The sequence below is a fragment of the Nocardia sp. NPDC004278 genome, assembly GCF_053602975.1.
On the sequence record NZ_JBSGEQ010000006.1, the window covers coordinates 281,366 to 339,036 of the forward strand.

Annotated in this window: 48 protein-coding genes and 1 tRNA gene (1 of these 49 cut by a window edge); 26 read left to right on the top strand and 23 right to left on the bottom strand. The window is 64.9% G+C overall.

The window, feature by feature from the left end:
- On the top strand, nucleotides 1-2,114 hold a 2,114-nt coding region (locus ACWEO2_RS12255), incomplete at its 5' end, for an N-acetylmuramoyl-L-alanine amidase (RefSeq protein ID WP_452405342.1).
- Between the two features lie 159 nt (nucleotides 2,115-2,273).
- On the opposite strand, the gene ACWEO2_RS12260 is transcribed toward ACWEO2_RS12255, so the two are convergent.
- Both ACWEO2_RS12260 and ACWEO2_RS12265 read right to left on the bottom strand, forming a co-directional pair.
- Nucleotides 2,274-3,074, bottom strand: a complete 801-nt coding sequence (locus tag ACWEO2_RS12260) for an HAD family hydrolase (RefSeq protein WP_452405437.1) — start codon at nucleotides 3,072-3,074, stop codon at nucleotides 2,274-2,276.
- A gap of 127 nt (nucleotides 3,075-3,201) precedes the next feature.
- Entirely contained in the window at nucleotides 3,202-4,431 is a 1,230-nt protein-coding gene (locus tag ACWEO2_RS12265) for a hypothetical protein (protein WP_452405343.1), read from the bottom strand.
- Nucleotides 4,432-4,593: 162 nt separating this feature from the next.
- Between ACWEO2_RS12265 and ACWEO2_RS12270 the strand changes: the two genes are divergently transcribed.
- From ACWEO2_RS12270 to ACWEO2_RS12310, 9 genes are all read left to right on the top strand, one after another.
- The gene (locus ACWEO2_RS12270; RefSeq protein WP_452405344.1) at nucleotides 4,594-5,571 is read left to right on the top strand and encodes an ABC transporter permease; all 978 of its coding nucleotides are present in this window, start codon (nucleotides 4,594-4,596) and stop codon (nucleotides 5,569-5,571) included.
- The gene (locus tag ACWEO2_RS12275) at nucleotides 5,568-6,509 is read left to right on the top strand and encodes an ABC transporter permease (protein ID WP_355180185.1); all 942 of its coding nucleotides are present in this window, start codon (nucleotides 5,568-5,570) and stop codon (nucleotides 6,507-6,509) included. Before ACWEO2_RS12270 ends, ACWEO2_RS12275 begins: the two co-directional genes overlap by 4 nt.
- Nucleotides 6,506-8,374 carry an ABC transporter ATP-binding protein gene (locus ACWEO2_RS12280; RefSeq protein WP_452405345.1) on the top strand — a complete coding sequence of 623 codons (1,869 nt, stop codon included), beginning with the start codon at nucleotides 6,506-6,508 and terminating at the stop codon, nucleotides 8,372-8,374. Before ACWEO2_RS12275 ends, ACWEO2_RS12280 begins: the two co-directional genes overlap by 4 nt.
- Before the next feature lie 12 nt (nucleotides 8,375-8,386).
- On the top strand, nucleotides 8,387-10,069 hold the full coding sequence (locus ACWEO2_RS12285) for an ABC transporter family substrate-binding protein (protein ID WP_452405346.1): 1,683 nt from the start codon (nucleotides 8,387-8,389) through the stop codon (nucleotides 10,067-10,069).
- Nucleotides 10,066-11,748, top strand: coding sequence for an ABC transporter family substrate-binding protein (locus tag ACWEO2_RS12290; RefSeq protein WP_452405347.1), 1,683 nt, complete (start codon nucleotides 10,066-10,068; stop codon nucleotides 11,746-11,748). The genes ACWEO2_RS12285 and ACWEO2_RS12290 overlap by 4 nt, the downstream gene beginning before the upstream one ends.
- A gap of 11 nt (nucleotides 11,749-11,759) precedes the next feature.
- Complete coding sequence (locus ACWEO2_RS12295; RefSeq protein ID WP_452405348.1) at nucleotides 11,760-13,433, top strand: ABC transporter family substrate-binding protein; 1,674 nt, start codon at nucleotides 11,760-11,762, stop codon at nucleotides 13,431-13,433.
- On the top strand, nucleotides 13,430-14,128 hold the full coding sequence (locus tag ACWEO2_RS12300; RefSeq protein WP_452405349.1) for a hypothetical protein: 699 nt from the start codon (nucleotides 13,430-13,432) through the stop codon (nucleotides 14,126-14,128). Before ACWEO2_RS12295 ends, ACWEO2_RS12300 begins: the two co-directional genes overlap by 4 nt.
- Nucleotides 14,129-14,545: 417 nt before the next feature.
- The gene (locus ACWEO2_RS12305) at nucleotides 14,546-15,283 is read left to right on the top strand and encodes a FadR/GntR family transcriptional regulator (protein WP_452405350.1); all 738 of its coding nucleotides are present in this window, start codon (nucleotides 14,546-14,548) and stop codon (nucleotides 15,281-15,283) included.
- Nucleotides 15,284-15,387: 104 nt separating this feature from the next.
- Nucleotides 15,388-16,098, top strand: a complete 711-nt coding sequence (locus ACWEO2_RS12310; RefSeq protein ID WP_354959525.1) for a sterol desaturase family protein — start codon at nucleotides 15,388-15,390, stop codon at nucleotides 16,096-16,098.
- 137 nt (nucleotides 16,099-16,235) lie between these two features.
- Here the strand turns inward: ACWEO2_RS12310 and ACWEO2_RS12315 are convergent, their stop codons facing one another.
- Both ACWEO2_RS12315 and ACWEO2_RS12320 read right to left on the bottom strand, forming a co-directional pair.
- The gene (locus tag ACWEO2_RS12315; protein WP_452405351.1) at nucleotides 16,236-16,370 is read right to left on the bottom strand and encodes a hypothetical protein; all 135 of its coding nucleotides are present in this window, start codon (nucleotides 16,368-16,370) and stop codon (nucleotides 16,236-16,238) included.
- 56 nt (nucleotides 16,371-16,426) lie between these two features.
- The gene (locus tag ACWEO2_RS12320; protein ID WP_452405352.1) at nucleotides 16,427-16,984 is read right to left on the bottom strand and encodes a TetR/AcrR family transcriptional regulator; all 558 of its coding nucleotides are present in this window, start codon (nucleotides 16,982-16,984) and stop codon (nucleotides 16,427-16,429) included.
- A 137-nt stretch (nucleotides 16,985-17,121) separates the two neighbouring features.
- Between ACWEO2_RS12320 and ACWEO2_RS12325 the strand changes: the two genes are divergently transcribed.
- From ACWEO2_RS12325 to ACWEO2_RS12340, 4 genes are all read left to right on the top strand, one after another.
- Nucleotides 17,122-17,859, top strand: a complete 738-nt coding sequence (locus ACWEO2_RS12325) for a carboxymuconolactone decarboxylase family protein (RefSeq protein WP_452405353.1) — start codon at nucleotides 17,122-17,124, stop codon at nucleotides 17,857-17,859.
- A 192-nt stretch (nucleotides 17,860-18,051) separates the two neighbouring features.
- Nucleotides 18,052-18,270 carry a heavy-metal-associated domain-containing protein gene (locus tag ACWEO2_RS12330; RefSeq protein ID WP_452405354.1) on the top strand — a complete coding sequence of 73 codons (219 nt, stop codon included), beginning with the start codon at nucleotides 18,052-18,054 and terminating at the stop codon, nucleotides 18,268-18,270.
- Nucleotides 18,271-18,293: 23 nt separating this feature from the next.
- The gene (locus tag ACWEO2_RS12335; protein ID WP_452405355.1) at nucleotides 18,294-19,214 is read left to right on the top strand and encodes a hypothetical protein; all 921 of its coding nucleotides are present in this window, start codon (nucleotides 18,294-18,296) and stop codon (nucleotides 19,212-19,214) included.
- 34 nt (nucleotides 19,215-19,248) lie between these two features.
- Nucleotides 19,249-21,585 carry a heavy metal translocating P-type ATPase gene (locus ACWEO2_RS12340; protein WP_452405356.1) on the top strand — a complete coding sequence of 779 codons (2,337 nt, stop codon included), beginning with the start codon at nucleotides 19,249-19,251 and terminating at the stop codon, nucleotides 21,583-21,585.
- 868 nt (nucleotides 21,586-22,453) lie between these two features.
- Here ACWEO2_RS12340 and ACWEO2_RS12345 read toward each other — a convergent pair.
- Nucleotides 22,454-24,190 carry a protein kinase domain-containing protein gene (locus tag ACWEO2_RS12345; RefSeq protein WP_452405357.1) on the bottom strand — a complete coding sequence of 579 codons (1,737 nt, stop codon included), beginning with the start codon at nucleotides 24,188-24,190 and terminating at the stop codon, nucleotides 22,454-22,456.
- Nucleotides 24,191-24,659: 469 nt separating this feature from the next.
- Here ACWEO2_RS12345 and ACWEO2_RS12350 point away from each other — a divergent pair, with 469 nt between their 5' ends.
- The 6 genes from ACWEO2_RS12350 (at nucleotide 24,660) to ACWEO2_RS12375 (ending at nucleotide 29,744) form a co-directional block, all read left to right on the top strand.
- Nucleotides 24,660-25,748, top strand: coding sequence for an ADP-ribosylglycohydrolase family protein (locus tag ACWEO2_RS12350; protein ID WP_452405358.1), 1,089 nt, complete (start codon nucleotides 24,660-24,662; stop codon nucleotides 25,746-25,748).
- A 222-nt stretch (nucleotides 25,749-25,970) separates the two neighbouring features.
- On the top strand, nucleotides 25,971-26,906 hold the full coding sequence (locus ACWEO2_RS12355) for an ADP-ribosylglycohydrolase family protein (RefSeq protein WP_452405359.1): 936 nt from the start codon (nucleotides 25,971-25,973) through the stop codon (nucleotides 26,904-26,906).
- A 389-nt stretch (nucleotides 26,907-27,295) separates the two neighbouring features.
- Entirely contained in the window at nucleotides 27,296-27,628 is a 333-nt protein-coding gene (locus ACWEO2_RS12360; RefSeq protein WP_452405360.1) for a WXG100 family type VII secretion target, read from the top strand.
- Between the two features lie 33 nt (nucleotides 27,629-27,661).
- On the top strand, nucleotides 27,662-27,952 hold the full coding sequence (locus ACWEO2_RS12365; RefSeq protein ID WP_452405361.1) for a WXG100 family type VII secretion target: 291 nt from the start codon (nucleotides 27,662-27,664) through the stop codon (nucleotides 27,950-27,952).
- Nucleotides 27,949-29,418 (top strand): ADP-ribosyltransferase, encoded by a 1,470-nt coding sequence (locus tag ACWEO2_RS12370; RefSeq protein ID WP_452405362.1) that lies wholly within the window; start codon nucleotides 27,949-27,951, stop codon nucleotides 29,416-29,418. Before ACWEO2_RS12365 ends, ACWEO2_RS12370 begins: the two co-directional genes overlap by 4 nt.
- 11 nt (nucleotides 29,419-29,429) lie before the next feature.
- Complete coding sequence (locus ACWEO2_RS12375; RefSeq protein WP_452405363.1) at nucleotides 29,430-29,744, top strand: hypothetical protein; 315 nt, start codon at nucleotides 29,430-29,432, stop codon at nucleotides 29,742-29,744.
- A gap of 649 nt (nucleotides 29,745-30,393) precedes the next feature.
- On the opposite strand, the gene ACWEO2_RS12380 is transcribed toward ACWEO2_RS12375, so the two are convergent.
- The 5 genes from ACWEO2_RS12380 to ACWEO2_RS12400 form a co-directional block, all read right to left on the bottom strand.
- Nucleotides 30,394-31,092: a HEAT repeat domain-containing protein gene (locus tag ACWEO2_RS12380; RefSeq protein WP_452405364.1), complete on the bottom strand. Its 699-nt coding sequence runs from the start codon at nucleotides 31,090-31,092 to the stop codon at nucleotides 30,394-30,396.
- A gap of 36 nt (nucleotides 31,093-31,128) precedes the next feature.
- Entirely contained in the window at nucleotides 31,129-31,404 is a 276-nt protein-coding gene (locus ACWEO2_RS12385; RefSeq protein WP_452405365.1) for a hypothetical protein, read from the bottom strand.
- Nucleotides 31,405-31,503: 99 nt separating this feature from the next.
- Nucleotides 31,504-31,893 (bottom strand): EndoU domain-containing protein, encoded by a 390-nt coding sequence (locus ACWEO2_RS12390; RefSeq protein ID WP_452405366.1) that lies wholly within the window; start codon nucleotides 31,891-31,893, stop codon nucleotides 31,504-31,506.
- A 26-nt stretch (nucleotides 31,894-31,919) separates the two neighbouring features.
- Nucleotides 31,920-33,665 (bottom strand): EAL domain-containing protein, encoded by a 1,746-nt coding sequence (locus ACWEO2_RS12395; protein ID WP_452405367.1) that lies wholly within the window; start codon nucleotides 33,663-33,665, stop codon nucleotides 31,920-31,922.
- Between the two features lie 296 nt (nucleotides 33,666-33,961).
- Nucleotides 33,962-34,897, bottom strand: coding sequence for a hypothetical protein (locus ACWEO2_RS12400; protein ID WP_452405368.1), 936 nt, complete (start codon nucleotides 34,895-34,897; stop codon nucleotides 33,962-33,964).
- Between the two features lie 215 nt (nucleotides 34,898-35,112).
- Between ACWEO2_RS12400 and ACWEO2_RS12405 the strand changes: the two genes are divergently transcribed.
- Entirely contained in the window at nucleotides 35,113-35,307 is a 195-nt protein-coding gene (locus ACWEO2_RS12405; protein WP_452405369.1) for a hypothetical protein, read from the top strand.
- A gap of 139 nt (nucleotides 35,308-35,446) precedes the next feature.
- Here ACWEO2_RS12405 and ACWEO2_RS12410 read toward each other — a convergent pair whose 3' ends face one another.
- The gene (locus ACWEO2_RS12410) at nucleotides 35,447-35,734 is read right to left on the bottom strand and encodes a hypothetical protein (RefSeq protein ID WP_452405370.1); all 288 of its coding nucleotides are present in this window, start codon (nucleotides 35,732-35,734) and stop codon (nucleotides 35,447-35,449) included.
- A 48-nt stretch (nucleotides 35,735-35,782) separates the two neighbouring features.
- Between ACWEO2_RS12410 and ACWEO2_RS12415 the strand changes: the two genes are divergently transcribed.
- Nucleotides 35,783-37,450 carry a tetratricopeptide repeat protein gene (locus tag ACWEO2_RS12415; RefSeq protein ID WP_452405371.1) on the top strand — a complete coding sequence of 556 codons (1,668 nt, stop codon included), beginning with the start codon at nucleotides 35,783-35,785 and terminating at the stop codon, nucleotides 37,448-37,450.
- Between the two features lie 655 nt (nucleotides 37,451-38,105).
- On the opposite strand, the gene ACWEO2_RS12420 is transcribed toward ACWEO2_RS12415, so the two are convergent.
- The 5 genes from ACWEO2_RS12420 to ACWEO2_RS12440 form a co-directional block, all read right to left on the bottom strand.
- Nucleotides 38,106-38,423, bottom strand: coding sequence for a DUF222 domain-containing protein (locus ACWEO2_RS12420; protein WP_452405372.1), 318 nt, complete (start codon nucleotides 38,421-38,423; stop codon nucleotides 38,106-38,108).
- 451 nt (nucleotides 38,424-38,874) lie between these two features.
- On the bottom strand, nucleotides 38,875-40,062 hold the full coding sequence (locus ACWEO2_RS12425) for an epoxide hydrolase family protein (protein WP_452405373.1): 1,188 nt from the start codon (nucleotides 40,060-40,062) through the stop codon (nucleotides 38,875-38,877).
- 2,510 nt (nucleotides 40,063-42,572) lie between these two features.
- Nucleotides 42,573-42,776, bottom strand: coding sequence for a hypothetical protein (locus tag ACWEO2_RS12430; protein WP_452405374.1), 204 nt, complete (start codon nucleotides 42,774-42,776; stop codon nucleotides 42,573-42,575).
- Nucleotides 42,777-43,266: 490 nt separating this feature from the next.
- Nucleotides 43,267-43,342: transfer RNA gene (locus ACWEO2_RS12435), tRNA-Gly, on the bottom strand.
- A gap of 131 nt (nucleotides 43,343-43,473) precedes the next feature.
- Nucleotides 43,474-44,349, bottom strand: coding sequence for an NAD(P)H-binding protein (locus tag ACWEO2_RS12440; protein WP_452405375.1), 876 nt, complete (start codon nucleotides 44,347-44,349; stop codon nucleotides 43,474-43,476).
- Between the two features lie 102 nt (nucleotides 44,350-44,451).
- Between ACWEO2_RS12440 and ACWEO2_RS12445 the strand changes: the two genes are divergently transcribed.
- The gene (locus ACWEO2_RS12445) at nucleotides 44,452-45,222 is read left to right on the top strand and encodes a helix-turn-helix domain-containing protein (protein WP_452405438.1); all 771 of its coding nucleotides are present in this window, start codon (nucleotides 44,452-44,454) and stop codon (nucleotides 45,220-45,222) included.
- Between the two features lie 3 nt (nucleotides 45,223-45,225).
- On the opposite strand, the gene ACWEO2_RS12450 is transcribed toward ACWEO2_RS12445, so the two are convergent.
- Nucleotides 45,226-45,972 (bottom strand): lysophospholipid acyltransferase family protein, encoded by a 747-nt coding sequence (locus tag ACWEO2_RS12450; RefSeq protein ID WP_452405376.1) that lies wholly within the window; start codon nucleotides 45,970-45,972, stop codon nucleotides 45,226-45,228.
- Between the two features lie 8 nt (nucleotides 45,973-45,980).
- Nucleotides 45,981-46,733, bottom strand: coding sequence for a lysophospholipid acyltransferase family protein (locus ACWEO2_RS12455; RefSeq protein WP_452405439.1), 753 nt, complete (start codon nucleotides 46,731-46,733; stop codon nucleotides 45,981-45,983).
- Between the two features lie 110 nt (nucleotides 46,734-46,843).
- Here ACWEO2_RS12455 and ACWEO2_RS12460 point away from each other — a divergent pair, with 110 nt between their 5' ends.
- The 3 genes from ACWEO2_RS12460 to ACWEO2_RS12470 all read left to right on the top strand — a co-directional run bounded on the left by ACWEO2_RS12460 (nucleotide 46,844) and on the right by ACWEO2_RS12470 (nucleotide 50,382).
- Complete coding sequence (locus ACWEO2_RS12460; protein WP_452405377.1) at nucleotides 46,844-47,752, top strand: hypothetical protein; 909 nt, start codon at nucleotides 46,844-46,846, stop codon at nucleotides 47,750-47,752.
- 42 nt (nucleotides 47,753-47,794) lie between these two features.
- Nucleotides 47,795-49,333, top strand: coding sequence for a Rieske 2Fe-2S domain-containing protein (locus ACWEO2_RS12465; RefSeq protein WP_452405378.1), 1,539 nt, complete (start codon nucleotides 47,795-47,797; stop codon nucleotides 49,331-49,333).
- Between the two features lie 92 nt (nucleotides 49,334-49,425).
- Nucleotides 49,426-50,382, top strand: a complete 957-nt coding sequence (locus tag ACWEO2_RS12470) for a DMT family transporter (protein WP_452405379.1) — start codon at nucleotides 49,426-49,428, stop codon at nucleotides 50,380-50,382.
- A 92-nt stretch (nucleotides 50,383-50,474) separates the two neighbouring features.
- Here ACWEO2_RS12470 and ACWEO2_RS12475 read toward each other — a convergent pair whose 3' ends face one another.
- The 5 genes from ACWEO2_RS12475 to serS all read right to left on the bottom strand — a co-directional run.
- Nucleotides 50,475-50,678, bottom strand: a complete 204-nt coding sequence (locus ACWEO2_RS12475) for a GXWXG domain-containing protein (protein ID WP_452405380.1) — start codon at nucleotides 50,676-50,678, stop codon at nucleotides 50,475-50,477.
- A gap of 146 nt (nucleotides 50,679-50,824) precedes the next feature.
- The gene (locus ACWEO2_RS12480) at nucleotides 50,825-52,081 is read right to left on the bottom strand and encodes an oxygenase MpaB family protein (protein ID WP_452405381.1); all 1,257 of its coding nucleotides are present in this window, start codon (nucleotides 52,079-52,081) and stop codon (nucleotides 50,825-50,827) included.
- Between the two features lie 243 nt (nucleotides 52,082-52,324).
- The gene (locus ACWEO2_RS12485) at nucleotides 52,325-53,905 is read right to left on the bottom strand and encodes an MFS transporter (RefSeq protein ID WP_452405440.1); all 1,581 of its coding nucleotides are present in this window, start codon (nucleotides 53,903-53,905) and stop codon (nucleotides 52,325-52,327) included.
- A 563-nt stretch (nucleotides 53,906-54,468) separates the two neighbouring features.
- Nucleotides 54,469-56,256 carry a putative bifunctional diguanylate cyclase/phosphodiesterase gene (locus ACWEO2_RS12490; protein ID WP_452405382.1) on the bottom strand — a complete coding sequence of 596 codons (1,788 nt, stop codon included), beginning with the start codon at nucleotides 56,254-56,256 and terminating at the stop codon, nucleotides 54,469-54,471.
- A 189-nt stretch (nucleotides 56,257-56,445) separates the two neighbouring features.
- Nucleotides 56,446-57,671, bottom strand: the 3' portion of a protein-coding gene (gene serS / locus ACWEO2_RS12495; RefSeq protein WP_354961493.1) for a serine--tRNA ligase. The gene runs 37 nt beyond the window's last position; the window shows 1,226 of its 1,263 coding nt (coding positions 38-1,263); the start codon falls outside the window, past its right edge — the gene reads right to left on this strand; the stop codon is at nucleotides 56,446-56,448.

Sequence of the window (57,671 nt, forward strand, 5' to 3'; positions counted from 1 at the left end):
CCCAACCGGCTCCCGGCCAAACCTTCTCCGGCCAAGCGACTCCGGGTCATTCCGCCCCTGGCCAGGCCATTCCCGGCCAAACCACGCCCGGCCAGAGCCCCAACACCAGTCAAGGCACCCCCCTCGGTCAGGGCACCAAACCCAGCCAATCCCTTCCAGCCCAATCCGTTCCGAACCAACCTGTTCCGGCCCAATTGGCTCCCGGTCAAACCTTCCCCGGCCAAACGACTCCGGGCCAATCCGCCCCTGGCCAGGCCATTCCCGGCCAAACCACGCCCGGCCAGAGCCCCAACACCAGTCAAGGCACCCCCCTCGGTCAGGGCACCAAACCCAGCCAAACCACGCCGGGTCAAAGCCCCCGAACAAGTCAGAGCCCCGATACAGGTCATGGCCCCCTCGGACAGGGCATCACTCCAGGCCAAACCATTCCCGCGCAGTCCGGCCAACGTCATCCCTCGGCCGCCGCCTTCATCGCCGACGCGGACCAGCTGGAACCCGGAATCACCCCGGACACACCCGCATTGGCACCCGGCGCCGTCCCACCGGAACTGCTCAGCCAGGTCGGTGCGCAGGTCAAGGAAGTCAGTCGGGATACACCGTTCAGCCTCGTCGCATTGACCGCGCACGATCTGGTGGACACCAAGGTGATGATCCGGGCCCGTCAGTCCGATGACACCTGGGGTCCCTGGTACGACAGCCAAGCCGTCGATACGCGTCGCAACGATCGAGTGGCGGCGGGCGGCACCACCGGCACCGAACCGATCTACGTCGGCAATACCAAGTCGGTGCAGATTCTGGTGACCCGCAAGCCGACCCCGGCCACCTCACCGCATTCCCCGATCGCGGACGATGCCGAGGGCGCGGTGCCGATGCGGCCCACCCAGGCCGCCCCCCGCTCGGATGATCCGGCTCAGACCGCTGCCGCACTGACGGCTGTGCTGATCGATCCGGGCCGAGGGGCCATCGACGGCACGCTCACCGATGTCGCGGCGGCGCTGCCCGGCGGCGGACCCAATGTCATCACCCGATCCCAGTGGGGCGCCGACGAATCCATTCGCTGCGAAGACCCCACCTACGACGACCAGGTCGGCGGCATCACGGTGCACCACACCGCGGGTCGCAACGACTACAGCAAGGCCGAATCCGCGGGCATCGTCCGCGCGATCTACACCTATCACGCAAAGACGTTGGGCTGGTGCGATATCGGTTACAACGCACTGGTCGACAAGTACGGCCAGATCTTCGAGGGCCGCTTCGGCGGACTGGACCGTCCAGTGCAGGGCGCGCACGCGGGTGGGTTCAACGAGAACACCTCGGGTGTGGCATTGATGGGCAACTACGAGTCCGAGGAGCCCTCTGCGGAGGCGCTCGACGCGGTCGGCCGGTTCATCGGCTGGCGGTCCAAGATTGCGGGCCTCGACCCCAAGGGCTACACCACGATGTACTCGGAGGGCACCGAATTCACCCCCTATCCGGAGGGCGAGGCGGTCCAGCTGCCGGTGGTGTTCGCGCATCGCGACGTCGGCAATACCAGTTGCCCCGGTGACGCGGTCTATGCCGATATGGATCGCATCCGCGATATCGCCGCGGGCGTATCGGGCGCCTCCGGCACGTCGAGCAGACCGCAACAGCAGGCGCAGGCACAGACCGCCCCCCGCCCCCAGCCGGATATCGCAACGCTGGCCGCGCTGACCGCCAAACTGCTCGGCATGGTGAATCAGAACCCGATCGCCAAACATTGGGCCGATAAGGGCGGTCCGGACGGCCCGCTCGGCGCAGCCGTATCGGAGCCGCTGCCCGCCGCCCAGGGGCAGCAGTACGCCAAATTCGTCAACGGGTATGCCTACACCGGCGCGAACGGTCAGGTGTACGAGGTGATGGGCGCGATCCTGGACCGCTTCCTCACCCTCGGCGCCGACGCTGGCGTCCTCGGCCTCCCACTGAGCAATACCTATCCGGTGCCGAACGGACTGCGCACCGACTTCCAGTACGGCTCACTGATTCTCAACCAACTGACCGGCATCATCACCACCGTCTGGAAGGCCTACAACGAAACCAACCAACAGCAGATCAGCCGCAATCCGGTCGGCCAGGCCAGCGCACCCGCTGGCTGACCAGCGCACCACGCCGAGCCCAGCTGCGACGACCGCGTCGACCAGTTGGGCTCGGCGCATTTTCTGTACCGGAAACCGCCTGGGCCGCTTCGATATCTGTGCCCAGCCGGCCGAACTCTGCAACGGCTCACCGGGATTCGGTCAGTCCCGCTGACCAGCTCAGACCCACCAGCGCTCGAGTACTTGCGCCACACCGTCTTCGGAGTTCGCGGCGGTGACTTCGTTTGCGGCCGCGAGCGCCTCCGGGTGTGCGTTGGCCATCGCGACACCGTGGCCGACCATGGTCAGCATCGGTACGTCATTGGGCATATCACCGAACGCGATAATGGCCGAATGTTCGACGCCGAGGCGCTGGGCCACTATCGCCAGGCCGGATGCCTTGGTGACGCCGGGGGCGGAGATTTCGATCAGGCCGTGGTCGGTCGAGTAGGTGATATCGGCGCGGTCGCCGATCAGCGGTGCGAGGACCGCGCGCATATCGGCGCTGCGGGTGCCGCGTAGTCGAACCAGCATCTTGATCGCGGGCGCATCAATGACTTCCATGCGCGAGACCTCGGTGTCATCCGGATTGAGCCATGCGTGCTCGTATTCCGGCGAGCTCACGAATTGCGGCGTCACCGCATCGTGCGCGCTGGCACCGACACGTTCGGCGGCGAGGCCGCAGCCGGGCAGCGCGCGTTCGGCCAGATCGGCGATCCAGGACAGAGTGTCCACGTCGAGCGTGCGGCTGGCGAGCACCCGATCGGCGGCGCTGTCGTAGATCACCGCACCATTGCCGCAGACACACAGCGGCGCGTAGCCGAGCCCGTCGACCACCGGATCGATCCAGCGGGGCGGCCTGCCGGTGGCAAGGACGAATGGCACACCGTCGGTGATCAGGGCGGCCACCGCCGCCTTGGTTCGCGCGGTAACCCGCTCGTCGTGATCGATGAGGGTGCCGTCCACATCGGTGGCAACCATCTTCGGCTTGGGCAGGTGCAGGCGCGTCACCTATTCCATCCTGCCGGAAGACCATCTCGGCGAGGTCGCGGCTATCACCACGGCCTCGATCCGCGCCACCACGATCGGCTCGAGCAGTGTGCGGCTGTCACTTGGATGGCGGTCGCCGCCATACGGAGTCGTCGGCCTGCACTGTCGGGTCGGGCTGTTGTTCAGCCTGGTCAGGCTGTGGTTTCGCCAGATCGGGCCGCGGATGTGCAGGGGCTGCGCCGGGATTCGCCGACGTGCCCGGGGGTGTGCCCGCCGGGGGTGCGGCCTGTGGCCCGGCCTGACCCGGCGGCGGATATGCAGGCACACCCGAGGGATTCGCCGACCAGTCCGAGTACGTACCCGCCTGGGATGCGGCCTGCGTCCCGGCCTGACCCGGCGGCGGATATGGAGGGACTGCTGGAGGATTCATCGACCGGTCCGAGGGTGTGGCCGCCAGAGACGCGGCCCGCGCCGTCTGATCGGGCGGCGGATATGCGGGGGCCGCAGGAGGATTCGCCGACCAGTCCGAGGGCGTGCCCGCCGGAGACGCGGCCTTTGGCCCAGCCTGATCGGACGCCGGATATGCAGGCCCTATCGAGGGATTCGCCGACCAATCCGAGGGCGTGCCCGCCGGAGATGCGGCCTGGGTTCCTGCCTGGTCGGTTCCCGAATAGGCGGAACCCGCGTGAGGATACGGTGCACCGGGGCTGTACTGCGGATAACCGGTCGACGCGGGCGGGTAGGGCGTCGCGCCCGATCCGGATGAATACACCGCTGGTCCGGGAGGTGGCGCGGCAGGTCCGTACGGGTACCCGGCCACCGGTGGTGGGTAGGCGCTCGCCGGGTCATAGTTCAACCAGCGCGTCGTCGGGGCGATGAGGGCGAGGACCGCGGTGGCGATCGGGAAGACCAGCCCGATCAGACCGCCGACGCCACCGCTGATCGCTGCCGCGCCACCGCCCGAGGTGGTGTAGCGCAGTGTCACCGAGTACTCCGCGATTCCGGCGATCACGACCACCGCACACCCCGCGACGACCAGCACCCGGCCGAGCGGCTTCCTGGTGAACATCATGACTGCGCCGACACCGAGCAGGATCGCCGTGATCAGCGCGATAACACCGGTCACCAGCGCATATGTCCTGAACCACGGCTGCGCGAACAGGCCGGTCGAGTCGTAGTCGGCGAGGTCGGTCCCCAGGTCCGTGACCCCGAGCACGATATTCATACCGCCGCCGAGCAACTGGCCCGCGCTGCCGATACTCGCCAGCACTCCGGCGCTGATCGCGGTGCCGCCGCCGGGCACGGGCGCCGGAGCTGGCGGATACGGCTCATATTGCGGATAACTCATTACGGTCCCCCTTAGAGCGCCGAGAAAAGCCTGGACGCACCGGCAACGACAGGATAAGGGACATGCCGATCTCACACGAGTCACGCACGGTCGCACCCACGTCCTTATGATCAGGGACTAATACTCGATGCTGGCCCGACCAGCCGTAAGACCAGAGGACTGATGACCGGCTTCCTGCTACGACGCGCGTTCAATTATGTCGTGCTGTTGCTGCTGGCTTCGTTCCTGACGTTCAGTCTGGCGTCACTGACGTTCAAGCCGCTGGACAGTCTCGAACAGCGCAATCCACGTCCGCCACAGGCGGTGATCGATGCCAAGGCCGAACAGCTGCATCTCAACGAGCCGATCCCACAGCGCTATATCAGCTGGCTGAAGGGCATCCCGAAGGGTGACTTCGGCGAGACGCTGGCCGGACAGCCGGTCAGCGAGGAGCTGCCGCGGCGGGTGCTGGTGAGTCTGCGGCTGCTGATCATCGGTTCGATCGTGGGCACGGTGCTCGGGGTGTTGATCGGTGCGGCCGGGGCGATCCGACAATACAAATTCAGTGATTACTTCACCACGGTCGTCTCGCTACTGGTGCTGAGCACGCCGGTGTTCCTGCTCGCCACCCTGGTGAAATACGGTGCGCTGGAAGTGAATACGCTGACCGGATCGCAGATCTTCCTCTATACCGGTGAGACCTCGGCGAACAAGATCAACGGCTTTTTCCCGCAATTGCTCGACCGGCTCCAGCATCTGGTGCTGCCGACCGCCACTCTGGCCCTCGGCGCGATGGCCGGTTACAGCCGCTATCAGCGCAACGCCATGCTCGACGTATTGCAGAGCGATTTCATCCGCACCGCCCGCGCCAAGGGTCTGACCCGCAATAAGGCCCTCTACAAGCACGGTCTGCGCACCGCGCTGATCCCGATGGCGACGCTGTTCGCCTACAGCCTCGGCGGTCTGATCACCGGCGCGACGTTCACCGAAAAGATCTTCGGCTGGCACGGCGTCGGGGAATGGCTGGTCAACTCGATCAATGCCCAGGACCTCTACGTTGTCGTCACGGTGACGGCATTCGCCGGTCTGGTGGTGCTGGTATCGGGCCTGCTGTCCGATGTGGTGTACGCGATTCTCGACCCCAGGGTGCGTGTGGGATGACGGAAGCCGAGATCATTGTCCAGGGCGCGCCGGAGGTCGCGGCCGCCACCGGTCGGCGCAGACTCGTCCTGCGCCGCTTCCTGCGCAATAAGCCCGCCGTCGCCGGTGTGCTCGTGCTGCTGATCCTGGTGCTGGTCGCCTATGTGCTGCCCTACTTCTGGACCTGGGACTATCAGGAACTCGATGGCACGGCGCTGCGCAAACCGCCGAGTGCGAAACATCCCTTCGGCACCGATGCCATCGGCCACGACGTACTCGCGCAGACCCTGCGCGGGATGCAGAAGTCGCTGATCATCGGCTTCTGTGTCGCCATTATCAGCACCACCATCGCGGCGCTGACCGGTTCGATCGCCGGGCTCATCGGCGGTTTCACCGATCGGGCCATCATGTGGCTGGTGGACCTGCTGCTGGTGGTGCCGAGCTTCATCATCATCGCGCTGTTCGCGCCGAAGACCAAGGGCAGCGGCTCGATCCTGCTGCTGATCCTGCTGCTGAGCGTCTTCGGCTGGATGATCAGCGCGCGCATCGTGCGCGGTCTGACGATGAGTCTGCGCGAACGCGAATTCGTGAGGGCCGCACGGTATATGGGCGCGCCGACCAGGACGGTGATCCTGAGCCATATCCTGCCGAATATCGCCTCGATCCTGATCATCGACACCACGCTGTCGGTGGGTGCCTCGATCATGGCCGAAACCGGTTTGAGCTTTCTCGGATTCGGTGTGCAGTCGCCGGATGTTTCGCTCGGCACGCTCATCGCGTCGGGCACGGCGTCGGCGCTCACCTTCCCGTGGCTGTTCATGTTCGCCGGTGGACTGCTGATCGTCATCGTGCTTTCGGCGAATCTGGTCGGTGACGGATTGCGTGACGCGTTCGATCCCAGCGCGAAACGGGCTCGTTCGCGGAAGAAGGCGGCGTCGGAAAAGAAGGTCGGGGCATGACGGGCGATATGGCCGCCATCGAAAAGAACTCCACCGCACCGCTGTTGGAGGTCTCCGATCTGCGGGTTTCCTTCCCGAGCGAGGAGGGCCGGATCGACGCGGTGCGCGGGGTGAACTACACCGTCTCCGATGGTGAAGTGCTCGCCATTGTCGGCGAATCCGGTTCGGGCAAATCGGTGTCCTCGCTCGCGGTGATCGGGCTGCTGCCGGAGCAGGCGCGGATCAATGGCTCCATCCGGCTGCGCGGACGCGAACTGCTCGGACTCGGCGATCGTCAATTGTCCAAGCTGCGTGGACGCTCCATCAGCATGGTGTTCCAGGACCCGCTCTCGGCGCTGACCCCGGTCTACCGGGTCGGCGATCAGGTGGCCGAAGCCCTGCTCGCGCATACCGATATGACCAGCCGCGAGGCGTCGGCGCGGGCGGTGGAGCTGCTGGATATGGTGGGCATTCCCGATCCGGCGGTGCGCGCCAAGGCATTTCCGCACGAATTCTCCGGCGGCATGCGTCAGCGGGTGGTCATCGCCATGGCCATCGCCAATGATCCGGCGCTGATCATCTGTGATGAACCGACCACCGCACTCGATGTGACGGTGCAGCAGCAGATCCTGAATCTGCTGCGCAAGGCGCGTGATATCACCGGCGCTGGCGTCATCATGATCACCCACGATATGGGTATCGCGGCCACCCTGGCCGACCGCGTTGCGGTGATGTATGCGGGAAAGATCGTCGAAACCGCGCCAGCGGCAGAACTTTTCGCCGCACCGCGGATGCCCTACACGGTCGGGCTGCTCGGCTCCATTCCACGCATGGACGGACCGGCGCGCAGCCCGCTGATCCCGATCGTCGGTGCGCCACCGGCCATGCACGCGCTGCCGCCGGGTTGCTCCTTCGCACCGCGCTGTCCGATCGCGATCGATGACTGCCGCGCGGCCGAGCCGCCATTGGAGAAGACCGGCCCCGGCCATTCGGCCGCCTGCATCCGCACCGCGGAGGTCACCTCCGCCGATCTGTTCGCGGCCTACCGCCAGGAGATTGCGGAGCCGAGCGCCGAGGCCGAGACCGATGGGCGGGTGGTGCTGCGGGTTTCCGATCTGGTCAAGACCTATCCGATCACCTCCGGCGTGGTGTTCAAGCGCCGCAAGGGCGAGGTCCGCGCGGTCGACGGCATCAGCTTCGAGGTGCGCGCCGGGCGCACATTGGCGCTGGTCGGCGAATCGGGTTCCGGAAAATCCACCACACTCACCCAGATCCTCGACCTGGTGCAGCCGGAAGCGGGCACTATCGAGATCATGGGCAGCGATATCGCGAGCCTGACCAAGGCGCGCAAACGCGAGATCCGCCGCAAGATGCAGATCGTCTTCCAAGATCCGACGGCCGCGCTGGATCCGCGGTTGCCGATCTTCGATGTGCTCGCCGAACCGATGCGCATCGATGGCCGCCCGCGCGCCGAAATCGCCAAGCGGGTACCGGCACTGCTCCAACAGGTCGGTCTGCGGCCCGAGCACGCCGATCGCTATCCCGCCGATTTCTCCGGCGGCCAGAAGCAGCGCATCAGCATCGCCCGCGCGCTGGCCCTGGATCCGGAGATTCTCGTGCTCGACGAACCGGTGTCGTCGTTGGATGTGTCCATCCAGGCGGGTGTGCTGAATCTGCTGCGCAACCTGCAGACCGAACACGGTCTGTCCTATCTGTTCGTCTCGCACGATCTTTCGGTGGTCCGCAACCTGGCCCACGATATCGCGGTGATGTACCGCGGGAAGATCGTCGAGGCCGGGCCCGCCGAACAGATCTTCGACCATCCGAGCAACGAATACACCCGGGCGTTGATCGATGCGGTCCCGGTGCCGGTCGTCAGCCGATAGAGGGAGAGCGCGATGCCATCGAGAACCCGAATCAGCCGGATGCGGTGGGCGGTACCGGTGGTCGCGCTCGGCCTGATCGTGGCGGGCTGCGGTTCGGGCGGCGATTCGACAACGGGACTGTCGGCTACGCTCGGCACCACCAATGACATCAATCCCAAGAGCGTCGACGAGGTGCGCGACGGCGGCAATCTACGCCTCGCGGTTACGTCGTACCCGGCCAACTGGAACACCCTGTCCAATGACGGGAACGACGGCGAGATAGCCGATATCGAACGGCCGATAATGCCGCGATCGTTCGACACCAACGCCGCCGGCGAATTGTCGATCAATCGGGACTATTTCACCGATATCGCGCTGACCAGCACCGACCCACAGCAGGTCACCTATACGATCAACCCGAAGGCGGTCTGGTCCGACGGCAATCCGATCACCTGGGAAGACATCAAATCCGAGGCGAACGCACTCAGCGGCCGGGATAAACGCTTCCTGATCGCCATTACCAACGGCTTCGAATTCGTGGACAAGGTGGAGCGTGGCGTCGACGACCGCCAGGCCGTCCTGACCTTCGGCCGTCCCTATGCCGAATGGCGCGGACAGTTCGCGGGCAATGCCTCGCTGTTCCCGAAATCCGTGACCGCCGATCCGGATTCGTTCAACAACAGCCTCGCCAATGCGATGGGGCCCAGTGCCGGACCGTTCCAGGTCGTGTCCACCGATCGCGCGCAGGGCCGAATCATCTTGGGCCACAATCCGAAATGGTGGGGTGCCAAACCCAAACTCGACACCATCACCTACAGCGTGCTCGATCACTCCGCCTGGACGACGGCGTTGCAGAACAACGAACTCGACCTGGTACAGCTGACCACCGTCGACGACGTCCAGACCGTACGCAATACCGGTGGCCTGGTGGTTCGGCGCGCGCCGGGTAACCGCTGGCGCCACATCACCTTCAATGGCGCACCGGGGTCCATCCTTTCCGACTCCGGGGTCCGCGTGGCCATTTCGAAGGCCATCGATCGGCAGTCGATCGTCAACGCGATCCAGAACGGGCTGGTCGAGAATCCCAAGCCGCTGAACAATCACATCTTCCTACAGGGTCAGACGGGCTACCAGGACAACAGCCTCGGCTTCGATCCGACGGCGGCCGCTCGCGAACTCGACGCGGCGGGGTGGAAACTCAACGGGAACGTACGGGAGAAAGACGGGCGCAAGCTCGTCATCCGCGATGTCATGTACAACGATCCGACCTGGGTGCAGGTCGCTCAGATCATTCAGCGCAACCTCGCCGACATCGGCGTGGGGCTGACCATCGACACCAAGCCCGGTGCCGGATATTTCACCGATGTCATCCAGCCGGGTGATTTCGACGCCGCCCAGTTCATCTGGTCCGGTGATGCGTTCGCGTTCAGCAGTATTCGACAGGCGTACTACTACGACCCGAACGACCTGCAGGGCAATTACGCCCGCATCGGTTCGCCGGAGCTCAACGCCCTGATCGATCGCACCCTCTCGGAACTTGATCCGAAGAAGGCGATCGAACTGGCCAATGAGGTGGACCGCAAGGTCTTCGAGGAGGGACATTCGCTGCCGCTCATGCAGAGCGATGGCAGCTTCGGCGTGCGCGCCGATCTCGCCAATATCGGGTCCCCTGGCCTCGCGTCATATGACTACACCAAGATCGGATTCGTGAAATGACAACAGCACGTATCGCCCGACAGCGCCGGGTGGGAATTCGGATCGCGGCCCCCGCCGTCGCCATCGCGCTGATTTTGTCCGGGTGTGGGTCGAGCGACCCGGAGACCAGCAGCAGTTCGCTGACCAGCTCCAATGATATCAATCCAAAGGAAAGGGGCGAGCTGCGCGAGGGCGGGAATCTGCGTCTGGCACTGACGAATTTCCCGGCGACCTTCAATGGGTCACATATCGACGCCGACGGCGAGGTCACCGACCTCGTCGGCTGGACGCTGCCGAGTTCGATCAAATCCAATGCGGCGGGCGAGATTTCGACTGACACCAACTACTTCACCGAAATCAAGCTCACCAATACCAGCCCGCAGACGATCGTCTACACCATCAACCCGAAGGCCGTCTGGACCGACGGAACCCCCATCACCTGGGAAGACCTGCGGTCGCAGTGGTACGCACTCAGTGGGCGCGACAACGCATTCCAGGTGCGCGCGACCCAGGGTTATGCACAGGTGGACCGGGTCGAGCGCGGCGCGGACGATCGGCAGGCAATCGTCACCTTCGGCCAGCACTACGCGGAGTGGCAGGGACTGTTCGACATCATCTATCCGAAGGCGTCGACGGCGACCCCGCAGGCATTCGATGCCGTCGACCGCAATGGTCTTGCGGTGTCGGCCGGACCATTCGTGATCACCTCGATCGACAAGGCACAGCAGCGAATCGTGCTCGGCCGCAACCCGAAGTGGTGGGGTGAAGCCCCGAAGCTGGACACGGTCACCTACAGCGTGCTCGACTATGCGGCCCGGCTCAACGCCCTGCAGAACAACGAACTGGATGCCGCGACCGTATACGGTCTGGATGAGGTGAAGACGGCCTCGAACGCACCCGGGATCAAGGTGCGCCGGACCCCGACACAGCGCTTCTCGCACTTCACCTTCAACGGAGCGCCCGGCTCGATCCTCGAGGATCCGAAACTGCGCGTGGCCATTTCGAAGGGCATCGATCGGCAGGCCATCGCGACCGCCAGCCAGCAAGGGGTGGTGACCGATCCCAAGGCGCTGAACAACCACATATTCGTGGCGGGCCAGAAGGGCTTCCAGGACAACGCGGCATCGGTCGCCTACAACCCCGAGCAGGCCGCCAAGGAACTCGATGACCTCGGATGGAAGCTCAACGGTGACGTCCGCGAAAAGGATGGCCGCAAGCTCGAAATCCGCGATGTGATGTACCAGCAGGAACTCTGGATCCAGGTCGCCCAGATCGCGCAGCAGAATCTGGCGAAGATCGGCGTCAAGCTGATCATCCAGACCTACCCGGGCAATGGCCTTTTCAAGGATGTGGTCGATCCGGGCAACTTCGATATCGTCCAGTTCAGCTGGACCGGTAGCATTCTCCCGCTCGGCGCACTGCCGCAGATCTACGCCTACAATCCGGCCAACCCGCTGAGCAACAAGGGCAAGATCGGCTCGCCGGAACTGAACGCGCTGATCGAACAGACCATTGCCGAACTGGATCCCGAGAAGGCCATCCAACTGGCGAACCAGTGCGACAAGATGATCTTCGACGAGGGCTTCTCCCTGCCCATTGCACAATCTCCCGGCACCATCGCCGTGCGTGAGGGGCTGGCCAACTACGGTGCGTTCGGCCTGGCTTCGCCGGATTACACCACGATCGGATTCGTGAAGTGAGGTTTCCCGCAATGACTTCCGCACGCTTTGCCCGGTTCGCCGTCCCTGTTGTCGCGCTCGGCCTGATCGCGACCGGTTGCTCCGACAACAGCATTACCCCGGGCACGGTCGATATCGGCAGTACAAACGACATCAACCCGAAGGATCGCAGCGAGCTGCGCGACGGCGGGAACCTGCGCCTGGCCATCACCAACTTCCCGGAGAACTTCAACTATCTGCATATCGACGGCACCACCGACACCACGGCCACAGTGATCAGTCCGACGATGCCGTCCCCTTGGGTGAGCAATGCGGCGGGAGAACTCACCGTCGACCACAATTACTTCACCGACATCAAGCTGACGAATACCAGCCCCCAGCAGGTCACCTACACGATCAACCCGAAGGCCGTATGGTCCGATGGCAGCCCGATCACGTGGGAGGACCTGCGATCGGAGGCGGCCGCGCTGAGCACCAAGGACCCCGGCTTCCTCATCTCCTCACCCAGCGGCTTCGACCGGGTCGAGAAGGTCGAACGAGGCGAGGACGACCGGCAGGCGATCGTCACCTTCAATAAGCCGTATGCCGAGTGGCAGGGGCAATTCAGTCCGCTGTATCCGAAGTCTGTCACCGCCACCCCGGATGCGTTCAGCAACGCCGACCACGACACGCTCCCGGTCAGCTCGGGTCCGTTCATGGTCACCGGCATCGATCGCGCGCAGAACCGGATCACGCTGGGCCGCAATCCGAAATGGTGGGGCGATACCCCGAAGCTGGACACGATCACGCTCAGCGTGCTCGACAATTCCGCGGTGCTGCCCGGGATCCAGAACAACGAGATCGACTACGCCTATATGTCCGGCATCGAGAATGTGACCGGCGCGAGGAATTCGAAGAACGTGGTGGTGCGGCGCACGCCCGAGCCCAGTTGGTCGCATCTGACCTTCAATGGCGGCAAGGGCGCCCTGCTCGAGGATCCGCAACTGCGCATTGCCATTTCGAAGGCAATCGATCGGCAGGCCCTGGTGACCGCCGCCCAGAACGGTGTCGTCGAAAATCCGACGCCACTGAACAACCACATCTACATGAAGGGTCAGAAGGGCTACCAGGACAATTCGGCGCCGATCGCCTACGACCCCGCCGAGGCGGCGCGGATGCTCGACGCGCTCGGCTGGAAGCTCAATGGCGATGTCCGCGAAAAGGATGGCCGAAAGCTGGAACTGCGCGATGTGATGTACCAGCAGGAGGCCTGGGTGCAGACCGCGCAGATCGTGCAGCAGAACCTGGCGAAGGTCGGGGTGAAACTGACCATCCAAACCGTACCCGGCCAAGGGTTGTTCAAGGACGTGATCGATCCGGGGAACTTCGACATCGCCCAATTCAGCTGGGGCGGTAGCGTGCTACCGCTGGGGGCACTGCAGCAGGTCTACACGTACGATCCGAACAACCCGAACAGTCAGTTGAGCAATAAGGCCCGCATCGGATCACCGGAACTGAATGCGCTGATCGAGCAGACCATTGCCGAACTGGATCCGGCGAAGGCCATCGAACTGGCGAACAAATGCGATCAGATGATCTTCGCCGAGGGCTATTCGGTACCACTGCACCAGGCCTCGGGCACCTACGCCGTCCGCGATAACCTCGCCAACTATGGGGCCTTCGGCCTCGCCAGCCCCGACTACACCAAAGTCGGCTTCCTGAAGTGAAATTCGGACCGGGCCACCCCCTGGCCTATCCGGTCTCCGTGACGATCGGCGCCCTGGTTGTTTGCCTGGCCTGGGCGCCGTTCGCCGATGTGGACCAGCTCGCGGCCCTGGCGACGGTGGCGCTGGGCATCCTGGGTTACACGGGGTTTCAACTGGCACGGGCGCTGGGTCGCCTGCCGCATGGATTGGCGGACGGCAACCGTGCGGGTTCCGGTGGCGCCGATCGCGGCAATGTCTGCACCGTCGAGATCAAACGGGTGCGACAGCAGCACCGGCTCGTCAGTCGCAGTTGGCTCGAGATCACCGAGAACTACCGAACCCGGTGGCTGCCGGTGTTTTTCGAGCCGGGACTGCTCGGCATGACCGAGACCGCGGCCGAGGTGTCCGACCGATCCGTCGACACCGCCACCCTCCACTTCTATCCCTCCGGAAAAGCGCGTACCTCCGAACCGCCCGGTCGCCTGATCGATAACCCATCCCGCCCCGACCCCGATGCCCCGGACCTCGCAGCCGAATCCACTCGGGTCCGCCGCCGGCTGCTGCTCGACGCCCAATCCACGGTTGCCGCGCCCTTCGTGGGTCTGATGTGGGTCTACGTGGCCGAGGGCGGGTTCATCGCCTTCCTGGCCGCCACTTGCGTGGCCGCGGCCACCGCCATCTGGCTCGCCGCCATCCGGGGCTCCGACCCCAGCTGACCCGGCCAGCGTCGCGCGAATCGGACCACGCTGAGGGTTCGCGAGGACGAGTCATCGGCTTGGCCATGTACCGCCTCGACCAGGAGTGATTCGATCGTCAGCCGGTTGTGGACCTGGCTCCGCGCCGTCAGCCCATCGTCGACTTGGGTTCCGCGGGCGACTGGATCCCGCAATTGGCGATACATTCTGCCCTCGTTACGCGGTGGCGGTGTCGAGACGGACCTGGGTTCGGCGGAAGATTCCCCCAACAGTCGGGCGATGTCTGATGCCCATTTCGCGCGGTGGTCGTTCGGACGCAGGTTTTGCCTCGGCACGTTCTACGAACAATCGAGGTTCGCCACGTTCGAGCAATGACTCCGAGGTAGGCAACTGGTCTGACCACTTGACCTCCTGACCTTTGTGGCGCAGAGTAGGGACATGGCGTTGCAACCTGTGGTCAAACGGTCGGTGTCGGGGGACGTATTCGAGCAGATCGCGGCGGATGTGCTCAGTGGAGAGTTGGCCCCCGGGGCGACACTGCCGAGTGAGCGGCAGTTGGCGGAGGCACTCGGGGTCTCGCGCCCCGCGGTGCGCGAGGCACTGCAGCGGTTGGCGGCGGCCGGGCTGGTGGCGGTGCGACAGGGGGATGCGACCACGGTGCTGGACTATCGGCGCGGCGCCGGGCTCGAGGTGTTGCCGCGGTTGCTGGTTCAGGCCGGGGAGTTGGAGCCGAAGGTCGCGCGCAGCATTCTGGAGGCGCGGCTGCACAATGGGCCCAAGGTGGCCGAACTCGCGGCCATCCGGCTCGGCAAAACCGACTCTGCCACCGTGCGCGCCGCCTTGGATCGCAGCGTCGAAGCGCTTGCCGCCGAACAGGATCCGATCGCACAACAGCGGCACGCGATGGAGTTCTGGGATCACGTCGTCGACGCCGCCGACTCCATCGTGTTCCGGCTCATGTTCAACATGTTGCGCGGCGCCTATGAACCCGCGCTCGCGGCGCTGGCCCCGATCATGTCCGCCGAGGTGGGCAATGTCGAGGCCTATCGAAACCTGGCCGCCGCCATCGAGGCCGGCGAGCCCGAACAGGCCGCCAGCACCGCTCGGGCCTTGCTCGAACCGGCGACCACGGCCCTGATCGAAGTATTGGAGGGCACTGAAAGCACCCGTCGCTGACGGCATTGTCACGATCCGGCGATCCGGATCACCGCGGCGGTTCGGAATATCGCTCGGTGCGCCACCGAATGGACGGCACCGACTGGCTGCACCAAGGAAAGACCATGACGAAACCCCAATCATCCAGCAAGGATTCGGCCACGGCGCGCGAGCGCGTGCGTCAGGACGAGCGGACCCTGCGCCGCGGTCTCACGCTCGGCGGCGCATTCCGGGAATTCATTCGGCATCCCTCGCCCTGGCTGATCGGCAGCACCCTGGCGGCGGCGCTGGTCGCCCGAATCATCGTGGGCGACTGGCAATTGACCGATGCGTTGGTGCCCGCGGTCATGCTCGCACTCTTCCCGCTCTTCGAGTGGATCGTGCACGTGACGGTACTGCACTGGCGGCCGAGGCGGCTCGGCCCGATCCCGATCGACAGCGAACTGGCACGCAAACACCGTGAGCACCACGTCGATCCGCGCAATATCCCGCTGATCTTCATTCCGACCAAGACGCTGTCGGTGCTGGTCGTGATCCTGGTCGCGCTCGCCACCCTGGCCTTCCCGCGCCTCGGTCTCGGCCTGACCTTCCTGCTGATGATCACCCTGCTCGGCCTCGGCTACGAGTGGACCCACTACCTCGTGCACACCGACTACAAACCGAAAGGCTCGCTCTACCGAGCGGTTTGGCGCAACCATCGCCACCACCACTACAAGAACGAGCACTACTGGTTCACCGTCACCACCTCCGGCACCGCCGACCGCCTCCTCGGCACCTATCCCGACCCCGCGACCACCGAAACCTCCCCCACCGCCCGCCACCTGCACTCGGCCTGACGGTCGGGGCACCGTAGCAGTCATTCGGAGCCGAGCGTCGGCGCGATAGTGCGCCGCATCGGCATCCGATACCCGGCTTCGACGAACCCGGTGGGCTGGCCCGACGCGTCACCGACCATCGCGAAATTCACTTCGAATCAGTTGTCGGACGGCGCGAATTCGGCGCGCAGTTCCGGCACGCCCGCGCAGCGTAGATAGCCCAGTCCCACAGCGGGATTCGAATGCTGCGCGCACAGCAGTAGGTTGTGACGGTGCGCCGGATGCAAGGTCACACGTCGACAGCAGATCGCCTGACCTCACGACACCCTTCGACCGCAGCGGGACCGCGTCAGCCGGTCGCGAGCAGACGGCCTGCGATGGTGCGGGCGCGGTCGGCGGCGGCCGGGGAGCCTTCGCGAAGGGCGGTGACTATCGCGCCGTCGACGAGCAGGGCGAGTGCTGCGGCCAGCTCCTCGGCATCGGATCGGCCTGCGGCGGTGAGGAGTTCGCTGAGGTAGCCGATGACCCGGCGTTTGTGCTGGTCGGCCGCATGGTGGGCAGCAGAATCCGGGTCGGCCACCTCCACCATGGTGTTGATGAACGCGCAGCCGCGGAAGTCCTTGCGGGCGAAGCGTTCCGAGAGCGCGTCGAATACCGCGAGCGGCCGGTCCACGGGTTCGCCCGCCTTGGCTTCGACGGATTCCCGCAGCCAGGCCAGCCAGCGACGATCACGATCCTCGAGCACCGCGACGACCAGGTCGTCCTTGCTCGCGAAGTGGCGGTAGAAGGAGGCCCGGCCGACGCCGGACTCCTGGAGCAGGCGGTCTACACCGACCGCTCTGATGCCTTCGGCGTAGAAGAGTTCTTCGGCGGTGGTGAGTAATCGCTGCTTGGCCTGTGTTGCCATGTCCCCACGCTACCAGAACGGCACCGATCGGTACCATCCGACTTGACTTATTCGGTACCGATCAGTACCGTCTCAATTCGGCACCGATCGGTACCATTACGTTCGAGTTTGGAGTCACAATGTCTCGGCTACCGCTTGTGTCCATCGAAACCGCCGACGCCGAGCAGGCCGATCTGCTCACCGAGGTGCAGCGCCAGCTGGGCCGGGTTCCGAATCTCTATGCCGCCATGGCGAACAGCCCCGCGACACTGCGCGGCTACCTGACCATGCGCGACGCACTGACCCGCGGCAAGCTCTCCGCCCGCGTCCGCGAGCAGCTGGCCCTGCTGGTCGCCAGCGAAAACGGTTGCGATTACTGCATTGCCGCACACAGCATGCGCGCAGGCCGGATGGGTTTCACCGAGGAGGCGATCGCGGCCACCCGCGCGGCGCACGCCGAGGATCCGCATGCGGATGCGGTGCTGCGGATCGCCCGCGAAGTGCTGCGGTCCCGCGGCCGCGTCGACGATCAGATCATCGCGTCGGCCCGCGAACACGGCGTGAGTGATGCCGAACTGAGTGAGATCGTCGGCCATATCGCTCTGAATGTCCTGTCCAACTACTTCAACCACGTCGCAAAGCCGGAACTGGACTTCCCACCGGCCGCACCAGCGGAAGGCACCCAAATGACCACGAAATGGCGCAAGGCCACCAAAGTCGCTCTGGTAGAAGGCTATGCACTGCTCGACCGGGACGGGGCGCAGGTGCGCACGATCGAAGATGTCGCGGTGTCGATCGAAGGCGGATTCCTGCACATCAAGGTCTCGGACACAGCTGAAGTGCAGGTGGTTTCGGCACCGGCGGTGGCCCTGGTCAGCTACCGCCCCGAATCCTGAGCATCAATAACGACCATCCTGAGCCCGGCTCGGCGATCACTCGATCGCCGAGCCGGGCTTTTCGCATCTCAGGCGGCATGTTGCGTTGGTCATACCCTCACGGGGTAGGCCTATCTTCTTGACAATGTACCCTAGGGGGGTATGGTAAACCTGGTTGGACGGCAGGAGCCGTCATTCGGAGAAGGAGAGCAGATGAGCACCGCAGCCACCACCGCCACTGTCACCGTCACGGGCATGACCTGCGGCTGCTGCGCCAACTCGGTCAGCAAGGAGGTCGGCAAGATCGACGGCGTCACCAACGTCGATATCGACCTCGCCAGCGGCCGGGTAACCGTCGACAGCACCACGGCGGTCGAATTCGGCGCCATCGCCGCCGCCGTCGATAAGGCCGGATACCGGCTCGCCGAGTAACGACACCAGAACGGAGCATCCCGATGAACGCGTCCAGCAAGTTCGCCGGTTACGCCCTCGGTCTCGCGGCGGTCTTCGGGATCGCGCTGGCCGTCGGCGCGACACTCGGGCCCGAGCCCACCGAGTCCACGCACGATTCGAAGGCGCACGGCGCCATGGGCGAGTCGAAGTCCGATGCGGTACCCGCGGGACTCATGGCCAGCGAAAACGGATACACGCTGCGCCTGGATACCCCGCAGACCACCGCCGCAGCGAACGCACCCCTGCGCTTCCGAATCCTGAACCGCGCGGGCGCACCGGTCACCGACTATGTCCGCAGCCACGATAAGGATCTGCACCTCATCGTGGTCCGCCGCGATATGGCCGCCTTCCAGCATGTACACCCGACGCTCGAGCAGGCGGGCACCTGGAGCGTCCCGCTGGATCTGAGCCGAGCCGGGGACTACCGGGTGTTCGCCGACTTCACCCCCGAAGGCGGCGAGAATCTGACGCTCGGCGCCGACCTGCGGGTCGCGGGCAACTACGACGTGCAGGCGCTGCCAGCACCGTCGACCACCGCCCAGGTCGGCGACTACACCGTCACGCTGGACGGCGCGGTCACCCCGGGCCAGCCGTCGAAGGTCGTGCTCACGGTGCGCCGCAATGGCAAACCGGTCACCGATCTGCAGCCCTATCTGGCGGCCTACGGTCACCTCGTGGCCCTGCGCGCCGCCGACCTCGGCTATCTGCACGTCCACCCGGAGGGCAGCCCAGGCGATGGTGCGACCCCGGCCGGGCCAGGCATAACCTTCTACGTCGACGCCCCGAGCGCCGGTGACTACCGACTCTTCCTCGATTTCCAGCACGAAGGCGTGGTCCGCACCGCCGAATTCACCGTCTCGGTCACCGACACCGGAGCCCCGGCGGCGGGACCCGCCGCGGAGCCTGCCGGACACGGCCACTGATCACTACCCTGAGTCGCACAGAACGGAGCACACGATGACCACCGCGACACAACCATCCGCCGGACAGGTCGAATTGGTGATCGGTGGCATGACCTGCGCATCCTGCGCCAATCGCATCGAGAAGAAGCTGAACCGGCTCGACGGCGTCACCGCCACCGTCAACTACGCGACGGAGAAGGCGCGGGTCGATTTCCGCGGCGATATCTCACCCGAGCAGTTGATCGCCACCGTCGAGGAAGCCGGTTACACCGCCGCGCTGCCCGCGCCGAAGATCGAGCAACCCGCGCAGACCGCTGCCGAAGAACCGGATCCGACTGCCGCGCTGCGGACCCGACTGCTGGTCTCGCTGGTGCTGACGGTGCCGGTCATCGCGATGGCGATGGTGCCGGCATTGCAGTTCACCAACTGGCAGTGGCTATCGCTGACGCTGGCCGCACCGGTCGTGGTGTGGGGAGCACTGCCGTTCCACCGAGCCGCGTGGACCAATCTGCGTCACGGCACCGCCACCATGGACACCCTGGTGTCCATGGGCACCCTCGCCGCGCTGGGCTGGTCGGTGTACGCGCTGTTCTGGGGCACGGCCGGAATGCCGGGCATGAAGCATCCATTCGAATTCACCATCTCGCGGATGGACGGCACCGGCAGCATCTACCTGGAGGCCGCCGCGGGCGTCACCACCTTCATCCTGGCCGGACGTTTCTTCGAGGCTCGCTCGAAGCGGCGGGCGGGCGCGGCGCTGCGGGCACTGCTCGAACTCGGCGCGAAGGAGGTTTCGGTGCTGCGCCGCACAAGGGGACGGCAGCCGACGGAGTCGGCGGGGTGGGCGAGCGCAGGGGGACGGCAGCCGACGGAGTCGGCGGGGTGGGCGAGCGCAGCCGAGCAGCGCATCGCGATTGAGCAGTTGGTCGTTGGTGACACCTTCGTGGTTCGGCCCGGTGAGAAGATCGCCACCGACGGTGTGGTCGTCGAGGGTTCCTCGGCGGTCGACGCCTCGATGCTGACCGGTGAATCGGTGCCGGTCGAGGTCGGTCCCGGGGATGCGGTGGTCGGTGCGACGGTCAATGTCGGCGGGCGGATCGTGGTGCGCGCCGATCGAATCGGCTCCGATACCCAGCTAGCGCAGATGGCGAAGCTGGTCGAGGACGCGCAGACCGGTAAGGCGCAGGCCCAGCGGTTGGCGGACCGGATCTCCGGGATCTTCGTGCCCATCGTGATCGCGCTATCGGTCGCGACGCTCGGATTCTGGCTCGGCACCGGCGGTTCGGTTGCCGCGGCCTTTACCGCCGCGGTCGCGGTGCTGATCATCGCCTGCCCGTGCGCGCTCGGGCTGGCCACACCGACCGCACTACTGGTCGGCACCGGTCGCGGTGCGCAGCTCGGCATTCTGATCAAGGGTCCGGAGGTGCTGGAGTCGACCCGTCGGGTGGACACCGTGGTGCTCGATAAGACGGGCACCGTCACCACCGGCAGGATGACCCTGCTCGATGTCATTGCCGCCGCGGGCGAGGACACCGCCGAAGTGCTGGCGCTGGCCGGGGCACTGGAGGATTCGTCGGAGCATCCGATCGCCCAGGCGATCGCCAAGGGTGCACGCGAAAAGGTCGGCGCATTGCGGCCGGTCGAGGGCTTCGCCAATATCGAGGGCCTCGGTGTGCAGGGTGTGGTGGACGGACATGCGGTGCTCGTCGGGCGGCCACGGCTGCTCGCCGACTGGGCCCAGCACCTCGACACCGACCTGGAGCGGGCCATGTCCGGGGCCGAAGCCGATGGCAAGACCGCCGTGGCGGTGGGCTGGGACGGTAGGGCCCGCGGCGTGCTCGTCGTCGCCGATGCGGTGAAACCCACCTCCGCTCAGGCGATCTCGCAGCTGAAGGCGCTCGGGCTCACCCCGATCATGCTGACCGGAGATAACACGGCGGCGGCAAAAGCCATTGCGGCGCAGGTCGGTATCGACGAGGTGATCGCGGAGGTGCTGCCCGCCGATAAGGTCGACGCGGTCAAGCGGTTGCAGGCCGAGGGCAAGGTGGTCGCGATGGTCGGCGACGGCGTCAATGACGCCGCGGCCCTGGCCCAGGCCGATCTAGGCCTGGCAATGGGCACCGGCACCGATGTCGCCATCGAGGCCAGCGATCTGACCCTGGTCCGCGGCGACCTGCGGGCGGCCGCCGATGCGATCCGGCTGTCCCGCAGGACCTTGGGCACCATCAAGGGCAATCTGTTCTGGGCCTTCGCCTACAACGTGGCGGCGATCCCGCTCGCCATGGCCGGGCTGCTGAACCCGATGCTCGCCGGTGCTGCGATGGCCTTCTCCTCGGTCTTCGTGGTCAGCAACAGTCTGCGCCTGCGGAATTTCCGCTCCACCGCTCAGTAGAAACCGATCGGGCGGGACGATATCGTCCCGCCCGATTTCGGCCGGTGATCCGACCGGCCCGGACGATATCCCTTGGTCACGAATCCGTTCCCCGGCCCCAACTGGGGTGCTGCGCAACCTGCTTCGGATCGGTGAGACGTCGCGGGTTGCCGCCGTCGCTGTCCATCACCAAGACCTCTCAGCCATCAGAGAATGCGATCTTCGCCGCCCGCGGCCGCTGCCCCCGATCCGCCCCACAACCAACGATCAACCCCGATAACCCCGGCGGCCAGCACCTGCAGCACCCGCCCTCTTCCCCGAATCCTCGACATGTGAGGCATCGTCCCCGAACCCACCACACCTCACCTCCTCGGAATCCCGAGCGGCCGAGCGTGGCCCGGGAGTTCGGGTCGGCCCCGCAACGGGGCCGCGAAGACCGACGTGATCCCTTCAGGGCACCGAGTTCGGTGCCACCCCATCACCCCCTCATCGGGCCTGGTCAGCTCGGGCGCCAACTGGTCGTCGCAGCCGTTGACGGGTGCAGCGTGCCAGCATCCGCTGCGGGGTCCGCACCCAACCGGCTTTCCTACCTTGCGGATTCGACGCGACCCCGGGCTTCCGCGATTCGAGGTCCAGTGTGATGTCGCAACTGCCGCGCGGCACAACCTCGATCACCTCGTCGACGAGGGTGTCCGGGTGCCCCCTGCACACCATCTGGCTCAGCAGATACGCACTGCCGCCGAACTGACGCCCCATCTAGATACATTGCTGCGCTACCCACTTCGGCTGTAGTCGTATGGCGGTCGAATGCGGCGCGGCCTGGGCGACCACCATTCGACCGCACCCCTGGCCCAGGGGGCGATATGGCAAGAGCTAGCTTTACGGGGCGCTAGCCGAGCGGCACGGTCACGCCGGGGGACGACGGAGCACCGTGCAGGACCAACTGGCTCGGGACATCGACTTTCTTGTCGTTCTTCTTCCCGTTCTTGTCCTTGCCGGGTAGGTCGAAGGCCAGCCGGATGGTGTGGGTGCTGCCGGGATCGATCTGGTCGACGCCGGTGCGGGACGGATTGAGTGCGGTGGTTGCGGGCGCGTCGGGGACGACGGTGCGCCCGGCAGCGGTGATAAGGCGCTGATCGGCGATGCGGAAGGCTTGCCCGCCTCGAGAGACATTGGTGACCGTCAGCGTCACGATGGTGTAGGAGCCGCCTGGGGCACCGGTGGCGTTCACGTTGGACACCACCTCCGTCACGGTGAACGCGAGGTTCCCGTCGCGCACCGCACCAGCCGGGGATTGCCCGCCGGTGGCGGGCGGCGGGGAGCCGGTCGCGGCAATAGCGGAAGACGCTTGTGTCGTCGTGCCCGGAACGGAGTCGGACTCGAGGACACCGCTCAGCCATAGTGCCGCCGCAGCGACGAGTGCAAGCCCGGCGGCGACCGGTATCCATCGGCGCACCAGGAGCTTTCGCCGAGGGGCCGGATGCACGACCGGATGTGTCCGCGGCTCGGGTGTATGCGGCTGCAGCCGGGTCTGGGGTGTCTGCGACGCCGGCCGGGTCTGGGGTGTTTGCGACGCCGGCCAGGTCTCGGGTGTTTGCGGCACCGGCCAGGTCTCGGGTGTCTGCGGCTCGGGCGTATGCGGCTCCAGCTGGGTCTCGGGCGTTTGCGGCACCGGCCGGGACTCGGGCGTATGCGGCACCGGCCGAGGCTCGACCAGGGTCGGGGGCGAGCCGGGCGCGGTCATGACGCGGGTGGGCGGGTGCGGGCTCGATGTCGCAGGGGCCGCGACCGGCGCGGCCGAGTGCGCCGATCCGCCCAATGCCGCACGTGCCGCGGCGGCGAATTCGCCCGCGCTGGCGTAGCGGTCCCCCGGTTCCTTGGCCATACCGCGGGCGATAACAGCGTCCAGCGCTGGCGGGACACCTCGGGCAGCCCGCGAGGCATGCGGGGGTTCGGACATCAAATGCGCGTGCATCTGCTGCGCCGGGTCGCCGTCACCGTACGGCACGCGCCCGGTGAGGGTTTCATACAGCACGCAGGCCAGCGAATAGACATCCGAGCGAGCCTCGGCCGCCCCGGTGAACCGCTCCGGCGCCATATAGCCCAACGTGCCCACCACCAAGCCGGTGGCCGTGAGGGCGGTGCCGTCGGCGGCGCGGGCAATACCGAAATCGATCAGATACACGAAACCGTTGGCGTCCTCGAGAATATTGCCCGGCTTCACATCCCGATGCACAAGCCCCGCCGCATGAGCAGCATCCAGCGCCTCCGCGGCCTGGGCGATGACCTCGACCGCCCGAGCCGGAATCAGCGCACCCGACCGCAGCCGCGTGGCCAGATCCACACCCTCGATAAACGGCATCTCCAAAAACAGATGACCATCGACTTCACCGAAGGCTCGGATCGGCACGATGTGGGGGTTTCGCACGTGGGTGCCCAACCGGGCCTCCCGCTCGAAACGGCGCCGATACCCCGGATCGGCGGAATACGCCGCAGACAACACCTTCAACGCGACGGCACTGCCGGTGCGGTCGCGCGCCAACCACACCTCACCCATACCGCCACGACCCACCAAACGATCGAGGTGGTAGTTCCCGAACAAGCCGCGGGCGCTCAGCACCGACACACCCTGACCGTATCGCCCGGGATCAATGCCAGCGCGACCGGGAGACCACCACAGCCCCGGGTCACTCACTCGCCAACGCATCTGTGAGTCGACAGCCTGCCCGGGCAATGAGCCTAGAAGGTCAGCCTCGTTGCTGATGACCAGCGACCGTGGCGACTCCCCGCAAACACAGAGGTGATCAAGCTCGGCGCGCGCCGAGACAGCTCCTTGGCGATGACGTCCGCCGATGCCGGAGCGACGAAGGTGTCATTGCCGTCGACGGTGATCACGTAGCGGCCCGCCGCGGGATGGTCCGAGCGGATATCGATCCAGCTCAGGTACGACGGTGGGTGTGGTCGCGGTTTATGGAGAAACCGTTCGATGCGTAAGTGTCTCTCGGCGTTCGAGTAGCTTCAGGGTTTCGGCCGATTGCTTAGCAGATCTACTCTGCTTGGCCGATAGGTTCAGATCGGTGCAAGGATCGGTGGCCGTGCGGGAAGACGAAAAGTTGTTCGACCGGGTGCGTGGGGCGATGTTGGGTGGGGCGGTTGGTGATGCGCTCGGGTGGCCAATCGAGTTTTTGCAGTTGGCGCAGATCAGGGAGCAGCACGGGGCGGCCGGCGTCACCGATTTCCTGCCTGGCCTGATACCTGATGCGCCGCAACAGATCACCGATGACACGCAGATGACGATGTTCACCGCCGAAGGCTTGCTGCGTTGTCCGCCCGGCGCGGATCCAGCTCCAGTGCTGCGACGCGCGTATCTGCGCTGGCTGACCACCCAGGAGCAAGCCAAGCCCGTGCCAGAACCCGACGGCTGGTTGGCAGGGCGGCAGTTCCTTTATGCGATGCGGTCGCCGGGCCATGCGTGCACGAGCGGGTTGCGGCTCCAAGCGAAGGAGTATCGGGCGCCACATCTACCCGGTGAGCCGGGGCCGGTGAATCCGAATTCGAAGGGGTGCGGAACCGTGATGCGGTCAGCGCCATTCGGTCTCGCCGCGCTCGGTCCGCACAAGGCGTTCGACGCCGCGATGCGATGCGCCCAGCTAACCCACGGCCATCCGACCGGCTATCTTGCCGCGGGTGCGTTCGCGGCCTTGATCGACAGCGTGCTGAGTGGGGTCGAACTGCCGATCGCCGTGCGCGACATCATCATCCGACTCACCTCGATGCCGGCGGACAGCTCGGAGACGGTGTCCGCCCTGGCCGGTGCGCTGGCGTTCGCTCATCTCGGCCCACCGACGCCGGAGCGGGTCGAGCAAGTCGGGCAGGGCTGGGTCGCCGAGGAATGTCTCGCCATCGCCCTCTACTGCGCGCTGTACGCGTTCCGGACCGGCGACGTGCGTGGCGCGCTGCTGCTGTCGGTGAACCATTCCGGCGACTCCGATTCCACCGGTGCGGTGGCCGGCAACCTTATCGGTGCGGTCCACGGATTGTCCGCCCTGCCGCCCGAGTGGGTATCCGTGGTCGAGGGCCGCGACGAATTGGTCCAGATCTCCGACGATCTCGTCCTGAACTTCTTCTACCGAGACCGTTCCCGACTCGAAACCCGCTATCCGCTCGACACTTCGGTGAACTGAACTCAACTGAGCACCAACTGCTTCGAGGTTCGGCGCCGTCGTGTCGCGTGTACTTCTCGTACACGCGCGCGACGTCACGAGCGCCTTCGATACGAACTATCCGGAATTTCCGGACAGTTGCCTCGATCACACATTCGCCATCCGCGTAGATCGTCTTCCCCTTGGCTATCATCGGACGCAATGCATGTCGACTTGATGCTTGATTCTTTGGATGGACTGTCCGTGGGGGACGCTTTGGGCCAGCAGTTCCCGATCATGCGCCGATCCATCGCAGATCTTCGGGCAGGTAATCTTCCTGCCGGGCCGTGGGGGTGGACCGACGACACCGAGATGGCCTGCTCTGTAGTTACCGAGCTGTGCAGTCGCGGCGAGATCGACCAGGATCGGCTTGCTACCGCTTTTGCGCGACGCTTCGACCCGGCCCGTGACTACGGCTTCGCCGCGGTCGGCACTTTGCGTCGAGTCCGCGATGGCGTGCATTGGCGCAAGGCGGCCGCAGCGGCGTTCGGTGGCGAGGGTTCCTGCGGCAACGGCGCGGCCATGCGGGTTGCCCCGTTGGGTGCCTTTTATGCCGGCGATCCGGAAAAGGTTGTCGCCGAAGCGGTCCGGTCGGCGCAGGTGACGCATCTACATCCCGAAGGGGTCACCGGTGCCGTCGCGGTTGCACTCGCCGCAGCCCACGCCGCGCATGCCCGCCTCAACGGGACACGGCCCACACCGACCGAATTCATTACCGGCGTCCTGGACCGCCTCGACCACGGTGACACGACCCGGCTGATCGGCCGCGCCCGCACCCTGCTCGGAGCCTCCGCCGCCGAGGCCGCGAAAGAACTCGGCAACGGATCTCTGGTCATCGCGCAGAATACGGTGCCGTTCACGATGTGGGTCGCGGCCACATATCTGGACGACTACCCGGCCGCAGTCACCACATGCATTGCGGCAGACGGAGATATAGACACCACCAGCGCCATCGTCGGCGGAATCGTCGCCGCCTACACCGGCAACCGCACGGGTCCGATCGTTGGGATACCCCAGACATGGCTTGCCGCACGAGAGGCGTTGCCCAGGTGGTGCAACTCCATCGATCGAACACGCAGGCGCAAGAATTCTGTATTCGGCCGCGCTCGACGATGGCTGTCCGGCACATCGCCGAGATGACCACGATTGACCGGCCGGCATCCACTGCCTGCCGTCGCATTCGTGCCCAGGCGCCCCGCGCCCCGGGATCAGCCTCGGCATGCGCGGCCCGGAAACCCTTCGGCCAACGCTCTACTGTGGCTGGTCTCCATCATCCTCGGCAGACTTTCGCAAACGCTCGGCCAGTTCGCGCAAGGTGCTGGTTGCACGGCAATCACGACACCAGATGTCGAGCTGGTCGGTGAGGTGAGCCAGAGGCACCCCGGTCCGCTGCCATGCGAGCTCCGCCTCCACCGCGGCGAGCGGCCCCCGATGCATGGTTCGGATCGAGAGGTCTCTGATGGAACCGAACATGCGTGGTCCGCGTCTAACCTACTGAGACCACCGACCGACGACGGAGAGGGTTAGGTATGGCTGAAGATTCATCGGCCACCAGCTCACCATTTGCGATTGTGCCCGACCATATTTCGGATGCCGGACAGTATGTGCAGCGGACCGCGCAAACTCTCGTCAACGGTGTGCGCTCGGCCGACGCAGACGTGCAGGGGCTGATGACGAGTTGGAAAGGCACTGCGGCGACCGCCTATTCGACGGGGTGGGAGGAGACCCGCGACGGCGCCTTGCAGGTGCTCGAGGCCCTGAACACCATGGCGGAGCTGCTCGGTGTGGTAGGTGTCGAATACACCGGCACCGACACCACCAACGCCACCGGGCTGCGGCAATCCTCACTGGATCTCCCATAGCTGCTTCCGCGTAACCGAACAGGACTGTGGCACATGAGGTATCAGGTCGATCTCGACCACCTGGACGACGTAACCGCACGCATCGGCGGACTGAACGATTTCCTACGGGAATCGCTGCGCGAGATCGATGAACGCATGGCCGTGATGCAACAGAGCTGGAACGGCCACGCCGCCGACAAGCAAGCCGAAGCGCACCGGGAATGGGCTACTGCTGTGCAGGAGGTTCGGCAGGGAATCGAGGCCATGCAGGCCGCAGCCCGCACAGCGCACACCGCCTACAACGACGCGGTAACCGAGAACCTGCGCGCGCTGGGGCGCGCGTGACCGCAACCGTTCTCGATGTCGACACCAGCGTCTACTACGACGCCGGTAACAAGCTCATCGGTTTGGCCGCCGACTGGTTCGCCGCCGTTGATTCGTTCTGGCCGACCCTCAACGAGTGCCACGCCATGACCGGGTCCTACGACGAGGCCAAGAAATGGGCCAAGACCTACGACACACGCGCCGAAGAGCTATTGGACATGTCCAACGACCTCGCCGAAGCGGTGCACGCCTACGGCGTCCTACTGCTGGACATGGGCTACAACCACGCCGTTGCCGACTACAACGCGACGATCGGCACCGACACCCCGGCGCCGGATAAACCGGCCACCCCCGGCCCCGTGGCATACCTGTGCCGGGTACCGCTGCCGAGCGCCGGAGGACCCGGCCAAGGCCTGATCGACGGCGGTGTGCAGCTTGCCGAAGCCATCGGAATCACCATCCCCGATGGCAATGTCGATCTGCTCGCGCGCGCCGCCGACACCTGGACCAAGATCGCCGACGCCGGACCGGTGGCAAAGATGGCGGGTGAGTTGGAACGTGTCGCCTGGTCGTTCGAGGCGATTGTCAGCCCCGAATACGAACATATCGATGAGGATCTGCGCGCCCTGCGTGACGCCGCTCTGACCACCACCGCGGCATTCTATGAATTATCTGCCAGCGCGAAAGACCACCACGACGGTCTGGTCGAGCTGCGCGAGAACATGAAAAAGGTCCTCGAGGATCTGGGCGAAGAGCTGCTCAAAGAGCTGGTCATCACCGTGGCAATCGCCATCGCGGCAAGCGTGGTGACCTTCGGTATCGGTGCCGCCGTGGCCAGCGCGCGTGTCGTGGCCATCGCCGCCCGATTCGCGCGCCCGATTCGCGCGCTCATCGATGCGTTCAAGGCCAACAGGGCCATCGCAAAAGGGGTGAAATCCGAACAAACCCTCGCCAAACATGCGAAAGAACTGAAACGCATCAAGGATTTGAAGGCCAAGGCGACGCCGAAGGTGGAGCCGAAAACGGCACCGACACAGTTCACCGGTGAGATGTCCAACGAGGAACGATGGATGCTGACCCGCGGCCCCAGCCGGGACCTGATCCGCGGGCTGCGTGAAGGGAACCTCACCGCCGATCAGCAGGCGGAAGCTCTCCGGATCAATGCCGCGTTAGACAAGTTACCCCCGTACCAAGGCACGGTGACCCGACATGTTGATCTGACGCCCGAGGAACTCGCCCGCTTCCAGCCCGAACAAGCGGGACCGGTGAACGGGTTCATGAACAGTTCCAGCCGCGGCGGTAACGAACTCATGGCCAACACCACGAACACCGAATTCCAGATAGTGAGCAAGAGTGGGCGGCAAGTCCACGACTACGGCGGGACTCCCGACGAAGTGATGTTCAAAACGGGAACCGAATTCTACTGCAAGAGCAAAGTGCCCGATCCGGAAACGGGTCGCATCATTATCACGCTGATCGAACTATAGGAGAAACACCCATGCCGGAACCGGACTCGGAAAAAGTCGGCCGCTTCACCTTCTACAGTCGCGAGGAAACGAAAGCACGAGGCTTGATCCCTTCTGATGAAGAACTGGCGCGCGCCGACGAGATGCTCGCCGCATTCAACGAGAAACGCCGCAATGCCCCACCCGAACCTGCACGGTCCCCCTCACTCGGCCTGGGGGAACGCTGGGGGGTCGACAGCCTGATCGGCACCGAATTCGAAGGCTGGACCCGCGACGCGAACGGCCAGTGGTACGACAAGGACGGCCACCCCACCAGCCACGACCGCGACGCCAACCCCGGCAACTGAGCAGCAATCAGCGCCGAGCGCAGCACGGCGGGCCGTTCGGCCCGCCGTTTTTGCTTCCTGACCAGGGAGACCGTGGCGGCGCCCAGCCACCTCGTCCGGCACGAACCCCAGCCACGGCAGCGTGCACAACGTCACCGCCGGCCCGAGCCGGATACGAACCAGTCGGCCCGGTTCACCGACGACGCCTGGCGATCGGGCGATTTCGACCAAACGAACCGTCGCGGCTGCGGTACCTGCCCACGTGGTACCGACACACTCACCGAGTCGTACTGGATCCGCTGGGTGGCCACGTGGAACGGCCCCCGGCCAATGCAGTCGGATTCCGGCGCAACCTCACAACCGGAGCGCCGCCTTCGACCTGGCGGCGCTGGCACTGATCCTGATAACTGTCATCGTGCTCGTGGTCTTGAGCAACGACACCGCCCCCGCCCTGGCTACCGTCGCCGCAACCACCGCACGCTGCTACCGGACCTGGCGCGTGCACACGACCGGAAACCGGAAATGACCAAACCCACAGGCGCAGAATATGTTCCGACTAGCCTGCGTCTAAACCAATATCTGGGCAACGATATTCGGTATCGCACGGTAATCGCCGGACAGGCCCACTCTGCCAGTCGGTTCCTACGCGTTGACGCGCGGCGCTACCCGATCACGATGACAGCTTCTCCAGCGCGCGCTGGGCCTGTTTGCGCACAGCAGGAGTTCGGTCATGGACGAGCGGTTCAACCAGATGCCGCACATCGGTGGCTTTCATCTGAACCAACGCCTTGATCGCTCTTCCACGCGCAGGCCCGTCGAGGTATTCCACCGCGATATCGCGGGATTCCGGTGTCTTGACCTTCCCGAGGTACTCGACCAGCGGGATCATGGCGGTCCCCTCCGGCAATTCCTGAAGCAGTTCCGCAATCTGTGTGAAGTTCTTCGGCCCCGCGATCAGGCGCAAGGCGTCACAGGCCCAGGTCTGCATGCGCTCGGGAATCGGTGGCCTGCGACGGACCTGAGCGACCAGCAGATCGATGGCCTCCTGATTGCCGCGGGCGGCGGGATCGATCAGATTGCGGATGAGTCCGGACCGGATCGAGGACCGGTGCTCGGTTTCCGGCCCCGGGATCCGAGTCTCGAGATTGGCCAGCCAGTCGATGAAGATCGGGATGCCCTGCGGGATCGTCCTGGGACCGTTGGATAAATCATCCAGCGTGTAGCAGGGAACACCGACTGCGGCGAGATCCTGCATGATTCGTCGGTCGAATCCTCGCTCCCCGTCCTTGTAGCGGACAGGAAGGTCGTTCATCCACTCGGTGCCGCCGTTCTCGCTCCCATACGGCATGCGCGCGTACTTGATGATCATGAAGGTGGTCCTCATCCGAATCGGATCCCGAGGATTTTACGCAGTGACCACGTTGAGCTCAGAAAGCACGCCTTGGGGGTCGTTGAGGTAGCGGTATCCCTCCGCTGGGGGATTGAACTGGCCGAGCACGTTCGCCACCGCATCGCGTTCCGCTTCAGTGACCGGGATCTGGCGCTTGATGAGACTGGCACACAGCACATCGACGAGCATTGCCCACTCACCCACGTTGCTATAGGTCCGGTAGCTTTCGACCAAGTCAGAAGGCAGGCGGTCGGCGACGCTCTCGAGGAGGTCTCGCGAGTCCTTGCTCATCTTGTTGAGCCGACGGTTACGGGCTTCGATGGCCTGTGGGTCTCGCTGACGTTTTCGCGCTTCTCGTGCCGCCCTGTCCGGATTCATCGCTGTCCTAGCCTATTTGATCGGGTTGCCATTCGCGTCGTTCCTGACCACCCCATCACCGCCGATGGGGTAGCCGGTCACGACTGAGCCGTTGGGAGCGACGATGACTTCGATTTGGGCGCCGTTGCGGGTGCCGTTGACCTTCCAGTTGCCGTTGTCCTGGAGGACTGGCGGCTGGTCCGGGTTCTTCGCGACGTCGACTATTCGGTCGATGATTTTGTCGTCTTCCCAGTCATCGGTGTCGGGGAACTCGGTCTTGTTGGGCATTCCTGTCCCGGGCGCGTGCCCACCACCATTGATGTCGTCGCTCTCGTCGCCGTCGAGGATATGGATCCGCCGTTTTTGAGAGATGACCCACACAATGGCGGCCAACAATACGTGGCGAACGACAAAGGCCAACACCGTGCTCGGTCCTTATCGTCACCCCGTCATTCGGATCTACCGCTTCTGCGGTGTTCGAGGCTGAACGGGATTTGCATCGTGTTCAGATGTGTTTCGATCTCCTCGGCGGGCAGCGGTCTCGTGATCAGGAATCCTTGGGCCCGGTGACAGCCCAGATCGAGCAAGGTTCGTGCGGCTTCGGCGGTTTCGACTCCTTCTCCGATGATTTCGAGTCCGAATTCGTGGGCCAGTCCGATGATGGATTCGACGATGGCGCGGTCCTCGAGGCTGTTGTTGAGGCGCTTGACGAAGCTGCGGTCGATCTTGACAGTGTCGACGGGAAGTGCCTTGAGGTGCGACAGGGTGTTATATCCAGTCCCGAAGTCATCGATGGCGATCTGCACGTTCAGGCGCTTGAGGGCGTGCAGGGTCATGTGGGCTCGGCTCAAGTCCTCTACGGATACGTTTTCGGTGATCTCCAAACACACCGAGTTTCCGTTGAGCCCGTGCTCACGCAGGGCTTGCTCAACGCGCTCGACGAAGTTGGGGCTGGTTAGCTGTTTGGGGGATGCGTTGACCCGCAGTACTACGTCCGAGGCGAACCCGCGGCGGCGCCAGTCGGCGAATTGTGCGAATGCATTGCGGATAACCCAGTTGCCGAGCTCGTCGGCGAGCTTGGTGGTCTCGGCTACCCCGACGAAGGTGTCCGGCAGCAGTAGGCCTCTGGTGGGATGCTGCCACCTGACCAGTGCCTCCACTGCGAGTACACGACCGTTGCGCAGGTCGATCTCGGGTTGATAGTGCAGCACCAGAGAGTTGTCCGAGACCGCACTGCGTAGGTTGAGTGTGATGTGGTCTGCGAGCTCGAATTGTTCGTAGAGCGTGACGGTGAACACGGCAACACCGTTGCTATCTTGCGTTTTCGCCGCTCGCAGCGCCAGATCCGCCCGACGCAGTACGTCGGCTGGGGCATCGCCGGGGATGCCTACCGCAACGCCGATGTCGACACCGTAGCTGACAGTTTCTCCGTCGATGGTGACACCACTTCTCAGTCCGTGTTTGATCTGGGAAGCCAGGAGTTCGGCGGAGTAGTTGTCCATCGGCCTGTTCGGAACGACCACGAACTCATCGCCCCCGAACCGAACGATCATGTCGTTGAGTTCCAGTTGCTCCCGGAGCCGAGACGCGACGTCGCGGAGAATATCGTCGCCCGCGGTGCGCCCGAGGTAGCTGTTGACAAGCTTCAATCCGTTCAGCCCGACACACAGCGCCGCTACCGGTCCGGGGCGTCCGGGGCGAAGCCGTTGACCCAGGTAACCGAATAGCGAGTGGTGGTTGGGCAATTCGGTCAGTTCATCGTGAGTCGAGAGATGCCGCAGCCTGGTCTCCGTATCGACCCGTGCCAGCAACTGAGCCAAAAGTGCGGCGATCACCGTCAGGACAGCCAACTCCCGGCGACTCCACGCCCAATCACCATGCTTGACGAAACCAAGCAGCCCGATCGAGTCACCATGCAGCACAAGCGGCACCACCGCAGAGGTCACCTGCTGGTCGAAGTAGGACTCCGCGCTGGTGATCATCGGCTCGGTCACCTTCTCCACCGCGTGGAAGGGGGAATACGCCTGGTCGAAGTACACGACGTTGAGGGGATCCGGATCCGGTGCCGACCTGCGCGGCCACTCGGCCACCAAAATGGTCGCTTGGCGCTCGCGGTCGATACGCCGCAAGTAGCCGAAGTCGACATCGAAATGTGCGATCAAATCCGCGAGCACGCACTCGATCGTCGCCGGCATAGTGACCTCATCGACGGTTGCGAGTTCGGAAGCGATTTGTGTGACCAATGATTCCAGTAGCCCTGAGGCAGGGCGGTCGTTGCGGTCGGCGGATGATGTCAGCTTGTCGTGCCAGTCCGGTGAAGCCTGCGCAAAGGTGTCCTGGCCTAGATCAAGTTGCGCGCGGATTCGGTTGACTTGGTTACGAGATGCCCGGTTCCGCAGCCGACGAGGTCCTTCTTCCCCGAGTGATGAGCGCTCGATGAGGTCCTGCGTGTGAGCGGCCAGTCCCGCGGCAGTGGTGAGGTCGTGTTCTTTCATTCGTGGGTCCTCAGGTTGAGTCGAGCGTGCTCGCGAATCTTCCGTAGTCGGTGTTCGACAACCTTGGTGGTCAGATTCGTATTCGGGAACAGATCTGCGATTTCACGCTGGGTGTAGCCATGCGCGACTTTCCACACGATGATCCTGTCGGTCGGTGACAGCGTCGCCAGGAACTCCAAGATCGCCATCCGTTTGGTCACCACCGACATCGGATCGGTGCCGGACTGGGATCCCACGCAGCCGCGGGCATCCATCAACCCTTCGATGCCATCAACCCCATGGGATACAGGTTGATTGGTGCGCCTCCACCGGAGGTCTTCCTCGAAGACGCGCCGGAACTCATAAAGGCAGGCCCCGAGGAAGAACGTCCGCACCATCGCCCCCCGACATGGATCCCAGCCCTTTCCGGCACGCATATCACCTTGGAACTTCGTCAGCGCGTCGACCACGGTCCGATCGATGATCTCGATTCGGCGGTCCCGATCTACAACCAATGCTCTGCGCTCGTCAGCGCCGGCCTTGAGACCGATCCTCTTCTCGGCGAGCCTTCTGTAGATCTCGCCGGTACAGATCCACGGGTCCAGAACCTGGGTCGCGTACTCGATCAACGTGGTGGCCACGATGTCCCACACGAGGCCGTGGACTTCTTTGGCGCGCAACAGTTCGAATAGCCCACGTTCGGCAACTGCTTGGTCCAGCACTTCGAGAGCCTGCTGTTCAACAGGAGCCGGGGGCGGAGTAGCCGTGCACACTTGACAGATCGAGCACGGTGACGCGTTCTGCTCCGACGACGTTTTCCTATGGTTACCTGCATGTTTCACAACCTCGCGAGCCCACTCGGCGCGGTTGGCGTAGGAACCTTGCTTGCCTACGAGATAGCTGTCCGGATCATTTCTATCCGGGGGTACGGCCTCCACATCTGATGTCCCCATGCGTTTCCTCCTCCGCGCACGCGCCATCCCCTGCAACGGCCGCCGACTGGTGTTCGTCTCGGCACGCGGTCGCGCACCGACACCACAGTTGTAGGGGCCTGTGGGCCGATCCCCCCGAAACTCGAAAAATTCTGTGAAAACGCCATTCTCGGGGGATCTCACCACTCACAGCACTACTAGATCGGGGTGAGAGCACAAACCGGAAGGACTCATCGATGCCGATCCCCCCATCCGCGCCCCGCCCCAATCGGACCGCCGCCTTCGACCTGGCAGCGCTGGCACTCATCCTGATAGCAGTCATCGCGCTCGTGGTCTTGAGCAACGACACCGCCTCCGCCCTCGCTACCGCCGGCGCAACCACCGCACTCTGCTTCCGGACCTGGCGCGGGCACACGACCGGAAGCAAGTAACGACCAAACCGACAGGTGCAGAACACAATCCGGCTAGCATGCAGCTAAAACAACGTCCGGGCTATCGGGACCGGTGGCACCGGTGACACCCGGAAAACTTCGAGTACACACGGACCGGACCCGTTGTTGGTGAACACGATCAGGAAGTCGACAGTCCCAGCCGCGGCGGTTTCCGGTCCGAGAACGGCCGCCGGATGGGCTGCTCCTCGAACGCCTCGTGTACAACCAGGCGATGGACCTGGCCGACACCATCACCAAGTCCATGAGCTTCCAGAATTTCACCCTCCCCTTGGGCGTATGGGCACAGCTGATCCACAGTCCCATGCAGGATTCCATGAAGTCCCAGATCTCGCTTGCCGTCTATCCTGAGTTCGTACAGGGCGGGAATCACGACCTCCAGCGGCGGCTGCGGCTCCAGTTTCGCCATCGGCAAGGCCGTCGATACCGATGAAGAAGGCTAAGAGGTCCGCTCGAGATGTCGTTCTCCCCCCACGAACACAATCACCTCGCGCATCAACTCGCCGGATGGCACAACGGTGCGGTTCGACTTTACGAGGCCTCACTACGCACCGTCGAGCAAGAGCTCGGCTCGGGTCATCCCCAGACCTTGGCAGCGCTGCTACACGCACAGAAATACGCCGACGCGGTCCCGGTGTTCACCAGATTGCTCGCCGACTGCGAACGGCTCTACGACACAGACCATGAGAAGACGATCGACGTGCGCACCGCGCTCGCGGTCTGCCTGAATCAACTCGGCCGACACGACGAGGCGACCATGCTGCTCGAACGCAGCCTGGCCGACAACGAGCGAGTCCGAGGCGCGGACAGTCGCTTGACCCTGGAAGTACGGGAGCATCTGGCGCTGGCCTTGCTGAGCCTCCCAGACCGGCTCGAAGACGCGATCGCCGTGATGCAACAGGCGCTTCTCGATCGGGAGCGCATCGTCGGTCTCGACGATGCGGTCGCTGTCGCACTGCGTGACCGGCTGCTGTTGTATTACCTGGAATCGGGACGTGACGAACTGGCGATCCCGCTGCTAGAACGCGACCTCGACACCGCTGAACGCGTTCATGGAAAAGACCACACTGAGACAGTCCGGACCAGAAAAGGATTGGCTGCACTGTATCGGGCGACCAACCGATACGCCTCCGAGATTCCCTTGCTGGCCTACGATCTGGTCGTTTGCGAGCGAGAACTCGGTCCCGACCACGACGACACCACCGAAGCCAGGTTCCAACTCGCCTGGAGTTCATGGCAATCCGGCCACGCCCACGACGCGCTGCCGCTGTTCGAGCACGTCCTCGACGACCATGAACGACTGCGCGGCCCCGGGCACGACGACACCATTCCCGTGCGCCGGATCCTGTCTCACCTCTACGCCGAATTCGAACTGTTCGACAAGGCGGCCGACCAGTGCGAGCACCTGCTCGCACACCACGAGCGAAAGTTCGGCCCGAAGCGCAACGAGACCCTCGTTGTATGCAACAACCTCGCTCACGCTTACCACAGGACCGGTCGCATTGCAGAGGCGGTCACTCTTCACGAACGCGTCCTCGCCATACGCATGGACACCTTGGGATCCGATCACCCGGACACCTTGACCACACTGCACAATCTGGCCGCGATCTATCAGCAGTTGGGACGACACGATCGCAGCGTCGACTGCTACGAGCAGATTCTCGCCGCCAGCAAACGCGTACTCGGCCCGGATGATCCGAAGACACTGTTCACTCGCGACAATCTCGGCGCAGCGTACTGCGCGCTGGGCCGCCTCGACGAGGCAATCGAGCAGCATCGGCTCGCCCTCGCGGGGCGTGGACATGTTCTCGGTCCAGAGCACCCGAACACGCTGACCTCCTCGCACAACCTCGCTTTCGCCTTAACGGCGGCGGGCCGCCTCGACGAGGCGATCACGCTCGCCGAGCGCACCGTCGACGACCGAGAGCGGGTACTCGGCCCGGATCACCCCGGCGCCTTGTCGACCAGGCACTTGTTAGGTCGCGCCTATCACAAGGCCGGTCGCCGCGACGCCGCAGTCGCAACGCTGACCCGGGCCTTGGCCGACCGAGTCCGCGTTTTCGGCGAAGATCACCAGTACACCGCTACCACCAGAGAGGCCCTGGCCCGCGCGCAACAGGCCTGAAAACCCATGACGAAGTACGCCGCTCGCTTTTGACGACGACGGTGGGTGACCGCGGCCGGCACTACCCGCCGCCCACCACAACCGAGGTCGACGTAGACGATCTCGAACTCACCTCCCGCTGGCGGCAAAGGCACGTCCCCGCGGACCGGGGCGGGATCAAGCTCGGCACAAGAAGGCATTCTGGCCGCTGGGACCGGCCTACGTCACTCAGAAACCGCAACCTATGTCCGAACTCCGCAACAACCCCCGCAACCTAATGGGAATTGATCGGCGAACCTACGACCGGGTTTGAGTGGTCGGGGGAAAGCTGATCGACCGAGCCGTCGGCCGGTGAGCACTTCCTCAACCTGGAGTGTGTTCGACTCCTAGGGTTAGATCGTGCCCCGGCCCGGTCGGTGAGGCTTCCTGTAGCGCTGATGGGGACCGTCCGCCCAACGTCACATAATCGGCATGTCAATGCGTGCACGTGGCTGAGATGATCTCGCCGCGTTGACCTGTGGCAGTACAGCGACAGTTCGAGCCGCGCCTCGAGCTCGAACAGAAACCACTACCTCATCGGCTATGGCGACCGGCCGCCTCCAACCCAGCTGAACCGGGTTCAGCGAATCGGGCCGGAAACACCTTTAGATCCACCGTCCCGCATCCAGGCTCGGCCTCAACCTGCCGCCGCGACCGCCCTCCACGCCTTTCTGGCACGTGAGCGGGCCCGCGGAGCGGCGCATTCGATTCGCCGACGCGCCTCGGAGGCACTGATCCGCAGCAGATCACTCAATAGCTCCGCTGTGTCCCGGTAGCCGGTGTCGGCGGCGAGACCACGGCGCTCGGCCTCGGCGACGGCCGCGACCATGGCCGCACCCAATCGACGCTGGCGGCGTTCGGTTTCAACGAGAGTGCGCAGCAAGTCGACATCGGCCAGTTCCGACCATCTTCGTGCCGGAACATCCGGTGCCAATGCAGTCGAATGTGTGTTCACACGAACTAGGCTACTTCATTCTCGAACATTTGTTCGATAATCGGTTTGGCTGGGCATGCCATGCTCGGGCCGCACCCGGACGGAGTGTTGGTGATGGCCGGGCCGGATGCTCGGGCTGTTGTCGCGCGCCGTGCCGACGTTCAGCCGAATCCGACCCCGCCGCTTCGCCGATCGAGAGAATGCACATCGGGAAACGCTGCCAGCCAACCCATTTCGGGTAGCCAGTTGACATACAGTAATCGGCAGTTCCGCACGTTCCGCGCGGACGCCAACGGCCCGAGATTTTGCCGTCGCCATGATCGGTCGACATAACGAATCTGGAACATGTTCTCCCAGCGGATCGCCTGATGTCAGTGGTCCCACGACTGGCAGCGCGGTGGTCCGACAACGGTGGCAACCGACTTGACCAGCGGCGATGGCTCTAATTCCGGGTCCAGGCATCCAGTCGCGTTCACCGATTAGCGGCCAGCACTGCCGCGAGGCCTTCTTGCAGGTCCTTGACGAAATACTCGGGAACCTCCAGCGACGGGAAATGTCCCCCAGTTTCGGGCGACCTCCATCGGACGATCTGTCGGTACCGCTCCTGTGCCCAGGGGCGCGGACACTTATCGATGTCGCGGGGATACATAGTGATTGCTGACGGGACGTCGACCCGAAGTTCGGGGTCGAGCGAGTTGTGGCTTTCGTAGTAAATGCGGGCCGACGATGCGCCGGTCCGCGTCAGCCAATACAGGGTGACGTCGTCAAGAATGCGGTCTCTGGAAATCGTCTCGAACGGGCTGTCTTCGGTATCTGTCCACTCAGCGAACTTGTCAAGGATCCAGGCAAGAAGCCCGACCGGTGAGTCGACGAGCGAGTAGCCGATGGTCTGCGGTCGGGTCGCCTGCTGCTTCGCATACGCTGCGCGGTGGCGCGTCGGCGATCCGCCCCAGAAATCGCGGGTTTCCTCGGTCCACTTGCGCTCGACCGCCGTCAGCCCGTCCGTTGTCAACCCAGGCGGTGCCTCCGCGAACGTTGTATGGATGCCGAGAACGTGCGCCGGGAACCTGCCGCCGAGAACCGTCGTGATATTTCCTCCCCAGTCGCCGCCGTGGGCTGCGAACTTGCTGTAGCCGAGCCTTCCCATCAGTTCCACCCATGCGGCCGCGATCTTTTCGGTTCCCCACCCGGTGGTGGCCGGCTTGTCGCTGTAACCAAAGCCTGGTAGCGATGGAACCACGACGTGAAACGCCGGCGCGTCTACATCTTTCGGATCTGCCAGCTCATCTACTACATCGATGAACTCGGCAATGCTGCCTGGCCAACCGTGCGTCAAGATCAGGGGAGTGGCATCTGCGCGGGCGGATCGGCGGTGCAGGAAGTGGATTCCCAGATCGTCAATGGTCGTGTGGAACTGACCGATTCGGTTGAGGCGCTCTTCGAACGACCGCCAGTTGTACCCGGTGCGCCAGTAGTTCACGACATCGACGAGGTCGGCGAGAGGAACGCCCTGTTCCCATCGGCGAGGGTCGGGCGCGGCGCGATAGACCGTCTCGGCCTCCGGTAGCCGCGCCGCGGCTAATCGCGCGTGCAGATCGTCGAGGTCGGCGTCAGTTGCGTGGGCTTCAAATGCTTGCACGTCACTGGTTGGACGGGGCATGAGACCTCCTGGCCATCGTGGAACCGGCTACGACCTATCGCGAACCGGAGCAGATCATCTCACCAGGCACCGACACCGCCATCACCGCTGGTCAAGGCAACTTCGTTGGTTTTTGCGATTACTACCGGAACCCCTTCCTAGACCGGTTCGGCCGGAACCGAACGCATTCCGACGAACCAGCAGTCGAATCGCGTGGGGTTCCCACTGACATTCCGTCAGCCACAGTGAACCACTGCTTTCTGACCCGCAAGATATTCGAAAACGATGCACTTCCCCACGGCGCGTGGGTGCTGCTCCGGAACGAGGGCTCCCGCTCAACGCTCATCCTCGAGCAAGTCAACGATGCCAGCACAAGGACATTCGTTCACGCCGGGAGTGGCCGCACTCGGACTGGCGAACCCGCGTCCAACACGCTTTCATTGTCACAGGGGAAGGCGCGCGGATCGGCCTGTGACGAGGTCACAACTCAATGCAAACAAGCGTTTTCCGGACGCAAAGGTCACTGACCCGCGTCTGGCCGGATTCCTATCCCTCAGAATCGGTTGCAGCGCCGCCCCTTTCGCTCGCCGACACCGAGGGGCCGCCTTCGACCTCACACCTGCGACGGTCCCGCCCTGTACCCAATCAGGTTGTCGCAGATGGATAGTCGTTCAAGTGAACCGTCCACCGAAGTCGGTCACGAGATATCGCCCCCCACACGAGCCCACATACCCAGTCGAAGTAGGCGCCCGGACTCTCGGCAAATCACGACGCTGGTACCCCATACAGCTCAGAACAGGCAACCTACCGGACATAAGGCAGGCCGGACGTGGTTCCTCACCGCCTCCGACATCACCGCCGCAATCGACCAAACCAGCAAACCAACGAAACGGCTCCCCCCGCCCGGCCCACACGCCCTCACCGGAAACGACCAACGAAGCCGACTACCCCGAACAGCGACGACGTCGCCGACCTCGCCGACGAATTCCACCCCAGCACATCACCTGATGAGCACCCTGCCGCGCTGAAAGCCGGCAGCGCAGCAGGGAACTGCACGGTCTGGAGGAGACCGCCAGGTGTTGCCCTACACCTGCCTCCAGGCCGTGCCCACCAGCAACAAAGCATCTGTCCGTTGCCAGTTGATCTGGTGTGTGGTCTCGCAGATGAGCTGCGGTACTTCAGGTACGTGCCGATTGTCGCGGTCGGTTTCTGCCGGATTGGTGACGCAACCGCGCATAGATCCCCGCGCCGGTTGGGATGTCGTGGCCGCAGCCGCACTGGACAGGGCCGAGGTGCTGGACGGGGCCGGGACAGCGGCGCCCCCACTGTCTGTGTCGCCGACGACGACACCGAGACCCAGCACCACCGCCAGCCTGAGAACACCGGCAACTATCAGACCCGTTCTGCCGCAGCAACAGAAACTCGCGATCCTGCTCGACGAGCACGACGTGACCGATCGGGCAGTCGGCGACCAGTTCGGCCGCACCTTCACCACATCCAAGGAGCTGACACCAAAACCGAGGCGTCACAGCTCATCGACTTCTTGGAGAACCTACCCGCCGAATCCGCCGAACAACTGCCTACCGAGACCGGAGGCGGAGACCAGTGAACGCGCATATCAACCCACCGTCCACCGCACCGCCGCCGATGACGAGTTGGCACGGGTAGGGGTATGCCTAGAGATGTGGTGGGCCGCCGTAGGCACCTCATAGGGAGTCCCCATTCCGCCGTAGGGAACTCATAGGGGTCCGCCGTAGGGACCTCGTAGGGAGTCCCTATTCCGCCGACGCCGAAAATATGAAACCTTCAGCGTTGTCGATGAAAACCCGTTCTAGGTAGGCGGTTTCGTAGGTAGTTACGCATTCATCGAAGCCGAAAAATGAAATCCTTTGGCGTCGAAAGTCGTCGAGCGTGCCGCCGACGAGTGTTACGGCGCCCCTGATCCCCTTAACGAGGAGGTGCCCCAGTGGGTCTGCCCAGGGCGCGGATGGATACAACTTCCCAACGCACGACAAGGTGCTCGAAATGCTCGACGAGGCTAGAGCATTCGTGCGTACATGCGATCTGTCCAGCTACAACTGCCACATCCTGCACCCCTGGTCGCTACAACGATTCCTTACCAATTACGGGAAGGAATTCACGGGCGATGAACGAGATGTTCGCGGGCGCTGGGGCTCGCGGTAGTGGACGAGGAGCGCCCGCAGAACTCGGGGCGTGCCAGCCCCGGTGCCGCGTCAGAGATCTGCATCACGTTCTTGTGGTGTTCGGCGGTCTCCTGGCCCTGAACATGCGAGCGCCTCGGGCGCGACGATCCGAGAAGGGAGGTGGACGCCGATGCTGGGTGAGCTGTGGAGCAGCGTGAAGGGTTTCAGATTCTGTTCGGGCATATGGGCGTACTTCACTGCACGGGACCGGAACCGAACCGAACGTGATCTGAACAAGCAGCACGACGAAGGCACTCGGTCCATCGCCAAGGAGATCGAGAACGGCGGGGTGGTGTGGGAGACACAGCCGGGCCGTAGCCGGTTCATCTACCGGCCGGTCCCGGTGAGTGCGGATTCACCGCGGGCCAGCTCCGGCGCGTCGTGGCGCGGCAGCCGGATCCCCAGGCACGGGTTGTAGGGGATCAACGGCGTCGGTCGTTCGGCCACAGCCGCGTTCAAACCAGCGGAGTGGAATCCGTGTTTGTTGTGGATGGTTTTCGCGCCGTTGCCCTTGTCCTGTTCCAGGTGCACGATCCACGCCGCGTCCAGATCCTGGTTGAACGCGGTGATCGGCAGCGACGAGCCGAAGAACGGTTCGATGTCGACGTCGATGTAGCGGATGTAGTTCGCAGCGCGTGCGTTCCTCGATACCGGTCAGGCGCGCGGTGTACTTGCGCAACCACTCCACCAGCGTCATGCAGCCGACCACAGTGCCGAGCTGAATCTCCCGGATCCGGCGCGCCTCGGGGACACCGACTACCTCGGCCAGCTCACACCAGCGCGCGGCCGCCTCGTAGTCGTCGAAAGTCTCCGACGTCGACCGTCAACGCCCGGGTCTCGTCGTAGTAGTGGAACGGAACCTGCCGGCGATCGACCCGTTGCTACGGGGTCGCGGGCGGGGTGTGAGCATGAGGTCTCCAGAGCTGGTAGTTGCCCTGAGAAGCCGTTGTGACCGCAGTGGTGACGTGGTGACACACACGTCTGCACCAGGCTAGCTCACCCTACTGACCTGGCATTTTCATGGAGCGGATGACGGGATTCGAACCCGCGACCCTCACCTTGGCAAGGTGATGCGCTACCAGCTGCGCTACATCCGCATGCGCTCGATGTGGCCCAGAACTCGGCTGCATCGGCGTGCGTCCAAAACTGTAGTCCGACCTTGGCCCCAAATAAAAATCGGACATTGCTGGCAGGGGCTTTGGGTGCCGGGGATGCGGATGCGGTTCGGTCAGCGAATGCTCTGGTCGGCGGGGGTTGGGGTGAAGGCTGCGGCGTGGTCGGCAGCCCATTCGGCGTAGGTGCGGGGTGGGCGGCCGAGGATTTGGCGGACGTCGTCGGTGCGGATGGTATTGCCGCCCGCGCGCACATAGGCCTGGCCCGCCAGTGCGCCCTCGACGAATTCCGGGGACATGCCTGCCGCGATCATGTGTTCGCGCGCAATATCTTCCGGCACGTCGACCACCTCGAGCGGATGGCCGAGGACGGTCGCCAGTGCTGCGGCTTGGTCTGCGGTGGTGAGCAGTTCGGGGCCGGTGAGGGTGTAGACGCGGCCCGTGTGGCCGGTGGTCGTCAAGGCCTCGACGGCGACCGCGGCGATATCGCGTGGGTCGATGACGCCCTGCCTGCCGGTACCGGTCAGATTCGGCACGGGCTGACCGGACCGGATGGCATCGGCCCAGCTCAACGTGTTGGAGGCGAAGCTGGACGGCCGCAGGACGGTCCACTCCAAACCGCTCGCCCTGGCCGCTTCCTCGCCGGGAATATGCCACGTGCCGACCCGGCCGAGGCCGGGTTCGCCGGTGCCTATGGCGGAAAGTTTGACGATGCGGCGCACGCCGACCTCGCGGGCCACGGCGACCAGCGCGCGGTCGGTCTCGGCATATTCCGGGCCGAGCACACCCACGATGAAGGCCGCCGCCGCGCCGGACATCGCGGCGGCCATCGAGTCGAGGTCGTGGTAGTCGCCCCGGGCCAGCTGCACTCCGGCGGGCACCTGCGCCCGGTCCGGATCGCGGGTCACCGCACGGACCCGCTCGCCGCGGGCGACCAGCTGACGGATGATTTCACTGCCGATGGTGCCGGTGGCACCGGTGATCACGATCATGCGGCCAGCCTGCCGCCCGGGCCACCTGGGTCGATAGGAAATTTCGGCACGTTTTCGGTCGCTGTATCCGGCTGTGAGCTGCTTACAGTGGGTCCAGTGACCATGCCGACCGCCGACCTCACCGAGTCAACGGTGCCCGCACCCGAAGCACTGCGGCCGTGGATCACCGAATTCGGCAGCATCCCAACCGGCACGGATACCTCCGTGCCGTACACGCATGTACCGCATGCCGGGACAACGATCGTGCTGCGGGACCGCCGCGACACACTCGTCGTCGGGCCGCAGACCCGCGCCGCCTACTCGGCCGCGGATAAGCCCGCCGGATGCACCCGGCTGCGCCTGGCCCCCGGCGTCACCCGGCAACTGCTCGGCGTCCCCGCCGCCGACCTCGCCGATCGCGTCGTCCGCCTCGCCGACCTCCCCGGCGTCGCCGCCGATCTGGCACACGAACTCGTCACGCTGCCAACCGAAGATGTCCTGCCATTCCTGGAAGCGATTCTCCCGCAACGCATCCCCGAAGATCCGACCCAGCGCGCACATCGTGAACTCCTCCGCGACGCCGTCGCCGCCATCGCCACGGTCCCGACGGTCCGCGGACTCGCCGCCGACCTCGCGGTCAGCGAGCGCCAACTCCGCAACCTCTTCACCGCCGGAATCGGTATCTCCCCCAAGCATTTCGCCCGTATCGGCCGTGTTCGCCGCATCATTGCCAACGCGGGCAAAACCCCGTGGTCCCAATTGGCCGCCGCCACTGGCTATTACGACCAGTCCCATATGACCGCCGACTTCCGCATGCTCATGGGCGTCCCCCCGACCTCCTTCCTCCGCGGCGATCTCCCGGCCCCTAGCCGTTGCAGAATCCCCTGGTCCTGAGGCTCAGTGGGTTCGACGTTGGGCGGCGCGGCGAGCCATCTCCGCCCGCTCGAGCACGGCGGCTTCGGCGAGGGTGGGGGCGGTGCCGCCGATGCGAGCGGGTACCCACGGTTCGCCCGCTGGCATCGGGTAGTTCGCCTGAGCGTCCGCCAGCAGTTCGCTCATCCGAGCGCGGAGTTCGACCGTTAGATCGTCGGTCGGGTCGACGGGCGGGATCGGGTCACCGATGCGGATATTGATCGGAAAACGATGGCGGCCGAGTTGCTTCGGGAAGCCCTTGGTCCAGATGCGATGGGCACCCCAGATGACGATGGGAATGATCGGGACGTCCGCGTCGATCGCCATGCGCGCGGCACCGGACTTGAATTCCTTGAGTTCGAAGCTGCGGCTGATGGTCGCCTCCGGGTAGACCACGACCAGCTCGCCCGCACGCAGCGCCGCGACCGCGCGACGGTAGGAACCCGCACCCGCGCTGCGATCGACACCGATTGCCTTGCAGTGCTTCATGAGAAAGCCAACGATGCCGTGTTCGAGTTCGGCCTTCATCATGAAACGAACATTGCGCCGCGAATTACGCCCGACCAGACCGACCTCCATGAAGTCCAGGTAGGCGGTGTGATTCACGGCGATGACGGCGCCGCCGGTGCGCGGAATCCGTTCCTGTCCGGCGATATCCACCCGCAGCCCCTGCACCACGAAAAGCGTGCGGACCAAGCCCGTGAGAATGTCATAGACCGGTTCCCGCGACATGGCTTCCCCTACAGCGAACCCTTGGCTGCCCGGCGCGCCGCCTTCTCCTCGGCCTCGGCGGCGTCCAGGGCATTGGCTGCCTCGAGGGTGGGCGCACTGCCGCCCAAACGTGCTGGCACCCAATAGGCGCCGGGTTCGTGCACATAGTCCTGCTGCAGATCCAGCAGCATCGCCTGCATGGTGCTGCGCAGCTGAGCGGTCAGCTCGGCGGCGGGTTCATAGGGCTGGATCGGCTCGCCGACCGCGATGGAGATCGGCGTATTGGTGCGACCCAGACGCTTCGGGAAGCCCTTGGTCCACACCCGCTGAGCGCCCCAGATGACGATCGGGATGATCGGCACATCCGCCTCGAGCGCCATGCGCGCGGCACCGGACTTGAAGTCCTTGATCTCGAAACTGCGGCTGATGGTGGCCTCGGGGTAGACGCCGACCAACTCGCCTCTGCGGAGGTATTCGACCGCCGCCTTGTACGAGTCGGCACCGGCCGCACGGTCCACCGGAATGTGTTTGAGCGCCCGCATGATCGGGCCGGAGATGTTGTTGTCGAACACCTCCTGCTTGGCCATGAAGCGGACATACCGCTTGGGGGTGCGCGCCGGCAGACCCGCGTAGGTGAAGTCCATGTAGCCGGTGTGGTTGATCGCGATAACGGCACCACCGCGCGCGGGGATACGTTCAGCGCCCTTGACGGTGAACTTCAGACCTTCGACGAAGAAGATGGTACGGGCCAGCCCGATGATTGTCCGGTAGACGGGTTCCACAATTCCGCTAGCGTAGTCGCTGACTGTCCCATCCGGCAGAGCCGCCGCATCCGCGCGCGTGCCGGACCCATCGCTCATATGCCGAACGCCTACGAAAGAGGACCCTCGAAGTGGAACGCGCTCGCCCGATACCGCGTGAACACGACCGGAAGGACCCGCGGACACGAAGGGCGCTCCTCGCCATTACGACTGGCCTGGCACTGACCAGCGCTGTTCTGCTCACCGGATGCGACTCTGTCTCCGGCATACCCGGTGATGAGCCGCCCCACACATCGGCGAAGACCACGACCCCGTCGGCCGCGATTCCGACCACGGCCACACAGGCATTGGCGCAAGCGTTCAGCGTGCCGGTCGGTGAGGTCCGCGGTGTGCCCGGCGGGGCGGATGTCGTATCGCGCTTCGGCGCGGCACTCGACCGGTCCACGCCCGCCGAATTGCAGTCCAAGTGCTGGATGATGGCCCCGGGCAATGTCAGCGATATGTCCGCCGACAAGAAGACGATCCTGACCGCCATCGCACAGCCCGCGACGGTCACGAAGAGCAGCGTCAGCTGGCAGAGCGCGGGCACCACGATCAGCTTCGACCGCGCGGCGATCGAGTCGGGCATCAAGAACTCGAACCAGACCGTCTGCCCGTGGGTGGCGCAGGACGGCGCCGACCCCGGCCCCAATGAGGCCGACGCCAGGCATACCGTGCGTCGCTATCTGGCCCGTTTCGTCGGCACCCCGCTCGATCCCTCCGATAAGGAGGGCACCTATCCGCTGGTCTGCAAGGCGAGCCCCGCGAACTGGGATCCCACCGGAACCGGCAGCCCGACATCCGCACCGCTGGCCAATAACCCCGGCAGGCTGACCGGCATCACGAAATTCACCGATCAGGAGATCCGTTCGGAGCGGCTGCACGCGAGTTACGTCACGGTCGAAGTTCCGGTCACCAACTCCTCGGGTGTGACCCAGACCCGTACCTTCACCCTCACCGAGGGTTCCGAGGGCTACTGCATCGGCGACGTTTCCGCCTAGCCACTACCCTGGGTGGCTGGTAACGGTCAGGAGGAGCAGCTCGTGCAGATCACCAGCGTCGGACACGCCGGATTCCACATCCGCACCGCGGCCGGGTCGATCCTTTGCGATCCCTGGGTCAATCCCGCGTACTTCGGTTCGTGGTTCCCGTTTCCGGACAACACCCAGTTGGACTGGGATGAGCTGGGCAATTGCGATTTCCTGTACGTCTCGCATCTGCACCGCGACCACTTCGACGCGGCGCACCTGGCCGAACACGTCAACAAGGATGCGACCGTACTGCTGCCGGACTATCCGGTGCCGGACCTGCGGCGCGAACTGGAGAAGCTGGGCTTCCACAAGTTCTTCGAGACCCAGGATTCGGTCAAGCACCGGGTGAGCGGTCCGGGCGGCGAGATCGACATCATGATCATCGCGTTGCGCGCGCCCGCCGACGGTCCGATCGGTGACTCCGGGCTGGTGGTCTCCGACGGTGAGACCACCTGTTTCAACATGAACGATGCCCGTCCGGTCGATATGGATGTGCTGCACGACGCGTTCGGGCACGTCGATATCCATCTGCTGCAGTACTCGGGCGCGATCTGGTACCCGATGGTCTACGACATTCCGAATCGCACCAAGTCGAACTTCGGCAAGCAGAAGCGTCAGCGTGGTATGGATCGCGCCCGCAGCTATATCGAACAGGTCGGTGCCACCTGGGTCGTCCCCTCGGCCGGTCCGCCGGTCTTCCTCGACGATGAGCTGCGCTACCTCAATGACGATCGCGGCGACGAGGGCAATATCTTCCCGGATCAGATGGTGTTCCTGGAGCAGATGAAGATCCACGGCAACGAGGGCGGGATCTTGATGATCCCGGGTTCGGTCGCCGAAGTCCGCGGTGCGGAACTGTCGCTGACCCATCCGTTCGAGCCGGGCCTGATCTACGACAACAAGGCCGAATATATCGAGCTCATGGCGCAGCGCCTCGCGCCGGTGCTCGCGGCCGAAAAGGCTTCGTGGGCAACAGGTGACGAGCGGTTGCTGGAACAGTTGCAGGCGCTGTTCGAGCCGATCATGAAGCAGAGCGATCTGATCTGCGATGGCATCGGATACCCCGTCGGCCTGGTCATCGGCGAGGAAACCGTGGTGCTGGACTTCCCCAACCGCGTGGTGCGCGCGCCGATCGAGGGAGAAGGCAAGTACCGCTACGGTTTCCGGATCGCGCCGGAGTTGGTGCGGACCGTACTGCGCGATGAGGAGCCGGACTGGGTGAACACCATCTTCCTGTCCACCCGCTTCCAGGCGTGGCGGATCGGCGGCTACAACGAATTCCTCTACACATTTTTCAAATGCCTCACCGATGAGCGGATCGCATACGCGGACGGCTGGTTCGCCGAGGCGCACGACGATTCCGCGTCGACGGAATTGGCCGGATGGGAAGTGCAGCGGCGCTGCCCGCATCTGAAGGCGGATCTGTCGAAATTCGGTGTGGTCGAGGGCAATATTCTCACCTGCAATTTGCACGGCTGGCAGTGGGATCTGGAATCCGGTCGGTGCAGAACCTCCAAGGGACACGAGCTGCGGTCGCGCAAGCTCGGCTGAACCGCGTGTAGTGGTTCCGGCCGACCACACACGGCGATCGTGATGTGTTGTGGCTCGGCCGGTGGTTGAGGTAGTGGCGGTACGGTGCGGGGATGGCGGTGCGGGCGAAGGTGGGGTTGGCCTTCGGGTTCTGTATCGGGGCCGGGGTGGCCGTGCAGGGCCGGATCAATGGTGCGCTGGGGGCGCGGCTGCAGGATGGGATCGCGGCTGCCTGCATCAGTTTCGGCCTCGGGCTGGCGGTGTTGCTGATCGCGTTCGCGTGCAGTCGGCGGCTGCGTGCTGGGCTGGGGCGGGTTCGGGCGGCGCTGTCGCGCGGTGTGCTGCGTCCATGGCAGTTGCTCGGCGGGCTGTGCGGTGCGTTCTTCGTTGCGTGCCAGGGACTTACGGTGGCCGCGATCGGTGTCACCGCATTCACCGTCGCCGTGGTCAGCAGTCAATTGCTGAGCAGCCTGGTGGTGGACCGGCTCGGATTGGCCCCGCACGGCCGCACCCCGATCACGGTGGCGCGTATTTGTGGTGCCGCATTGGCCATCGCGGCGGTGGTTCTCGCCACGACGGGCCGCTCCGGCGTACCGGCCGGATCCGCCGCGGTTCCCGACTGGCTGCGCACCGGCCCCACCACACTGCTGGTCATCCTGCCCGCACTGGCCGGGATCGGTCTGGCCTGGCAGCAAGCTGTCAATGGGCGCGTCGGCGCGGTGGGCGGCCCCTTCTCCGCGACCCTGGTGAACTTCGGCATCGGCACCGCGGCCCTGTTCGCCATCGAAGCCGCCGTCCTCGTCGGCAGTGGCCGGCCCACCGAATTCCCCGGCGAACCGTGGCTCTACCTCGGCGGACTGATCGGTGTCGCCTTTATCGCCCTGGCCGCCCTGACCGTTCGCTGGATCGGCGTCCTGCTGCTCGGCCTCACCTCGGTGGCAGGCCAACTCCTCGCCTCCATCAGCCTGGACATCCTGACTCCAACCGGCGCCGGACTATCCCGCACCGCGGCAATCGGCTGCACCCTCACCTTCGTCGCGGTCGTCGTCGCCACCCGTTCGCGAACTTGATGCTCCCGACCCGCGCGCTGCTGCGCGGGGTTACATGTCACGGCGGGCGTGACGCATTCGCCACCTTTACCGGGCGCGGTGGCCCCTGATGCCTATGGGCCAGGCGGCGCCGCCCTCCCTGCGGCAAGGCCGAGGGGTACTCGGCGCGAATCGACGGCGAAGATATTTCCCGATGCGTCGGCGAACAGCAGCGGATGCACTGATTCCGGATCGTCGAACTGGTTGCCATACCGGCCCGAGGCGACGAGTGCTCCGGCGAACGGATGTCCGGTATCGAGTTGCTCGCCCGCCAGCACCCGGCCGCGACCTCTGCGACCCGGCCGCGGGCAAACGATCGAACAGCTCCCACACTTGCTCCGCGGTGCACCGGCCACCGAGCAGTTCCGCCAGCTCGACAGCGGCTGCCCCGCGTGTCCCGACCGACGCGCCGTTCGCCGAGGGCCTACCCCGCACGCAGGGCAGTGCGTGGATTGGCGAACGTGTCGTGGCGGGCGTAGGTACGGTCGCCGCCATTGCGGGCGATGGAGCCGCGGACCAGACGGGAGCGGACACGGGCGCCGAATTTTTCCTGGATGCGGGTGGCGCCGGGGATGAGTTGGCGCGGGACTTCCAGGGCGCCGTTGACGACGGCGGTGGCCAGGACGGCGCTCTGGAAGAACTTGCTGTTCTCCAGGCCGAGGAAGTCGGAGTTGCTCGGGCCGAGCACGATTCGACTGTAGGCCACCATATAGCTGGTGAGCACCCGGCGGATGACGCGTTTGGCGACGGTGTCGGTGCCGATGAACAGCCCGCCCGCAGCGGGAACCAGGGCCTGGGCCAGACGGCGGGAGTCCTCGTCGGGAATGAATTCGGTATCGGCGAGGATCCAGAAGGCGCGCCAGGTATCGGTTTCATTGGTCGGCAGGATCTGGGCGTCGATGCCGAGCAGGAAGCCGACATAGCGCCAGAGCTGGAATACGGCGTCCTTCTCCTCGGCCGAAAAGCGCAGGCCGAGCGCCTGTGCGCCAACCAGATTCGCCATCGAGAACAGCCCGAGCGTGCCGACGGTGAGCACCTGGTTCACCGGATGGTCCCAGGCCGCGTAGTCCCAATCGGGTCGGCGATTCATGCCAGCGCGGACCAGCGCGTGCATGAGCCGCACCCGCAGCACGCTCTTGTAGCCGACCTGATTGCGCCCCAGCCCACCGGGAGTCGTCACATCCAGCCACCACTGGGTGGTTTCGGCGAGGCGGCGCGGCGCCATCGCGTCGAGATCACCGGTGCCGACCAGGGTCTTATCCGCGCGGGCGGCAAGGTAGCCGCCCATCAACGCGAACATCCCCATCGCGATTCCGCCCCACACGCTGGTGCGTTCCACGACCCGGGCACCCCGGTCGATCTTGGTGCGGTCCAACCAGTAGGGATCCGCCTCGACCTGCCCGAAGAACGCCACCAACTCCGCGGGCGCATCCGGCACCGCATCGATACCGCGCTCGACGGCGGTCTCGAACATCCGTCGTCCCGCACCGACCGGCAGCTGCTTGAACATTGCGACCACAGCATCCGCCAGCGGATCCCCGACCTGCGCGAACCGACGGAACGAATCCCGCTGCGCCGCCGTGCAGCGCAGATCGCCCGGCGCCATGAGGGGCACCGCGTACCGGAACGGAAACTCCGTGAACAGCGGCGGAGTCGGCAGCAGCTGGTTGTCATGCGTCATTGCATCGCACCCATCGGAAGAGATGTTCGCACTCGGCTGCGACGTCGAGCGCATTCTGACAAGACCATCCCACAAATACGAATATCTGGCAACGCTCCATGCCAGAATGGAGCGCGATGGCTGCCACCGCACGGTCTTCATGCTGGCGGTCCACGCCGCAGAGATCGGCGCCCACATCATCGAAACCGCAAGCACCCAAGCCGGATTCGCCGCCACCCACCTACCCGGCGCCGCGGTAGTGGGTCAGTTGGGGCGTTGGGGGAGCCAGGAGGGGGTCAGGAGGGCTATGGCCAGAAGGAGGGTGCCCAGTAGGGCCACTGTGGTGGACATCGAGAACCACAGGGTGGCTACGGCGGTGAAGCCGAAGACTGCCAGGGCTACCACCTCGGAGGCCAGGCCGGATACCGAGGTCACTGTGGCGCGGGCGGGGCCTTCGATTGCGTCCTGGAGGCGGGCGCCTGCTACGACGGTTGCGTTGTAGATGATGCCGTAGGACGCGCCGATCGCGGTGAAGCCGAGCACCGCGAGTAGGTACACCGCGGCGGGCCAGCGGACGGCGAGGCCCGAGATCAGGGCGCCGCCGACGAACAGCACACCGGCGATGCCGACCGCGCGGGCCATGGTCCGCGCCGATATCGCTTCGGTGCGACCGGCGAGCACGGAGCCGATCAGTGAGCCGAGCACCGTGATCCCTACCAGTAGCGGCACGATGGCGGTTGCGACACCCACTTCCGCGGCCAGCAGGGCGAAGTACTCGTCGAATGCGGTGATTCCGAACAACAGCGCGCCGAGCATGACGCCATTGCGCACGGCACGCACCCGAATCGCCTCCCCGACGCCGGTACGCAGCATGCTCAGGTATGTCACGAATGGTCTAGATACAGACTCGTCGCAGTCCGATATGGCAGTTTCACCAGCTGCCGCTGGCGCACGATCGTCACAACCTTCGTGCTCAGTCGGGACCAACCGAGGCAGTGTCGACTTGCGCGCCACCGGACCGATCGATGTCGCCGTAACCGCAGGGTCGACGCTGTCCGCTCGTTGGCGTGCGATGGATGAGTTGATCGAGGCGTCCTCGTCCGACTGCCCAGCGGGGCCGAGCACCCGCGCCCGTCGCGCAGCGGCGGTCACATCGGCCGCTACCGGGGTACCACCAGCTGGCTGCTGCCCCGATGACGAATCACCCCCGGCCGCATCATCTTCCAACTCCTCGACATCGGCCGCGGAAACCGCCTTCGGCGCACTCGGCAGCGATAACGCGATCAGCGTGTGCACCGCCGCGAACAGCACGCTGGACCAACCGAGCAGCGGATAGCCACCCCAAACATAGAGCGGCGTCGCGGCAACGATCGCAATGACGATCGCCGCTTCCGATGCGGCCCTGGCATATCCGATGATCTGTGGATATGCCTGCCGCGCACCATGCGCCACGAGTTCGTCGTAGAGCAACGCCTCGAAGGTTCCCGAAACGAGCGCACCCGAAGTACCCCAGAGCAGGAAGCCGAGCGCGAAGCCAAGATAGGTCGGCAACACGGTCCACAAGGTGAAACCGGCGGTCAGCAGCACACCGCTGGAGACCAGCAGGCCACGCCGCGACACCGTATCGGCCCAGGCACCGGAGGGCACCTCGAGCAGGAACGCCGTCGCCGACCAGATCGCCAGCAGTGACGAGATCTGCCCGGTACTCAGTCCGTGATCAGCGAATAGCACCGCGTACAGCGCATACAGCGGAATCAGCTCACCGATGCCTTTGAACAGGACCGCTCGTACCGTGAGCCCGCGAATACCGTATTCGTCGGTGCGCCCCGTCAGCCGGGCGCGCAGCGACTCAGCGGTTCAACTGCCGTAGAAGAGCAAACGCATGCTGTGATGCTCGATCACCCGACGGCATCCCGTCAAGCGAATTTCCCACGCGCCAACCTTCGGGCGCTGCAGTTCGACGCAACTAACGCCCTGTGGGGCAACTGATCACCAACAGCTCCCGTATCGGCCCCATCGAGCACCCCTATCCGACGGGCAGTGACGCCATGCCAGCGCCCGCGGGGCGTCCTCGCCACCGTCCCCCGCAGAGCCCTGTCCAACGGGGCAGTGACCCCGTTGGGGTATGCAACTAACCGGCGTTGAGTTTCCGGTTACCCCTGCCCGACTCCCCCGATCGGCAATCAGTTCCGAAACCGAGTGCGGAAATGCTCACCCACCGGACGCACACCCACCAACCCCAGCACGTTCCCGACCCAACCGAGAGGCAGCCACCCATCGGCGGTATCGACGCACCGTCGCTGTGTTCCCGATTGCCCCTGCCCTCCGATCGGCAATCAGTTCCGAAACCGAGTGCGGAAATGCTCACCCACCGGACGCACACCCACCAACCCCAGCACGTTCCCAACTCACCCGAGGGGCAGCCACCCATTGGCCGCATGCAAATCCCCATCACCGAGTTCTCGATCACTGACCCCAGGCCCAACCCGCCCCTGGTGCTCATTCAGATCGGTGATCAGTTCCGAAACCGGATGTGAATCGCTGTAGTGGTACCCCTGGGCCAGCGCGAAACCGAGTTCGGTGAGCACGGCGGCCTGGTATTCGGTCTCCACCCCCTCCGCGATGACCTGCAGATCCAGCGCGCTGCTGAGCGCGGCGATCACGCCGAGCAGCGGCGGTGCCGGCGAATCCGAGCGGATCGCGGCGACAAAGGACTGGTCGACCTTGAGGATGTCACTGGGCAGTGTGGCCAGACGACTCAGCGAGGAGTACCCGGTGCCGAAATCGTCGATGGCAATGCGAACACCGCGCTCGCGCAGCGTGTGCAGATTGCTGATGGCCGTCTGGGATTCGGCGGCCAGCTCGCTCTCGGTCACCTCGAGTACCAGCTGGTCGGCGGGCCACCCGGTGCTCGCCAGAATCCCCGCGACGCGATCCGCGTAACCGGTCTCGGCCAGTTCCAGGCCGCTGACGTTCACATTCAGCGTCAGATCCAATTCCGCGAAGGTCTCCTGCAGCCGGGCCGCATCAGCGCAGGCCCGGCGCAAGACCAACTCGTCCAGATCGGCGATGAGGTCGTACTCCTCGGCGACCCGGATCAGTCCCTCGGTGGTGACATCCGGCTGCGCACTCGACGACCAGCGCAGCAGCGCCTCCACACCGACCGCCTTGCCGCCGCCCTCGGTGAGGCTGACGATCGGCTGATAGTGCACATCGAGTGCACCGCGGTCGATCGCCTCGCGCAGTTCGACCGCCAATGGCAGCTGCCGCGACGACTCCAGCACCGTGCGGTTGCGCCCCGCCTGCTTGGCCCGATACAGACCGACATCCGCCCGGCTCACCAGCAGCGATCCCGACTCCCCCGGCTGCCACGAGGTGACACCGGCGGAACATCCGGTGGTCACCGATGCCCGCAACTGCTCGGTCAGCAGAATCGCCGCCTGCTCGGTGGTATTCGGCATCAACAGCGCGAAGGCGTCACCACCGTAGCGAGCCAGTCGCTGATCCGGCGCGAGCAACTTCGACCAGGTATCGGCGACCCGCTGCAGCACCGCATCGCCCGCGCGATGGCCGAGGTGATCGTTGATCTTCCGGAAGCGGTCGAGATCGACGAGTACCAGCGCCAGTCCCTGTCCGGTGCGGGTGGCCGTTTCGATCGCGCTGTTCAACGCCCGGTCGAAACCGCGCCGATTGAGCAATCCGGTGAGCACATCGATATCGGCCTCGGAGGCCATGCGGGTCAGAATGCCGACCACCACGCCCACTCCGAAGGTCACGCCCGCCGGAATCAACCCGGACCACCATGGCAATGCGGGATGGATCGGCCGCGACGGCATTACCCACAGGCACATGGCCATTGCGAAGGCTATCTGCGCGAACGCCTGCGGCCATGCGAAGAACAGCGCGGCATCACAGGCGACGAATACATAGAACGAGGCGAGACCGATCGCGCCGACGGTATTCGGGAATGCGTAGACCGCGATCGTCACCAATACCGTCGCGATCGCGACATAGCCATGGTGAATCCCATGTGGCAGCCGCGGACCCCAGCCCAGCAGGCTGAGTCCGAGCAGCAGCGCCACCGCGGCGGCGGTACCCACCAGCGCCCGATTGCCTTCGCTGCCCGGGGCAATTCCCGTGATCAGCAGACCGAGCGCACCCCCCATTACATAGAAGGCCCCGGTGGTCCGGGACATGACCATAGCCGTCGCCAACGCAGACGCGGCCCGCACCCGGGTTCGGGTATCGCCGCGAGACCCGATTCCTCGCACGGTGAATAGCCTAGACATAACAATTCCTGCCGGTTGCCACATCCCGCGAATCCGGCATGGCGAACCACCAGCTATTTACCTCTAGGCAATGTGGGACGGGCATTTTCGGCCCATCTACTTCGACGGTCTCAGCACCTCGGTGCCGACGAATGGCACCAGCGCGGCGGGCACCCGCACCGAACCGTCGGCCTGCTGATGGTTTTCCAGGATTGCCACGATCCAGCGCGTGGTCGCGAGCGTACCGTTCAAAGTGGCTGCGATCTGCGGTTTTCCGTTTTCGTCGCGATAGCGCACGGCCAAGCGGCGGGCCTGGAAGGTGGTGCAGTTCGAGGTCGAGGTGAGTTCGCGGTAGGTCTGCTGGGTGGGCACCCAGGCCTCGCAGTCGAATTTGCGGGCGGCCGAACTGCCGAGGTCACCGGCGGCGACATCGATGATCCGGTAAGGCACCTCGACGGCGGCGAGCATGTCCTGCTCCCAGGCGAGCAGGCGCTTGTGTTCGGCCGCGGCCTCATCCGGCGTGGTAAAGACGAACATCTCGACCTTGTCGAACTGGTGCACGCGGATGATGCCGCGGGTGTCCTTGCCGTAGCTGCCCGCCTCGCGCCGGAAGCACGACGACCAACCCGCATAGCGCTTCGGGCCGTCGCTGAGGTCGAGGATCTCGTCCGAGTGGTAGCCCGCCAGCGGCACCTCCGAGGTGCCGACCAGGTACAGCTCGTCCTCTTCCAGGTGGTAGACCTCGGCCGAGTGCTGACCGAGGAAGCCGGTACCCGCCATGATCTCCGGGCGCACCAGCACCGGCGGAATCATCATGGTGAACCCGTTGGCCACCGCCTTCTGCGCGGCCAGCTGCAACAGACCGAGCTGCAGCAGCGCGCCGTAACCGGTCATGAAGTAGAAGCGCGCGCCCGACACCTTCGCGCCGCGTTCCATATCGAACAGACCGAGCGATTCGCCGAGCTCCACATGGTCCTTCGGCTCGAAATCGAATTCCCTTGGCGTGCCGATGGTCTCGAGCACGATGTAGTCGTCCTCGCCGCCCGCGGGCGCACCCTCCTGGACCACATTCGAAATGGCCCGGTGCGCGGCGTCCATATCGGCGTCGGCGGCATGCTGGGCGGCCTCGGCCTCCTTGACCTTCGCCGACATCTCCTGCGCCTGTTCGAGCAGGATGGACCGCTCCTCCGGCTTCGCCTTGCCGATCAACTTGCCCATCGCCTTGTGCTCGGCGCGCAGGTTATCGGCGGTGGCCACCGCGGCACGCCGCGCCGCGTCCGCCTCGAGCAGCGTGTCGACGAGGGCGGGGTCTTCGCCGCGGGCGCGCTGCGAGGCGCGGACCG

Excerpts from the sequence above, each read along its gene's own strand:
- ACWEO2_RS12405 (WP_452405369.1), top strand. The coding sequence starts at position 35,113 with ATGCCGATCCCCCCATCCGCGCCCCGCCCCAATCGGACCGCCGCCTTC.
- ACWEO2_RS12265 (WP_452405343.1), bottom strand. The coding sequence starts at position 4,431 with ATGAGTTATCCGCAATATGAGCCGTATCCGCCAGCTCCGGCGCCCGTG.
- ACWEO2_RS12270 (WP_452405344.1), top strand. The coding sequence starts at position 4,594 with ATGACCGGCTTCCTGCTACGACGCGCGTTCAATTATGTCGTGCTGTTG.
- ACWEO2_RS12330 (WP_452405354.1), top strand. The coding sequence starts at position 18,052 with ATGAGCACCGCAGCCACCACCGCCACTGTCACCGTCACGGGCATGACC.
- ACWEO2_RS12275 (WP_355180185.1), top strand. The coding sequence starts at position 5,568 with ATGACGGAAGCCGAGATCATTGTCCAGGGCGCGCCGGAGGTCGCGGCC.
- ACWEO2_RS12360 (WP_452405360.1), top strand. The coding sequence starts at position 27,296 with ATGGCTGAAGATTCATCGGCCACCAGCTCACCATTTGCGATTGTGCCC.
- ACWEO2_RS12295 (WP_452405348.1), top strand. The coding sequence starts at position 11,760 with ATGACTTCCGCACGCTTTGCCCGGTTCGCCGTCCCTGTTGTCGCGCTC.
- ACWEO2_RS12310 (WP_354959525.1), top strand. The coding sequence starts at position 15,388 with ATGACGAAACCCCAATCATCCAGCAAGGATTCGGCCACGGCGCGCGAG.
- ACWEO2_RS12285 (WP_452405346.1), top strand. The coding sequence starts at position 8,387 with ATGCCATCGAGAACCCGAATCAGCCGGATGCGGTGGGCGGTACCGGTG.
- ACWEO2_RS12385 (WP_452405365.1), bottom strand. The coding sequence starts at position 31,404 with ATGAGCAAGGACTCGCGAGACCTCCTCGAGAGCGTCGCCGACCGCCTG.
- ACWEO2_RS12470 (WP_452405379.1), top strand. The coding sequence starts at position 49,426 with ATGGCGGTGCGGGCGAAGGTGGGGTTGGCCTTCGGGTTCTGTATCGGG.
- ACWEO2_RS12280 (WP_452405345.1), top strand. The coding sequence starts at position 6,506 with ATGACGGGCGATATGGCCGCCATCGAAAAGAACTCCACCGCACCGCTG.
- ACWEO2_RS12480 (WP_452405381.1), bottom strand. The coding sequence starts at position 52,081 with ATGACGCATGACAACCAGCTGCTGCCGACTCCGCCGCTGTTCACGGAG.
- ACWEO2_RS12320 (WP_452405352.1), bottom strand. The coding sequence starts at position 16,984 with ATGGCAACACAGGCCAAGCAGCGATTACTCACCACCGCCGAAGAACTC.
- ACWEO2_RS12340 (WP_452405356.1), top strand. The coding sequence starts at position 19,249 with ATGACCACCGCGACACAACCATCCGCCGGACAGGTCGAATTGGTGATC.
- ACWEO2_RS12375 (WP_452405363.1), top strand. The coding sequence starts at position 29,430 with ATGCCGGAACCGGACTCGGAAAAAGTCGGCCGCTTCACCTTCTACAGT.
- ACWEO2_RS12400 (WP_452405368.1), bottom strand. The coding sequence starts at position 34,897 with ATGGGGACATCAGATGTGGAGGCCGTACCCCCGGATAGAAATGATCCG.
- ACWEO2_RS12440 (WP_452405375.1), bottom strand. The coding sequence starts at position 44,349 with ATGATCGTGATCACCGGTGCCACCGGCACCATCGGCAGTGAAATCATC.
- ACWEO2_RS12450 (WP_452405376.1), bottom strand. The coding sequence starts at position 45,972 with ATGTCGCGGGAACCGGTCTATGACATTCTCACGGGCTTGGTCCGCACG.
- ACWEO2_RS12260 (WP_452405437.1), bottom strand. The coding sequence starts at position 3,074 with ATGGTTGCCACCGATGTGGACGGCACCCTCATCGATCACGACGAGCGG.
- ACWEO2_RS12365 (WP_452405361.1), top strand. The coding sequence starts at position 27,662 with ATGAGGTATCAGGTCGATCTCGACCACCTGGACGACGTAACCGCACGC.
- ACWEO2_RS12380 (WP_452405364.1), bottom strand. The coding sequence starts at position 31,092 with ATGATCATCAAGTACGCGCGCATGCCGTATGGGAGCGAGAACGGCGGC.
- ACWEO2_RS12335 (WP_452405355.1), top strand. The coding sequence starts at position 18,294 with ATGAACGCGTCCAGCAAGTTCGCCGGTTACGCCCTCGGTCTCGCGGCG.
- ACWEO2_RS12425 (WP_452405373.1), bottom strand. The coding sequence starts at position 40,062 with ATGCCCCGTCCAACCAGTGACGTGCAAGCATTTGAAGCCCACGCAACT.
- ACWEO2_RS12410 (WP_452405370.1), bottom strand. The coding sequence starts at position 35,734 with ATGGCGAAACTGGAGCCGCAGCCGCCGCTGGAGGTCGTGATTCCCGCC.
- ACWEO2_RS12445 (WP_452405438.1), top strand. The coding sequence starts at position 44,452 with ATGCCGACCGCCGACCTCACCGAGTCAACGGTGCCCGCACCCGAAGCA.
- ACWEO2_RS12305 (WP_452405350.1), top strand. The coding sequence starts at position 14,546 with ATGGCGTTGCAACCTGTGGTCAAACGGTCGGTGTCGGGGGACGTATTC.
- ACWEO2_RS12395 (WP_452405367.1), bottom strand. The coding sequence starts at position 33,665 with ATGCCGGCGACGATCGAGTGCGTGCTCGCGGATTTGATCGCACATTTC.
- ACWEO2_RS12415 (WP_452405371.1), top strand. The coding sequence starts at position 35,783 with ATGTCGTTCTCCCCCCACGAACACAATCACCTCGCGCATCAACTCGCC.
- ACWEO2_RS12490 (WP_452405382.1), bottom strand. The coding sequence starts at position 56,256 with ATGTCCCGGACCACCGGGGCCTTCTATGTAATGGGGGGTGCGCTCGGT.
- ACWEO2_RS12290 (WP_452405347.1), top strand. The coding sequence starts at position 10,066 with ATGACAACAGCACGTATCGCCCGACAGCGCCGGGTGGGAATTCGGATC.